Source organism: Streptomyces sp. NPDC058291 (assembly GCF_042880855.1).
Taxonomy (GTDB): domain Bacteria; phylum Actinomycetota; class Actinomycetes; order Streptomycetales; family Streptomycetaceae; genus Streptomyces.
Genome location: NZ_JBHVYK010000038.1, coordinates 17,006 through 58,860, shown reverse-complemented (window position 1 = coordinate 58,860; position 41,855 = coordinate 17,006). Strand labels below are relative to the sequence as shown.

General features: G+C 70.3%; 48 protein-coding genes. 31 read left to right on the top strand and 17 right to left on the bottom strand.

Annotated features, from left to right (window positions below):
* Positions 1-2,033, bottom strand: a 2,033-nt coding sequence (tap, locus tag ACFVYK_RS20440) for a telomere-associated protein Tap (RefSeq protein ID WP_389775802.1), incomplete at its 3' end; no start/stop codon positions are given.
* A 121-nt stretch (positions 2,034-2,154) separates the two neighbouring features.
* Here tap and ACFVYK_RS20435 point away from each other — a divergent pair.
* A complete protein-coding gene (locus ACFVYK_RS20435) occupies positions 2,155-3,984 on the top strand; it encodes a zeta toxin family protein (RefSeq protein ID WP_389775799.1) in 1,830 nt (609 codons plus the stop codon).
* Here ACFVYK_RS20435 and ACFVYK_RS20430 read toward each other — a convergent pair.
* A complete protein-coding gene (locus ACFVYK_RS20430) occupies positions 3,951-4,229 on the bottom strand; it encodes a hypothetical protein (RefSeq protein ID WP_389775796.1) in 279 nt (92 codons plus the stop codon). The genes ACFVYK_RS20435 and ACFVYK_RS20430 overlap by 34 nt on opposite strands.
* Before the next feature lie 204 nt (positions 4,230-4,433).
* Between ACFVYK_RS20430 and ACFVYK_RS20425 the strand changes: the two genes are divergently transcribed.
* Positions 4,434-7,106, top strand: a complete 2,673-nt coding sequence (locus ACFVYK_RS20425) for a tetratricopeptide repeat protein (protein ID WP_389775856.1) — start codon at positions 4,434-4,436, stop codon at positions 7,104-7,106.
* Positions 7,107-7,146: 40 nt separating this feature from the next.
* Here ACFVYK_RS20425 and ACFVYK_RS20420 read toward each other — a convergent pair whose 3' ends face one another.
* Together ACFVYK_RS20420 and ACFVYK_RS20415 are read right to left on the bottom strand one after the other, a co-directional pair.
* Positions 7,147-7,344: a hypothetical protein gene (locus ACFVYK_RS20420; RefSeq protein WP_389775793.1), complete on the bottom strand. Its 198-nt coding sequence runs from the start codon at positions 7,342-7,344 to the stop codon at positions 7,147-7,149.
* Complete coding sequence (locus ACFVYK_RS20415) at positions 7,341-8,873, bottom strand: hypothetical protein (RefSeq protein WP_389775791.1); 1,533 nt, start codon at positions 8,871-8,873, stop codon at positions 7,341-7,343. Before ACFVYK_RS20415 ends, ACFVYK_RS20420 begins: the two co-directional genes overlap by 4 nt.
* A 257-nt stretch (positions 8,874-9,130) precedes the next feature.
* Here ACFVYK_RS20415 and ACFVYK_RS20410 point away from each other — a divergent pair, with 257 nt between their 5' ends.
* Both ACFVYK_RS20410 and ACFVYK_RS20405 read left to right on the top strand, forming a co-directional pair.
* Complete coding sequence (locus ACFVYK_RS20410) at positions 9,131-9,691, top strand: hypothetical protein (RefSeq protein ID WP_389775853.1); 561 nt, start codon at positions 9,131-9,133, stop codon at positions 9,689-9,691.
* 23 nt (positions 9,692-9,714) lie between these two features.
* The gene (locus ACFVYK_RS20405) at positions 9,715-10,617 is read left to right on the top strand and encodes a DUF4231 domain-containing protein (RefSeq protein WP_389775788.1); all 903 of its coding nucleotides are present in this window, start codon (positions 9,715-9,717) and stop codon (positions 10,615-10,617) included.
* 83 nt (positions 10,618-10,700) lie between these two features.
* On the opposite strand, the gene ACFVYK_RS20400 is transcribed toward ACFVYK_RS20405, so the two are convergent.
* The 12 genes from ACFVYK_RS20400 to ACFVYK_RS20345 all read right to left on the bottom strand — a co-directional run bounded on the left by ACFVYK_RS20400 (position 10,701) and on the right by ACFVYK_RS20345 (position 21,864).
* The gene (locus tag ACFVYK_RS20400) at positions 10,701-11,795 is read right to left on the bottom strand and encodes a hypothetical protein (RefSeq protein ID WP_389775785.1); all 1,095 of its coding nucleotides are present in this window, start codon (positions 11,793-11,795) and stop codon (positions 10,701-10,703) included.
* 72 nt (positions 11,796-11,867) lie between these two features.
* Positions 11,868-12,095, bottom strand: a complete 228-nt coding sequence (locus ACFVYK_RS20395) for a hypothetical protein (protein WP_319104912.1) — start codon at positions 12,093-12,095, stop codon at positions 11,868-11,870.
* A gap of 665 nt (positions 12,096-12,760) precedes the next feature.
* Positions 12,761-13,138, bottom strand: a complete 378-nt coding sequence (locus tag ACFVYK_RS20390) for a PIN domain-containing protein (protein ID WP_389775782.1) — start codon at positions 13,136-13,138, stop codon at positions 12,761-12,763.
* Positions 13,135-13,398 carry a hypothetical protein gene (locus ACFVYK_RS20385; protein WP_389775779.1) on the bottom strand — a complete coding sequence of 88 codons (264 nt, stop codon included), beginning with the start codon at positions 13,396-13,398 and terminating at the stop codon, positions 13,135-13,137. The genes ACFVYK_RS20390 and ACFVYK_RS20385 overlap by 4 nt, the downstream gene beginning before the upstream one ends.
* Positions 13,399-13,464: 66 nt before the next feature.
* On the bottom strand, positions 13,465-14,346 hold the full coding sequence (locus ACFVYK_RS20380; RefSeq protein WP_389775776.1) for a hypothetical protein: 882 nt from the start codon (positions 14,344-14,346) through the stop codon (positions 13,465-13,467).
* A gap of 101 nt (positions 14,347-14,447) precedes the next feature.
* Complete coding sequence (locus ACFVYK_RS20375; RefSeq protein WP_389775773.1) at positions 14,448-15,335, bottom strand: DciA family protein; 888 nt, start codon at positions 15,333-15,335, stop codon at positions 14,448-14,450.
* Positions 15,336-15,344: 9 nt separating this feature from the next.
* Positions 15,345-16,829 (bottom strand): transcriptional regulator, encoded by a 1,485-nt coding sequence (locus ACFVYK_RS20370; RefSeq protein ID WP_389775850.1) that lies wholly within the window; start codon positions 16,827-16,829, stop codon positions 15,345-15,347.
* Between the two features lie 791 nt (positions 16,830-17,620).
* Positions 17,621-17,920 (bottom strand): helix-turn-helix transcriptional regulator, encoded by a 300-nt coding sequence (locus ACFVYK_RS20365; protein WP_389775770.1) that lies wholly within the window; start codon positions 17,918-17,920, stop codon positions 17,621-17,623.
* A 226-nt stretch (positions 17,921-18,146) separates the two neighbouring features.
* A complete protein-coding gene (locus ACFVYK_RS20360; RefSeq protein WP_389775767.1) occupies positions 18,147-18,689 on the bottom strand; it encodes a GNAT family N-acetyltransferase in 543 nt (180 codons plus the stop codon).
* A gap of 22 nt (positions 18,690-18,711) precedes the next feature.
* Positions 18,712-19,173 (bottom strand): PPC domain-containing DNA-binding protein, encoded by a 462-nt coding sequence (locus ACFVYK_RS20355; protein ID WP_389775764.1) that lies wholly within the window; start codon positions 19,171-19,173, stop codon positions 18,712-18,714.
* A gap of 29 nt (positions 19,174-19,202) precedes the next feature.
* Positions 19,203-20,183, bottom strand: coding sequence for an asparaginase (locus tag ACFVYK_RS20350; RefSeq protein WP_389775761.1), 981 nt, complete (start codon positions 20,181-20,183; stop codon positions 19,203-19,205).
* A gap of 40 nt (positions 20,184-20,223) precedes the next feature.
* Positions 20,224-21,864, bottom strand: coding sequence for a multiprotein-bridging factor 1 family protein (locus ACFVYK_RS20345; protein ID WP_389775759.1), 1,641 nt, complete (start codon positions 21,862-21,864; stop codon positions 20,224-20,226).
* Positions 21,865-22,222: 358 nt separating this feature from the next.
* Here ACFVYK_RS20345 and ACFVYK_RS20340 point away from each other — a divergent pair, with 358 nt between their 5' ends.
* Positions 22,223-22,378 (top strand): hypothetical protein, encoded by a 156-nt coding sequence (locus ACFVYK_RS20340; protein ID WP_389775757.1) that lies wholly within the window; start codon positions 22,223-22,225, stop codon positions 22,376-22,378.
* Positions 22,379-22,482: 104 nt separating this feature from the next.
* Here the strand turns inward: ACFVYK_RS20340 and ACFVYK_RS20335 are convergent, their stop codons facing one another.
* Positions 22,483-23,787 carry a GNAT family N-acetyltransferase gene (locus ACFVYK_RS20335; protein ID WP_389775755.1) on the bottom strand — a complete coding sequence of 435 codons (1,305 nt, stop codon included), beginning with the start codon at positions 23,785-23,787 and terminating at the stop codon, positions 22,483-22,485.
* Positions 23,788-23,947: 160 nt separating this feature from the next.
* Between ACFVYK_RS20335 and ACFVYK_RS20330 the strand changes: the two genes are divergently transcribed.
* The 26 genes from ACFVYK_RS20330 to dnaN all read left to right on the top strand — a co-directional run.
* On the top strand, positions 23,948-24,346 hold the full coding sequence (locus ACFVYK_RS20330) for a hypothetical protein (protein ID WP_389775753.1): 399 nt from the start codon (positions 23,948-23,950) through the stop codon (positions 24,344-24,346).
* 681 nt (positions 24,347-25,027) lie between these two features.
* Positions 25,028-25,222 (top strand): DUF5999 family protein, encoded by a 195-nt coding sequence (locus ACFVYK_RS20325; protein WP_075694129.1) that lies wholly within the window; start codon positions 25,028-25,030, stop codon positions 25,220-25,222.
* Between the two features lie 146 nt (positions 25,223-25,368).
* A complete protein-coding gene (locus ACFVYK_RS20320) occupies positions 25,369-25,581 on the top strand; it encodes a hypothetical protein (protein WP_075694097.1) in 213 nt (70 codons plus the stop codon).
* A gap of 108 nt (positions 25,582-25,689) precedes the next feature.
* The gene (locus tag ACFVYK_RS20315; protein WP_037680701.1) at positions 25,690-26,157 is read left to right on the top strand and encodes a hypothetical protein; all 468 of its coding nucleotides are present in this window, start codon (positions 25,690-25,692) and stop codon (positions 26,155-26,157) included.
* 520 nt (positions 26,158-26,677) lie between these two features.
* Positions 26,678-28,309 (top strand): hypothetical protein, encoded by a 1,632-nt coding sequence (locus ACFVYK_RS20310; RefSeq protein WP_389775749.1) that lies wholly within the window; start codon positions 26,678-26,680, stop codon positions 28,307-28,309.
* Between the two features lie 164 nt (positions 28,310-28,473).
* Positions 28,474-29,850 carry a DUF2637 domain-containing protein gene (locus tag ACFVYK_RS20305; RefSeq protein ID WP_389775746.1) on the top strand — a complete coding sequence of 459 codons (1,377 nt, stop codon included), beginning with the start codon at positions 28,474-28,476 and terminating at the stop codon, positions 29,848-29,850.
* A 9-nt stretch (positions 29,851-29,859) separates the two neighbouring features.
* Positions 29,860-30,024 (top strand): hypothetical protein, encoded by a 165-nt coding sequence (locus ACFVYK_RS20300; RefSeq protein WP_158973288.1) that lies wholly within the window; start codon positions 29,860-29,862, stop codon positions 30,022-30,024.
* A 225-nt stretch (positions 30,025-30,249) separates the two neighbouring features.
* Entirely contained in the window at positions 30,250-30,756 is a 507-nt protein-coding gene (locus tag ACFVYK_RS20295) for a hypothetical protein (protein ID WP_389775743.1), read from the top strand.
* Entirely contained in the window at positions 30,740-31,234 is a 495-nt protein-coding gene (locus ACFVYK_RS20290) for an RRQRL motif-containing zinc-binding protein (RefSeq protein WP_389775741.1), read from the top strand. The genes ACFVYK_RS20295 and ACFVYK_RS20290 overlap by 17 nt, the downstream gene beginning before the upstream one ends.
* Positions 31,235-31,352: 118 nt before the next feature.
* Positions 31,353-31,961, top strand: a complete 609-nt coding sequence (locus tag ACFVYK_RS20285) for a hypothetical protein (protein WP_389775738.1) — start codon at positions 31,353-31,355, stop codon at positions 31,959-31,961.
* Positions 31,962-32,046: 85 nt separating this feature from the next.
* Positions 32,047-32,439 (top strand): hypothetical protein, encoded by a 393-nt coding sequence (locus ACFVYK_RS20280; protein ID WP_389775735.1) that lies wholly within the window; start codon positions 32,047-32,049, stop codon positions 32,437-32,439.
* A 102-nt stretch (positions 32,440-32,541) separates the two neighbouring features.
* On the top strand, positions 32,542-33,030 hold the full coding sequence (locus ACFVYK_RS20275; protein WP_389775732.1) for a Pycsar system effector family protein: 489 nt from the start codon (positions 32,542-32,544) through the stop codon (positions 33,028-33,030).
* Between the two features lie 96 nt (positions 33,031-33,126).
* Positions 33,127-33,708 (top strand): hypothetical protein, encoded by a 582-nt coding sequence (locus ACFVYK_RS20270; RefSeq protein WP_389775729.1) that lies wholly within the window; start codon positions 33,127-33,129, stop codon positions 33,706-33,708.
* 109 nt (positions 33,709-33,817) lie between these two features.
* The gene (locus tag ACFVYK_RS20265; RefSeq protein ID WP_389775727.1) at positions 33,818-34,201 is read left to right on the top strand and encodes a hypothetical protein; all 384 of its coding nucleotides are present in this window, start codon (positions 33,818-33,820) and stop codon (positions 34,199-34,201) included.
* Positions 34,202-34,301: 100 nt separating this feature from the next.
* Positions 34,302-35,006 (top strand): hypothetical protein, encoded by a 705-nt coding sequence (locus ACFVYK_RS20260; protein WP_389775725.1) that lies wholly within the window; start codon positions 34,302-34,304, stop codon positions 35,004-35,006.
* Positions 35,007-35,098: 92 nt separating this feature from the next.
* Entirely contained in the window at positions 35,099-35,740 is a 642-nt protein-coding gene (locus ACFVYK_RS20255; RefSeq protein ID WP_389775722.1) for a hypothetical protein, read from the top strand.
* Positions 35,741-35,818: 78 nt separating this feature from the next.
* Entirely contained in the window at positions 35,819-36,397 is a 579-nt protein-coding gene (locus ACFVYK_RS20250) for a hypothetical protein (protein ID WP_389775719.1), read from the top strand.
* Positions 36,398-36,440: 43 nt separating this feature from the next.
* Entirely contained in the window at positions 36,441-37,136 is a 696-nt protein-coding gene (locus ACFVYK_RS20245) for a hypothetical protein (RefSeq protein ID WP_389775716.1), read from the top strand.
* 108 nt (positions 37,137-37,244) lie between these two features.
* The gene (locus ACFVYK_RS20240; RefSeq protein WP_389775712.1) at positions 37,245-37,538 is read left to right on the top strand and encodes a hypothetical protein; all 294 of its coding nucleotides are present in this window, start codon (positions 37,245-37,247) and stop codon (positions 37,536-37,538) included.
* An 89-nt stretch (positions 37,539-37,627) separates the two neighbouring features.
* Positions 37,628-38,305 (top strand): GGDEF domain-containing protein, encoded by a 678-nt coding sequence (locus ACFVYK_RS20235; RefSeq protein ID WP_389775709.1) that lies wholly within the window; start codon positions 37,628-37,630, stop codon positions 38,303-38,305.
* Positions 38,302-38,763 (top strand): hypothetical protein, encoded by a 462-nt coding sequence (locus ACFVYK_RS20230; RefSeq protein WP_389775707.1) that lies wholly within the window; start codon positions 38,302-38,304, stop codon positions 38,761-38,763. Before ACFVYK_RS20235 ends, ACFVYK_RS20230 begins: the two co-directional genes overlap by 4 nt.
* Complete coding sequence (locus ACFVYK_RS20225; RefSeq protein ID WP_389775705.1) at positions 38,760-39,293, top strand: WhiB family transcriptional regulator; 534 nt, start codon at positions 38,760-38,762, stop codon at positions 39,291-39,293. The genes ACFVYK_RS20230 and ACFVYK_RS20225 overlap by 4 nt, the downstream gene beginning before the upstream one ends.
* Positions 39,294-39,302: 9 nt before the next feature.
* Positions 39,303-40,184 (top strand): histone-like nucleoid-structuring protein Lsr2, encoded by an 882-nt coding sequence (locus tag ACFVYK_RS20220; RefSeq protein WP_389775703.1) that lies wholly within the window; start codon positions 39,303-39,305, stop codon positions 40,182-40,184.
* Between the two features lie 3 nt (positions 40,185-40,187).
* Positions 40,188-40,673, top strand: a complete 486-nt coding sequence (locus ACFVYK_RS20215) for a hypothetical protein (RefSeq protein WP_389775701.1) — start codon at positions 40,188-40,190, stop codon at positions 40,671-40,673.
* 13 nt (positions 40,674-40,686) lie between these two features.
* Positions 40,687-41,160 (top strand): hypothetical protein, encoded by a 474-nt coding sequence (locus ACFVYK_RS20210; RefSeq protein WP_389775699.1) that lies wholly within the window; start codon positions 40,687-40,689, stop codon positions 41,158-41,160.
* A partial coding sequence (gene dnaN / locus ACFVYK_RS20205; RefSeq protein ID WP_389775697.1) for a DNA polymerase III subunit beta occupies positions 41,157-41,855 on the top strand: 699 nt, incomplete at its 3' end. The genes ACFVYK_RS20210 and dnaN, both read left to right, overlap by 4 nt.

Here is a 41,855-nt window from a genome sequence, read left to right as displayed (position 1 = left end):
GTGCCCGGCGCGGGCTTGCCCTCGTCCGTGTACGGCAGGACGTCCAGCGGGCTGGGGCCGGTGGAGGGGTAGACGATGGCGTCGGTGCCGATGGCGACCGGGTAGAGGTCGGCCGCGGCGGCGGTCTTCATCAGCTTGCGGTGGATGCCGACCCGGAAGTTGGCGAGGGCGGCGGCCCGGATGTCGGGGCGCCACGTCTCCCGCTTCAGCGCCGGCCACGGCTCGTAGTACGGCACCTGGCCCCGGTTGCGCTGCCTCAGCTTGCCGATGCCGCCCTTCGCAGTCGCCTTGATCGCCTTCACCAGCAGCGCCAGCGTCGGGTCCACCTGCTTGGAGCGGGCCATCGCGTCCAGGAACTCCTGGCCGCCCATCGCGGTGGTGACGCCCAGTTCCTCCATCACCGCCACGTACGCGTCGCGCAGCCGGTTGTACCAGGGGTCCAGGTAGCGGCCGTTCTCCATGCGCACATGCGCCTCGATCGGCGCGACCTCGAAGCCGAGCTCCACCGCGTACGCCACGGTCGGCGTCGCGTACCAGGCCGGGCCGGTGGGCCGCTCGCCCGTCGGCGTGAACGGGCTGGGCAGCCGGTCGCCGTCGACCGTACGGCCGTTGATCTGCACGCGGGACAGGTCGATGTGGCTCAGGTCGACCAGCCACGAGCCGGGCAGCTTCGGGTCGAACGCCGGACGATCGAGGCGGGTGGGGCCGCCCAGGCCGACGGTGAGGCCGTTGACGGCCGCCGCGAACGCGAGGTTCACGTCGATCACCACCAGGTACGGCTTCATGCACTCGTCATCGGTCAGCTCGCGGCACCAGTCGTACGGCTCCTCCATCAGCATCTGGTCCGGGGTGCGCAGGTGGTGGCGCTCGTACTTGCCTTTGAGCAGCGGGTGCTCGTCCGGGACCTCGCACTCCACGTGCTCGTACACCGCCGTCAGCGCGTCCGCGTTCTTCGCGGGCTTGAACGCGCCGGTGGCCTCGTCCTTCTCCGCACGCGTCGGTGGCCGCAGCGCGGTCATCAGCTCGAGGCCGGTGGTCGACAGGGTGCCGCGCGGCGTCGTCACCAGCTGCGCGTACATGCCCAAGTACCGGGCGAGGTCCGCGGGGTGCATGGTCGGGATCTTCGGGTCGTTCTTGTCGTCCCACTCCCGCGCGTCCAACGCGTTCCAGGACGGGATGCACAGCTGCACGCAGCGCCGCTTGGAGCCCTCGGGATCGCGGTAGACACGCGCCCACGGCCCGAATCCGCGCTGGGTGAGCTGCAGTTCAGCCTTCTTGATCTGCTTGACCACCTTGTGGCTGTCCGGGAGTCGGCCCGCACGCCGCTCCTCATCCGACAGGGCGGCGGGCAGGCCGTAGCGCTCCAGCGCGGACGGGGTGAGGACCAGGACGGGGTCGGCGTCACGGCCGTTGCGGTGCAGGCGGGCCTGACCGAGGCGAGCTTCGGTGATCGTCCAATCGACCAGCGCGGGCAGCGACTTGGCGGACACGTCCAGGACCAGGCCGCCGACGCAGTACGCCGACACCTGCCCGTCCTCGCAGTCGACGACCGCCAGGGGCCCGTTCTCGAAGCGCGGGTCGACCGCGGCCGCCGTGGCGGTGGTCTTCTTCGCACCCGGGCGCCGCGACGTCGACGTCGACCTGGTGGTGCTCGCCGCCGGTCGGGCGGGCGGCTTCGCGGCGGCCGGCGCCGACGCAGCCGGGGCCGGTGCCGCCGGGACGGGTTCGGCAGCGAACGTCTCCGGCAAGGCAGGTTCGCCAGGCGCCTCGCTCTCGGGGGCGGGGAAGCGTTCGGCCAGCTTCTCCAGGAGCTTCGCGTAGGCGGCGCGCTGCGGCGGCCGCGGCTCGGTCCGGCCAGCCTCCCAGTTCCCGACCGCCTCACGGCGCGTGTCGAGAGCCTTCGCGACCTGAGCCTGGCTCAGCCCGGCAGCCTCGCGTAGACGCCTGCGCTCGGCAGGCGGCGGCAGGTCGTCTTGGGCGACCTGTTCCAGCAACGCGTCCACGTTGCTGAGCAGCTCGTTCTCAGTGGGCACAGAGCTCACCTCCACTAGACACCCTACACCAATCGCGCATTGGATCGCTCATCGATTCGCACATAGATCGCTCATGATGTTAGGTTGATCGCGCAGCGCGGGGCGGGAGACAGGAGGCGTGGTGCCAAGACGAGATGGGGGCTCGGTCGTGCTCTCCGAGCAGGAGAGCTTCGACGTGCTGCACCGCGTGATCCTCCCGGCTGCGACTCAAGACGCCGTCGCCCAGCCCCGACCGGTCGTGGTCGTCGTCGCCGGGCAGCCAGGCGCCGGTAAGACGTGGATCGCCGACCTCGTCCAGGCGGTGCTGGACCGGCGCGGTGGCGCGGTGCGGGTCGGCCGGGACCTGTACAAGCCAGTCCACCGTCACTACGCCCACGCCCTGGCGGCCGACGTCCGTACGGCCGGAGCCCTGGTTCGCCCCGACACCGCGCAGTGGCAGGCCGCCGTCGAAGCCCACGGCCGCGAGAAGGGCTTCGATGCCGTGGTGGAGTCCGCGCTCGCCGACCCGGACGACTTCCGCGCCTCCTCCACCGCCTACCGCGCGGCCGGCCACCGGATCGAGGTCGTCGCCGTGGCCACCTCGGAGGCCTTGAGCCAACTGGGCATCGTGGACCGCTTCCTCACCGAGGCCGCCACCGGCGGCGGCCGGTACGTGTCCTGGGAGAACCACGACAGCTGCGCGAAGAACCTGCTGAACACCCTGGCCGTCATCGAGGCCGAACAGCTCGCCGACCGCGTCACCGTCGTACGGCGCGACGGCACTCTGCTGTACGCCAACGAGCTCACGCCCGACGGCGACTGGCGTCGCCGCCCCGCGGCGGACCGGGCGGTGCGGGTGGAACGGGCGCGGCCCTGGACGGCGCCCGAGACTGCCGTCTTCCGCCGTGAACTGGCCCGCACCGACCGGCGCGTGCACACCGAGCTGACCGAAGAGGACAGGCGCCTGGCTGTACAGCGCGACAGCGAACGCGCGGCCGCCTGGTCCGAGCCGGTCCGCCGAGCCGCACAGCCCACCGCGGCGCCGCCCGGGGTCGCCTACCACCGGCTGTCCGCCGACGAACACCGCTGGATCTTCGACGAACTGATCACCCCGACGGTTCTGGCGAACGTCACGCCCCGGGACGATCCGCGCGCCGTGTACGTGATCGGCCAGCCCGGGGCGGGCAAGCTGCTGGCCGCCAGGATGGTCCGGCGCGCGATGCGGCCCGGCACGACCAAGCTGGTCGGCGACGACTTCAAGGCCGCACATCCGGACTACCGCCAGATGCTCCGTCAGGATCCCCGCGGCGCCGGCGCGGCCATCCGCACCGACTACAAAGCGTGGTTCGCTCAGGCGGAAGAGTACGTGCGCACGCGGCGCGGCGACCTGCTCATCGAGTCCGCCCCGGGCAGCGCGGACGATGTCCTCGACAGCGCCCTCGCCTGCTCCCGGGCCGGCTACCCGGTGGAGCTGGTGGTGCTGGCCGTGCGGGAAGCGGACAGTCGCCTGGCCACCGCCCTGCGCTACGCCCGGGCCCTGCAAACCGGAATCACCGGACGGTTCACCACCCGCGCCGGGCACGACCGCTGCTACCAGGCCGTCGCCGACCTCACGGCGGCCGCCGAAACCCACCCGGCCATCACCGCGGTGACGGTGATCCGCCGCGACGGCCACGCCCTGCTGCGCCAGGAGCAGCCCGCCGCACCCGGCCGGGCCTCATGGGCGCTGGCCGCCGAACGGCAGCGCCCCTACACCGAGCAGGAAGCCGCCCACTTCATCCAGCTCTACCAAGGACTGCGCAAGGCCCTGCCCCAGCACCGCGACGAACTGGACGGCATCGCCACCCTGGCCCGCCCCCTGATGCCCGCCGGGTTCCAACGTCTGCGGATCGCCGCGCACCGCCCGGACATACGGCTGCTGCCCCTGCCGCGGACGGTCTACGACTCCAGCTCCCTCAGCCGCGCCGCGTAGAGCGCAGCAAGGCGGTCCTCCTCCTCCTCCGAGTCGGCCTCCTCCAGACGCTGCAGGTCCTGGTAGGCGGCCGTACGGCCCGCCGTCAGCTGCGCAAGGCGCTCCTCATCGGGCAGCGGGGCCCGCCGCGCGGCAGCGATCTGCTCGGTGTACCAGTGCACTACCTCCTGCACGATGTCGGCCGCATGCTGGTCCTCGCCCCCGCCCAGGCCGGAGAAGTCGGGCTGATCCGGTGTGCCGGGCATGGCAAACCCCTCACTGTTCTGATCTTGATCGGATGGGTCATTGTCCTCCCGGCCCGTCTGCCCGGTTCGGTGCCGCCACGCGCCCCGAGGTGCTGGCAGGCCTGAATCCGTCGCCCGGTCGGGCCGTGGCAGCGGGGCGGGCTCCCCAAATCCCGCAGGGCGGGCATAGGTTGACCTGCGAGTGATCATTTTTCGGGGGTGGATGTGACAGGCGGCCGGGATCTCAGGGCACTGTTCAGCACGAACGACCGCAGCGTGCAGGCCGCGGAGGCCTTCACGAACCGCGCCTCGCAGTGGGAAACGGTCGCGGCCGCGCTCACCGAGCACCTCCAGCACGTCGGTGCCCCCGGCTTCGACCCGGAGGACCTCGAGGCGCCCCGCAATCACGTGCTCGTCTTCCACGGCGTGGGCGGCATCGGCAAGACGACCCTGTCCCGGACGCTGGAAGCGGCGCTCGCCGACGCCGGACGCCGCCCCTCCCAGTGGGGCGCGCCGGGCTGGTCGGCCGACCGGATCCTGCCCGTACGGATCGACCTCGCCCGCTCGACCGGTACCGACTTCGAGCAGATCGTGCTGACGATCCGGGCTGCCCTCACCAAGGTCGGGCGCCCGCTGCCTGCCTTCGACCTGGCACTGCGCCGCTACTGGGAGGCCAACCACCCCGGCGAACCGCTGGAGGAGTACCTGCGCCGCGCCGGGCTGGGCTCCCGGTTCGGGCAGGCGCTGCCGCAGCAGATGCAGTCCGCGCTCGCCGACGTCGCTCAGGCGCTCATGCTGCCCGGCACCATCGGCTCGGTTGTCGGCCAGGTCACCGGCGCCCTCATCGGTGCGCTGCGCGAACGCCGCCAGACCGTACGGGCCCTGGCGGGCTGCGCCCGGCTGGCGGACTTGCTGGAGGCCGAACCCGACCTGGACGCCCTGTCCTTCTACCCGCACCTGCTGGCGTGGGAGCTCGCCCGCCTCCCCGACGGCAAGAAGGTCGTGCCGGTCGTGCTGCTGGACACGTTCGAGGACATCGGCGACCGCACCCGCCGCGACCTGGAACGCCTCATCCAGCGAACGGTGTGGCTGCTACCGAACGCCTTCTGGGTGATCACCGGCCGCTCGCGCCTGCAGTGGGCCGACCCCGCCCTGCAGGGCCAACTCGACTACACAGGCCCCGCCGCCTGGCCCGGACTCGCCCACACAGCAGTGCCCGCAGCCCGCACCCCCGCCAACGCCGGCGCGGCACGGCAGGTGCTGATCGGCGACTTCTCCCCCGAGGACTGCGACGACTACCTCGCCCGACGCCTCACCCGCGACGGCCGGCCCCTGATCGGCGAGAACATCCGGCAGGTCATCACCGCCCGCTCGCACGGCCTGCCCCTGTACCTCGACCTGTCCGTCGCCCGGTTCCTGGAGCTGCGCCGCAGCGGCCGCACCCCGCAGCCGGCCGACTTCGACCACGACTTCCCCGCTCTGGTCTCCCGCACCCTGTCCGACCTCACCGCCGACGAACGGCACGTCCTGCGCTCGGTGAGCCTGCTGGACGCCTTCGACGTCCCCCTCGCCACCCGGGCCGCTGGCCTCGCCCACGAAGGCCCCGCCCAGCGGCTGACCGAGCGGCCCTTCGTCCGCGACAACCCCTTCGGCCTGTGGCCCTTCCACCTCCACGGCCTGATCCGCTCCGCCGTACGCAACGCCGAAGACACCACCGACGACCGCTGGACCGAACGCGACTGGCAGCAGGCCGCCCAGCGGGCCTTCACCGCCCTGGGCGAGCAACACCAGGCCGCACTCGGACCGGACCGGCTCCTGCTGATCGCCTTCCTGCGCCAGGGCCTGCGCCTCGCCCGCGACCACCGACTGAACCTCGGCTGGCTCACGCCCGCCGCCTGGACCTACGTCAGCGACTCCGTGTGGGAACCCCTCGCCCCACCCGACACCGACAGCACCGGACTGGACACGGCCGCCGACGCCCTGGTCGAACTCCTCAGCGCGCTCGCACGCCGCCAGCACCAGCACCGCTCGCACACCGTCGCCCGTCTCACCACGGTCATCGACAGCCACCTGCTCCCCGACGACCTGCAGCACATGGCCCTGTACTACCGGGCCAAGGCCCACCGCGACCTCGGGGACAGCCCGGCCTCCCGTACGGGCATGCAGGCCGTCGCCGACGGCCAAGGCCGCCTCGCCCCTGCCGCCCGCCGCGGACTCGCCCATCTCGCCCGCATGGCCGGCGACTTCCCCACCGCCCTGGCCACCGCCCACACCCTGGGCTGGGAAGGCCGCCACCACCGCGTCGAAGGCGACATCTGGTGGCCCCACGGCGACATGGAGCGCGCCGCCGCCGCCTACGCCGCCGCACGCGACGAAGCCGAACACCACGGTGTCACCGGTGAGCGCGGCAACAGCCAGGCGCACCGCGCCTTCGCCCTCGCCTTCACCGACCCTGCCGTCGCCGACGACGAACTCGCCCTCGCTGAGCAGCTTCTGGCCGGCGTGGATCTGCGCGCCACGACCCTGATCACCCATATCGCGGCGCTCGCCCGCGACGCCGGCCGCACCGACGCCGACGTCGACGACCGCGCCCAAGTGCTGCGCGCCGAGATCCGTACAGCGGGCGTGACGTACACCGAGCTCGCCTTGGACCTCGCCCTCGCCTTCCACCACGCGGTCCGCGACGACCAGGACCAGGTGGCCACGACGATCGCCCGGCTGCGCGAGAACACCCGCGGCGGTGACTTCGCCTACTACAGCGACATCGCCGCTTTCATGGCCGACCTGCCCCTCGAGGAAGCCTCACCGACGCGCTGGATCGACGACGCCCATCACACGCGTCGGCGATGGCGAGGCCTGGTCACCGCCCGCCGCGACGACCTGCGTACTTCGCAGTGACCACGGCGCCGGCCCGGGCGTCCTGTTCGCCCGGGCCGGTTCAGCCGATCACGGACCGAGCGAAGGCGACAGTGCCGGCGAAGGCGCCCCCAGCAGCCAGTACCGCGACAGCCCACGCGTTTCCTGCCAGCACGGTCAGCGCCCCGGCGGCCACGGCAATCTGCGTGCCCAGCATCAAGATGACCGCAGCACGCACCGTCATCAGCGGCTCCTGCGATCGATCGGACGGCGCACTCACGGAAGCTCCTGGAGGTTGTTCTCGCGCCTGCGCCACTCCTTGCCGAGGCGGTGCAGTTTGCGTCGGGCCCGCTCTCCTTGCGCCTCATCCTGCTGTACCAGGTCCGACGCTTTGGGCCACGTCATGGGGTGGTTCTCCGACCAGGCACGGACCAGGGCCTGTTCCTGCTCGTTGAGCCGGCCTGCCACGTAGCGCACCGGAGGGGTCTCGAACCGCTGTGCCCAGGGAACGAGGCGGGGGATCACCAGATCCTCCGGCCCGGGAACGGTGTCCGGCTGCTCCCAACCCTCCGGGATGTAACCGATCGAGGCGCCGTGGATCTGGTGATCGCGTTCAAAGTCGCAGCCCTGGCGGGCGTACCGGACCAGGACCTTGCGCACTGACTGATCGTCGGTGAGGTCGGCCTCCTGCTCCCATGCGCGCTCGAACATCGCCACAGCCAGGGCCTGACAGTGGTCCTCCAGCACCGGCCACAGACGCAGGCAGCGGCGCAGGAAGTCCTTCATCGGCTCCGTGTCGCCCTTCATATACGCGTCGAAGGCGTAGCGGGCCTCGGCAAGGACGGACGGCCTCAGTCGCTTCGCCCAGTCGGCGACAGACCGGACTCCGGCGAAAAGGTCGGCCATATGGCCACCGATGAAGTCCGCCATCGGCGCCAGGGTGCGTAGGACCTCCTGCATCATCCGCGGCACTCCCACCTGGATGGCGAAGCATGGTGCGAGCGTTTCTGCCAGCTTCGCCAGGCCGGGCAGTGGGGGAACCAGAGCCGGGAGACCTTCGAACACCGGGGCCAGGCCGAAGTGCGACTGACGAACGAGTTCACCGAGACCGACCAGCGGCTGGAAGGTGTCAGCCATCGATGCCAGGCGGGCGGCCGGTCCCAGCACGCTCGCCAGGCTGTTGACCTGCGGCTCGATTACGGACAAGGCCGCCCTGGCCGGGTTGAGTCCGTCCAGCAGTCCCAGCGTGTTCAAGGCGGAGGGCAGTACCGAGTTCACGGTCTCGGACAGCGAGAGGATTTGGGGCTGCATGCCGGCCATCGCCGACAGCGCGGCATTGTGGGCCGTCAGTCCGTCCAGGAGCGACTGGCCGACCATCTCTCCGATGTTGGGTAGCCGGGGAACTGCCAGCTCGAGGCCGGCGAGGGCCGGGGCGAGGCCGAAGTTCGCCCGCTCGGTGAACTCGCTGAGCATCGTGCTGAGGCCGATCAGCGGTTGGAGGGCGTCACTGATGCCGGACATGAAGGAAGCCGTGTCCACGACATCAGCCAGGCTGCCCGAGTGCAGGATGGCGTCGTCAAGCAGTGGGAAGACAGCGTGGTCCAGGTCGGGTCCGCCCATGGCCAGGTCGGGCCCGTCCATCGGCGCTGCGAGTCCGGCGTCGCCCGGCTCGTTGAGCGCAACGTTTTCGGGCGAGCCGCATCCTTGCGCTGAGGGAACGAGCAGCGCTCCTGTTGCCTCGGACGGTGCAGCAGCAGGCCGCTGATCGGCATCCTCGGGTGCCGAGTCCGGCGTTGCATCCGCAGGCATCTCGGGCCTCCTTTGTTGCTTGGGTAAGTCTGTTCACCTACCTGCAGCGGGAGAGAGCTGATCCGGCACTCATTTTTCCGACACCTGCTGTGATTCACGCCACACGGCACTGTCTGACGGCCCTCGCCTCTCATCAGCCCAGCACCCGCCGCTTGAAGGGGCTGGCCGATCATCCCCCTGACACCGCATCACTCCACGTGGCAGGGTCGGCTGCGATCACGAACAGCTGAGATACGGGGGCCTCCTTGGACACGCGGATGTGGAACGGTCTGGTCGGCGTCGCGAAGGAGACGTACACCGCCTCGCTGGGCGAAGGGGTCGTGCCGCGCCCGCTCATGATGCCGCTGGTGCGCGGCGAGCTGGTCGGGCTGATCTGGGTCCGCCCGCTCAAGGTCGGCCAGGACGCGCTCGCCGGGATCGCGGAGCTCGCGAACATCGCCGCCGCGGCCGGCGCGGACGAGGTCGTCCTCGCGTGGGAGACGCACGATGTCGCCACCGCCTGCGAGTTGCCCATCGTCGGTCCGGCACCGTGCCTGAACATGGTGCTCGCCACCCGCGCCGGGCACGTGTTGCACCAATTCCCCTACACCGAGCAGCTGCTGTCCCGCAGCTCCGATGGTTGGGCGTCAGTCGCCCCGGACTGGAGGCCGGCCCTCGAGCCGCAGCCCGGCGGCGAACTGGTGCCGCCGATCCAGGCTGCGGTGGACTTCTCCTTCACGCCCATCGAGCTGGACCACCCTGACCCGTTCGGCGTCACCGTCGTGCTGATGGAAGAGGACGGCTACCGCATCAGCCTGACCGAAGCGTTCGCCCGCTGACCCGGCACGGAGAGGAGGAGTTCGTGCCCCGCAGTCTCGACGACGATGCGCCCCGCCGCATGAGCGACGCCGAAGAAGAGCTCAGTGCCGAACAACGGCGAGCCGCAGCCAATGATCAGTCCACGCTGCGCGAGCTCCGGATCGACGTGAAGCGGATGGAACGGAACCTGGCGCGGCGAAGGCGGAGACTCCGCGTGATGCGCCTGGCGCTGGCCGTCGCCAGCGTTGCCTTCCTGACGGGCCTAGTGTGGACCGTGCTGGCTTGGGGCTCCCCCTCCAGGTTCCTCCGGGTCGACATCATCTGCGGCATCGTGCTGTTGATCTCCGGGGCGGTTGTCGTGATTGCCGCACCGCGCCGGGGCTCCCTCAGCCTGGCCAAGCTGGAAGACATCGTCGACAACAACCGCGACGTCCTGCGGTTCTTCAACTCTCGCAACCACCCGACGCTGGAGGAACGGCGCAATCTCTACCGCGAAGATGTCGCCGGGGTCATCGAGCAGCACCGGGACGATAGCCGCAAGTACCGCCTCGTCCACAACGCCCTGCAGAACCTCATCATGATCGGGTCCGCAGCCACGACCACCGTGGCTGCCCTGGACACACGCAACCAGTTCACATGGCAGAACATCACGATCGTCGCCATCGGCTTCACCGTCACCGTGGCGGCCGCCTTCACCGGCTACTACAAGTACCGCGAGCGCAGCTACTTCCTACTCCAGACCGCCGACGCCATCGAGGAAGAGGCCAACGCCTTCACGCTCGGCGTCGGCCCCTACAGCGACTTCGACGCGGACCAGGAGCAGCAGGCCCTGAAGCTGTTCACCCAGCGCGTTGAAGACCACCGCAACGAGCAGCGGCGCCGCCAGCAGCAGTTGGACCAGCCCGCCGACCAGGCCGTGCCCTCCAGCCAGCCGCCAGCGGCCTGACCCTGGCCCCAGCCTCGCCGCCGGGCTTCTTTACGCGCGGACCGTACGGACTTGGACGGCACCGCACCGCAGTGGGCCGGCTCCTATGAGGCGGCCCTCACCCGTCCCATCGCCTGGTCGCGGGGCAGGAAAGGCCACATGCTCATGCGGGGCATGACGACACCGTGCTCGTTGCGCATGGTGAGCTCGCCGTCGTCTGCCTGTTTCAGCACTTCGCCCGCGTTCTTCAAGGCCAGGGCGACCCGGGTCTGCAGGCGGGGCTGGAACGGCAGGGCGAGGGGAACAAGGGCGGCGATCGCGGCGGCTTCCGGGATCAGGTTGCTGGTGAGTTGGCCGATCACGCGGTTGAAGGCGGCATTGGATTTCTGCGGCAGCCGGACCCCGGCCTTGCGCATCGAGCCCAGCAGCAGCGTCAGCATGTCCTCGAATGCGTTGCGCAGTTCGATGACGTTCTCGTAGAGCGCGGCACCGGCCACCATCGGCCAGCGGCCGCGCTCCAACCGGTGCAGGAAGTCCTTGAGCAGCTTCATGTCGATGTCGCCGGCGTACCGGTGCTTCGGCTCCACCCGGGCGAGCAGCTTGCCTCCCGCGACGCCCTCCTGCCAGGACGAGCGGCTCAGCTCCCTGAACCACTCTTCCTGGCTGCGCAGTGAGTACACGCCGCAGCCGACCAGGATCTGGTAGAGGATCTTGGCGCGCAGCGGGCGGTCGCCTCGCAGCACGGCGCCGTAGGTGACGTGCGAGTAGCCGGGCGCCTGACGGGCGAGCTGGCGGTGGCTGAGCTCGTTGAAGTCCAGCAGCGTCTGGAGCAGCTGACGCAGCTCGGCTTCGTCTGCAGGGCTGGTGGGTGTCAGTACGCCGGTGCGCTCCCACCGGCGCAGCGCCTCACGGCTTAGGTCGCCGACGTGCCCGGCTTCCGCCAGACGCAGGCTCTGCCAGCGGTCGTTCCACTCGTCAGGGTCCCCGCCGCAGGCCAGTACGTAGCTGACGACGGCCGACCAGGTGGGCAGCTTCTTACCCGAGTGTGCGTTGGACAGTGTCGCAGCCGAGACGCGTGCGTGCTGGGCCATCAGCGCCAGCGGCGGATCGCCGACCTTCTTGCGCAGCGCCTGGAGATCGCGTGCGAAGGCCACGAGCGGGTCGTCGGTCTGCGGCAGGGGGTTCATGGGGCGGGCCACGGCATCCACTCCTTCCCGAGCCCGAAGTAGGGCCGGGGCCCGTCGTGTCGACGGGCCCCGGCAGGCTTCAGGTCACAGCAGACGCTGACGCAGTTCGGCAGCCAGCAGACTGCCGGCGCCCAGTACGGCGAGAGCCTCCTCCAGCTTCATCCCGCGAGCGAGCAGGACGACCAGCGCGGCCAGAAGGATGACCAGCAGCAGTAAGGAGACGAGCGGCGAGGCCTTCGCGGCGCTCGCCGGGATGTGCGTGCACGGCCCGTTCTGCTCAGCAGGAACGGGCTCAGGAAGCAGGAACGACAAGGAAGTTGACTCCCACCACGAGACGACAGGTTCGACAGTGCTCCGGACAACGTGCTCAAGTGCCTTGCAGGGCACAGAAGTTCACCGCCAGCGGTTGCAGCCACAGAACGGCGAATCCCACGTTACCCAGGCTTACGCCTGATACCACCGATTCAGTTCCCACTGGAGGCAACCTTAAATAACAGTCCGCTCTGTTATTTAAGGGGTGGAACGCAATTGTTCAGAGGATGGTTCGGGTCCGCATTGAATAACCCTCCGAGATCACGTTCGATCTCGGTGAACCCGCAGGTCAGGTGTCAGATACGACTTAATTGGCAACTAAGTGCCTACAGTCGCTTGCGGAGGTCAATTATCCCCCTCATGCTTGGACTCGTTCTCACGTGCGCGTGACGCGCGCGCCACGGCGCGCCCGTACGCGTACGAAAGAGGCCAGGTCCAATGCTCCGGACAGGCACCGCAGAACGCTGGAGGAACCCTGTTGCAGCAGGGCCCCTCCCCAAGGTGGCAACGACTTGCAGGTCGGCCACTGGGCTTCCTTCCGTCCGACGATGACGACTCTCGTGGGACGAAGGGCGTACCACAAGAGGCAGGGCCCGGCGGAATCGCCAGGCCCTGCCGTGCTCACCCGCGTGCATCCCGCCGACGGTCTGGCCGGCGCCAGGCTGTCATGGTTCAAGGGGGTTGAGCGGGCCGACCCCAGTGCCGATGTACAGCTCGGGTTCCAGCGACAGAAGGGTCGCCTCTTCACCGGCCTGAGCGGCCACGATTATGGACGACGCCGGATGCAGGATCCGCCAGTCCATGCGCCGCCATGCCCCGGCTACCACCGAGTGGGCGCTGGTGAAGTCGGTGACCGTGGTGAACCTGCGGTTCAGCACGTGCTGGCCGGCACCAGGCTTCTCGTGCTCGGCAGCCGCAGCCGACAGCGCCGGGATCACGATCTCGGCATAGCCGTAACTGGCCTCTACGTAGAGGCCGTTGAGGAATTCGTCCCCCTCAGCCAGCGCCCGGATACAGGTGTGGTCGAACAGGACACGGATCACGAGGCGTATCGCTCCCGCCCGAGGCCCTCGAGGAACGCGCGGGCCTGGGCGCGCGCTTGATCGCTCACCGTCACGCCGGTGGCCTGTCGGACCTCCTCCAGGGCCAGCTGCGCCCGCTGCTCACGCTCCTCAGCGGTCAGCTCCCGCTGCACCAGGTCCTCCAGGACGTTGTTCATCGTCGTCCCGCGCTCCTTGGCGAGGGCCCGCAGACGGTCCCGGACGGCCTCTGTCGTCTTGATGCTCGTGTCCTGCTCACCCATGCCCTCACTCTACCGCCGGTAGAAGAGATGGCTCCAGTGATGAGTTTCGCCCCCGGAAGGTCACCGTCACGTGTTCTCAGCGGGACGGTGCGGGCCGCCGAAGTCCTCGTCGGTGAACGTCCCGAGCAGTGGCTTGCCGGCGATAGGACGGGCGTGAGGTTCTCCGCACACGGGGCCGTGCTCACTGTCGGGAGTGACCCAGACGCCGGCCCACCGCGGGTGGCGGTCCGTGATGGGTAGCCCGCAGTCCGCGCAGAGCACGACGGGAACACCGTGCTTGCGCAGCAGGTCGACAAGTCCGGTCCGCTGGAGCTCGGGGACGTGGTCGTAGTAGCCGAGCCAGCCGGACATGGTCTGAGAGGTGTTCCACGCGGCGGTATCGCGGGTGTCCTCCCAGGTGGTGTCCGGGCCGACCGGGTGGAGAAGACGCCACCCGAACACCGGCATACCCGGTCCGTACGGTTCCGGCTCCTCACGGAAAGACTGCGGAACAGCCGCCGTGTAGTCGGGACGGAACTCGCGGATCTCAGCCTCCAGGACCGGCCGGATCACCGTGTGAAGGTCATCCAGGGCGGCAAGCACCCCGGCCTCCAACGACTCCCGCTCCTCCGCCTGGTGCCAGGCGCACAGCAGGAGCTCCTCAAGAGAGCCACCGACGAAGACGGCCTGTTCGACGGTCGCGGTCCCGTCGTCGGCCACGAGGACACGGTGGCGCATCCTCGACCCGTCGATCTCGCCTGTCCACTCCACGCGCTCGCCGGCCTGCGCGGCCTTCACCGCGTCAACGGGAGCGGAAAACCGTTCGGCGAAGGCCTCAAGCGGGTCGTTGCCCTCCTCCGGGGCGTCGTCCCAGTCCACGAGCCCCAGATCTGCGCGCTGGGCTGGAGCGGTCCGAACTGAGCCTCGCTTTCCGGGCGCCTTGCGGTCCTTCTTGCGCTTCTTCGGCATCCTCGTCAGTCTCCTTCACCTTCTCGTGGCCTTCGATCCTTGCAGTCGACGGCGGCCCTCACGCCCCGATCACCCGACCCGGCGATACCCGCAGCTTCTGGTCACGCCGTACGCTCCAGCTCCACCGCGACCGCCGCGCCCTCGAGGTGTCCCGCCGCAGCGCCCTCCTGCCGGGCCGCTCGCTCGGCACGGGCCCGGCGCAGGGCCAAGGCGCGGGTGGCCTCGGCTTCACGGCGGCGCTGGACACGGACCGCTTCGATCGGTGCCGGCAGCTCCTGCGAGGACACATCCGGCTCCGGGAACGCGCGGCGGCTCAGCTCGCGCATCGCCCTGGTCTGCCGCTCGACTGCTTCCGCGATGCCCGGGTCCACCCGCCGCGAGGGCGCGACAGCCTGGTGCGCGGCGAGCGCCTGGCGGTAGCCCTCGGACGCCATCTCCCGTGTCTTCACCGGCGCTTCGGGCCCGGCCGCGGCCGCCGGGACGGGCTCCGTCGTACGGGGCTGGGGCGCGGCGCCGACCGCCAGGACCCGGATGGTGCGCACGGCGTCGGTGCCGACCGCACTGTTCGCCGTGGCGACGATCCGGGCGCTGATCAGCCGCAGCTGGGTGGCGTAGGCGGACGAGTCGGGGCGCAGGTCCAACTGCCCGGTCTCCGGGTGGAACGCGACCGCGCCCACGTGGTCGGGCAGTTGCGGGGAGACGGCGGCCGCGATCTCCGGCCACCGGTCCAGCACGCTGCCGCCGGCGGCCGGGAGCTCCCAGGCCCGGTCGGCCATCAGGGCCTGGAGCACGGCGGCGAACCCGCTCGGCTCGCGTCCGTCGCGCCGCGCGACCTGCTGACGGCGGCGGCGCGGCGCGCGGGCCTCGGTGTCGCCGCGCTTCTTGGCGGCCGCGCGGGCCTGGTGCAGCGCGATGCGTGCGAGGTCGACGCCGGACAGCTCCGGGGCGTCGGCGGAGGACTGTCCGCGGGGGGTCGTCGTCTCGGTCATCTGGGCCTCCTACCGGTGGGTGATGGTCATGTGTGAGCTGCGGGCGCCGCTGGCCAGCTGCTGGGCGCGCTGCACCAGGTCCTCGCCGTAGATGCGCTTTGCGGCCTCGGGGCCCATGGCGTTGACGGTTCCGGTGATCAGGTCCGTCTCGCCCCGCATGTACTGGCCCCAGGCGGTGGCGCGCAGGTCATCCCGCTCCTGCTTGCTGAGCTCCAGCGGCGGAACCTGGTCGTCGGCGGCGTGGTCCTGGTGCTGGCGGCGGCCGCCGCTCGCCACCGCGCTGACCTGGGCGAACGCCTTCTCCACGTCGCGCTTAACGGCGCGGCTGGACGGGGCCTGCCAGTCGCCCTCGTGCCGCTCGGTGCGGGCGCGGACCTGCTGGATGCGGTGACGGCGCGCGGCTTCCTGGGCGCCGCGCCACTGCTCCACCGCTTCGGCCCGCTTCTCGGGGGTGTCCAGGACGTTCTCCGCCCCTGCCAGCAGCACGGCGAGCAGGCCGGAACCCCGGCGGACCTTGGCCGCCTCACCGCGGAAGTGCAGCCAGCCACGGACGTCGGTCACGGTCCATCCGGCATCAGCAACGTTCCGTGCCACCCAGGCGATCCGGGGCACCGAGCAGCCGCGCAGCCAGTCCAGCTCCTGGGTGAGCTGTCGGGCCAGCTGGAAGCGTCGTCCGACGGCGTTCAGCTTCCGGCGACCGCCGGCCTTCGCCTTGGACTCTTTCGGGATGGGTGACTTGCTCCCCCCGCTTGCGAGCTTGCTCTCAGGGGGGAAGGAAGTAGTACCCGCAGTGGAAACACTTGAGGTACTGACCTGCATTGGGGTGCAACGGACCTCATCCGAAACAGCCGTCACAACCCCCTGCTCAGCCCCCTTCCGGGAGCCCTTCGCCGGAGCCCTCGAGGACGACTTCTTGCGCGGCTTGCGGACCTTGCGGGCCGCCTGCTTCGCCAGCTTCGCCATCAGCTCCCGGCCGGCCTCCGCAATGCCGGTCATCGCACGCGTGTACGCAGGCGCGGCCTCGTCCCGCAGCGCCGTACGGATCCCCAGCGCGACGTCGAACTCCACCGGGATCATCCGCGCGAACTCGCTCGCCTGAGCCGTCTCGCCGGACACCCGGGTCCCGCGCACGATGTACGCGAGCAGCCCCGCCTCCCGCAGCATCCCCAGGTGGTACTCCACGCTGCGCTCGGACAGGCCGGTGCGGCGCACTAGGTACTCGATGCCCGGGCGGCACGGGAACAGCTGCGCGAGCTCCTGGGCGACGCGCACGGTCGTTACGCCGAACTTGCGCGGCCCGTGGGACCGGTACCGCCGCGGCTCGTACAGGCCGGACCCGGCGACCCAGTGGACCGCCTGCATCCAGGAGTAGCCGTCCAGCGCGATACGGCCCGTCGACGTCGATAGCCACTGGCTCGCCTCCGGCACGTACAGCGTCGCGGGCAGCACGGAGACCGCGACATCGTCGACCGACGGACGCGGGGCGGGAATCATCGCGGCGACCGGCGCCGCCACGGCGCTCACTGGGCACCCCGAAGAAAGGTCAGAACATGATCCATCCCAGGACCATGGACCAGATCACCTGTGGACAGAGTCTGCTCAGCCGCGGATACCGCCGACGCTCCCGCCCGGCGGTCAGGAATCTTGAAACCCGTCCCGCCCCACGGGAAGGAGACCTCGTGAGCGCCGCTCGGAGTGCCGATCGCGGTGGGCTCTTTGAGTGTGAAAACTGAAGCCCGAGGAACTTCCGGGCGAATGCCCTGAACTGCGCAAACTGTCGGAGCGTTTCTCGTCACGCGAGAAACGAGGATGGCTCGAACTGGTGTGAAACGGACAGAGTCAAGCTGACACGGGGCGCCAACGTGCTGCACTATGGCCAAGACACCTTTCAGATTCACGGACGCACCACCCCCCGCAACGCGGGAAGGCGCGACCAACGGATGTGAAGTTGTTGGCCCCCTCCGTGAGGAGCGGGCGCCGGACGGAACTGGGGAGCGGATCACCTCTCTCGGGTTGCGGTCGGACGGTCGGCCTCGAGGCCGACCGGTGTTCCAAGGCCCCTGGCAGGGCTGCGGAACGGGATCGCAGAAGCCCCCTGGCAGGGGCCCTGCGGTTGTGCAGTTGTGTTACTGAGAAATGAGCGGCTCGATGGGCCGCGGCTCAGGACCGGTGGCGTCCGGGATCTGAGCAGCCGCGCTGGGTGGCAATCCAGACGGCGAGACGGGCCGCGCGAGGCCAGAGGTGGCTAGTCCCCTTGATGGCGCGCGCGGCCGATGGCCGTTAGGTCATCCCGACCCCCTGGAATCAGAGGCCGGCGTCAACATGTCCGCATCCGGCTCAGCGGCCTGCGGGAACCGCTCCGCAAGTCGCTTGAGCAGGTGCATGTAGACCGCGCGATGAGGCCGCCGCGGATGGGTCTGCCCCAACTCCCAACGGGCCACCGCGAGGCGCTTCACGCCCACGGCGTCCGCGACCTCCTGCTGGGTGAGGCCCGCGGCAACGCGCAGCTGCTGCCGCACGCGCGGCGGCGGCAGGACGTCATCGAGTAGGGCGTCCACTCGCTCCAAGGGGTTCGCGTCGGACATGACCCAGCCTTTCAAGATCGATGAACTCCTGAAAGATACACGACGGGAGTGATCTTTGCCATTACCGACCGACCCCTGCCGTACGCGCGGCTTCTCCCTCGTCATCACTGCGCCTCCGGACCGAGGAACGACCACATGCTGACGCTGGCACCGAGGTCCTGCGGCGGCCGGGCCTGTTTCGGGTCCAGCTTGGTCTGGCCAGCGCAGTGCACGAAGCGTCCCGCCATCACCAGCTCCACTCATGGGCGAGAACGGAGAACAGCACGCTCTCTCGCCACGCCCCGTTGGTGAAGACGTGGTCGCGCAGCACGCCCTCGCGCGCGAACCCGAGCTGCTGCACCACGGCGATCGAGGCGGTGTTGTCCGGGCCGATCGCGGCAGAGACCCTGTGGAGCCCGAGCTCCTTGAACGCGTACGTGACCAGAGTGCGGGCCGCGTCCGTCGCGTAACCGCGGCCCCACTCCTTCGCCGCGATGGCGTAGCCCAGCTTCCCGGCCTGAACGCCGCTGAGCCCAATCCGAGCGAATCCGATCACACTGTCGGCGCCGCGCTCGGTCACCCCGAGGTAGAACTCGGCCCGAGGCTCCTGCTGAGCGCGCTCGATCGTTCCCTCGATCATGGCGACGGCCTGAGCACGGTCGCGGCTGTCGAAGCTGAGCCACGTCGTGACCTTGTCGTCGCCGATGATCGCCAGGACATCATCGACGTCCTTGAGGGCGAACTCGCGCAGGATGACCTTGTCGCTGGTGATGCGGATCGGATACGTCAACGGTGCGCTCCTCAGGTGTCCTTCATGCGTCGAAGGTCAGCAGCGGTACGTCGTAGAGGTCAGGGTTCTTGGGGCGGGTCATCACCGGGGCGGTGACCTCGACTACGAGCATTTCGACGAGGAACTGCACACGGGCGCTGAGCAGATGACTTGTGTGGCCGGTGGCCGATCGAGCCTTCTCTCCCAGGGAAGTGTGGATGTGCGGCAGGACCGAGTCCGTCTCAGCGTCGTACGCGAGTGTTCCGCAACCCATCGCCTCTACGCCGGTCAGATGAACCTTGCTCCACACCGGAGCTTCCGGGTCCTCGAGCTTCCCGCACGCACCGACGATCTCCGCCTCGGAGAACCCCGCGATGAACATGGGGATGTAGCCGTGCCGGACGCCGGTGCGGCGGCAGAACTCGGCAAGGGTGGGGAAGAAGTCGTCGCCGTGGTCGAAATTCACGGCGAAGGTCCGACCGGTGGTCAGTTCGTAGCTGCGCAAAGCGGGTTCCCGGAGGTTGTGGGGGACGGTTACGAGACGGCGCTGAAGGCCTGGGCGATCTGGTCCTTGTCGGCGGCGGTCATCAGGAGCAACTGCAGCAGGACGCGCGCCTTGAACGGGTCCAGTGTGCTGCCGGAGATCAGCCCGCGCCCGAGCAGGTCGGACTCGGAGCCGGGAAAGCCATAGGTCTGCCGGAGAACCGGACCCGATCCGGTGCGGCTAGCGAGGACGACGGGCATGCGCTTGGCGAGATCGCTGAGTGCATCCACGCACGCCATCGGGACATGCCCAGCTCCGAACGCTGCGACCACCAGGCCGTCGACGTGATCACCCAACACGGGCAGGAGCGTTCCATCGTCTCCGAGCCCGACGGTGAACACCGCGGTGCGCGCGGGCGCGGTGACACCATGCGGATCGATCACCGGGAAGGTGCTGGGGCGTGTCGTGAGCCGCACACGGTTCTCTGCGACGTAGCCGATCGGGCCGGGGTACGAGGTGAAGGCCGTGGGACTCGTGGCATGGGTCTTACGGACCCAGCGGGCAGCGTGGATCTCTTCGGCGAACACGACCACACACCCCGTGCCCCGCGCTTCGGTGCTGGCCGCGACACGGATTGCGGACAGCACATTCGCCGGACCGTCTGCTCCAGCCATACTCGCGTTGCGCATGGCGCCGGTCACCACGATCGGCGTGTCCCCGGAGCTGACGAGGTCCAGCAGATACGCAGTCTCCTCGATCGTGTCCGTCCCCTGGGTGACGACTACGCCGTCGACCGCGAGCGTCTCCACCTTGACGGCGAGCTCGAGCAGGTCGGAAAAGGCCAGTGAGGCACCGGGAAGCTGGCGGAAATCATGAACCTCCACGTGAATCCCCGTGCTGGCAAGCCCCGGTACGGCCGCGACAAGGTCGTCGGCTGACAGCGTCGGCGCCGCGCCGCCGTCCGTCTGGGCGGTCATCGCGATGGTGCCGCCGAGCGAGATCACCGCGACGCGCCGGACGTTGTCAGCCATGGTCTGTTTCCCCTTCGTGGACATCTGGTTGTGGTGTGGGTCAGTGGTCGGCTGGGAGAGAGCCCACATACGCGCACGCAGCATCGATGCCGGCCGCGGACACGAGTCGGCTGCGGGACTGGATCAGTCCGGACGATCCGTGCCGGGCGAGCTGGCCGCACCGCTCGATGAGCCAAGACCACGGCAGCTCGAGATACTGCGCAAGAGCACGGAGCCGTCCAGCAGCCGTCGGCGCCGCGGTGAGCGAGTCCGCGTTCACGTCGCGGGCCGCGATCGTGAACTCCCGGACGACCGAGGACCGGGCTGTCACGTCGACATGCCACATCCCGTCCCCGCGGACCCAGTTGGCGATCACCGCCTCCTTGTCGGGAGCGACCACGAAGCCTTCTACGGCCTCGTACGCGGGATCGGTCGTGAACTGGGCATGGATCCCCAACGACTCCATCAACGCCACGGCCAGGAACAACAGGATCCGTTCATACCGCGGGGAGGAACGGACGACGTCCTCCGGAATACAGAACGCCCGGGTGCTCGTACTACCGAGCGTCTTGGTGGTCTCCCGAAGGTACGGAAACTTGTGATCGAAGATCAGCCACGCACTGGCCTCTTCCCCCCGCTGCTCCCGTGTCCAGAACGAGGGCAGCGCCGGCAGATCCGGCAGCGCACGCAGGATGTGGCGAGCGCAGAAATCGGAGCCGAGCCACATGTGGGCGACGGTGTTCAGCCCGGGCGCGGCTTCCCTGCTAACCGCAGAGGCAGACAGCCGCTCGTACGCCCTGAGATCGCTGCGTGTCTCGGACAGAGCCTGGTCATCGGCCTGCAGCGCTTCGTCGTAGTTGCTGACGGCCCACAGAATTCCGTAGGTGAGGTCATCCAGTTCGTAGGCGGCGGGGGCGGCGACTTCGCACACTCCGCCGTTCCTCGTGAGCTTCGTACGGGCCGCGCGGCCGTCCAGGGCGTAGAACCTCGTAGGGCCACCGGTTTCGACCGCCCCGACCAACAGACCTCGATGCGGCCGCGCCAGGAACTCCTCCGCACGCCGCTGGTCAGGCACAGACACGATCACCCGGCCTCCATCGAGGCGCGCAGGGTGGACCTGGAGCGAGAGCTGGGAGCCGAGCATGGAACGGCCCCCCGGGAGGAGCGCGTGCCAGTCGACACCGAACTCCGGGGCAGGGCGCGACAGTCGAAGCCCGGACCAGGTCTCGGTCGCACTTCTGGCGAAGCCGAACGGATCTTCCGTGACCGCAGCGGACGCCGGCATGGGAAAGCCAGCCACCGCTGCTGCACCGATCCCCGCCCCGGCGCGCAGGAGCGCGCGTCGATCGAGTGCCACGAGCACCACCGTTCCATCGTCTAGACGTCGAGGGACAAAGATCCCCTCGCCGTCCGACGCTGCCGCCTGGGACAGGGCCGTGGCCAGGCCCAGCGATGTATCGGATACATGGGGGCCTGCATCGGATACATGGCCGGGCTCGGAGACACCCCGGCCGATCTCCTGCCACAGCTCGATCAGGAACCCACCAGCACCGAGCGCGCGGTCGATGAGCTCAACCTCACCCTGGTCCTTCGGAGGGCGGTCTCCGTTCTCCCATCGCTGCACCTTGGAGTGCGAAACAAACGTCTTGGCGGCCAGCTCCCGCATGGACAGACCGCGCGCCTCGCGCAGCTCCCGGATCACGTAACCAAGACGGTGCTGGGGCGACTCACCCGGCGTCAGCACATTCGGCCGTTGCCCCACTTCGAGCCCCCTCCATGTATCCAAGTCCGTGTATCCGACCGACGGATACACGCCAACCGTAGAAGTCACCGAAGATCACGCCTAAACCTGGAGTCACGGCTCCTCCAGCCGGAACCCCCAACTTCCTCTCCAGGAGGGCGAGATGACCCAGCTTCGGCATGTCCACAGCACATCGCCCACCGTGGCCGACGCGCATGGTCGGAGCGTCGACTTCACGCTCACAGGGACGACGTCGACACACGGCTGCTCCTGCACGAGACCTGGTGCAGGTCCTCCGCCGCGCGGCCGACCCGGTGCCGTGGCCATACGTGTAGCCGCAATCCTGACCGCTGGCCTGGTCGCATCGGTGCTGCTCTTGGTGATCCGCGACATCGTCACCACGGTGGCCAGCACCAGCGTGACCGGCCTGATCCTGAAGTCCCTGCTGACACCCTCCAGCAAGAGGGACCGGTGACCGCCGTGACCGTCGAAAACCGGTGTCACATGATCCGGGAACTGCGGGCGGCTCTGCGCCCAGGCGAGAGCCGCCCGCAGCTCCTGGTGCAGCAGGCCGGCGCATCAGGGGCTTACGGTGAGCTTGGGGCCGAGTCCGCGCTCGTGGCCTGCAGGACGCTGGAACAGGGCGCCACTACGGCGGCCCGACGCTTCGACGGTCCGGATGTGTGTGAAGCCGCGGGAGCCGTAGTAGTCGTGAAGGCGCTCGTTGTCCCGCCAGGCGTCGAGCCGCAACCACTGCTTCCCTTGGTCGGCGGCGAGTTGGCTTGCCCAGTCGAGCATGGAGGATCCGAGTTCCAGGCCGCTGACGTCGCGGCGCACAGCCATGCGGTGCACGTACAGGGCAGTCTCAGCGGCTTCTTCAGGCGTCCAGAAGTCTGGGTCTGCGTGGTCGTCAACGGTGATGGTGGCGACGGGGACACCGTCGTCTTCGATGATCCAGCACTCGCCGGCGGCGATGTTCTCCTTGATGCGCTCCGCACGGGGCGGGTACTGCCACTGGTCGCTCCCGCGATCGCGCAGCCAGGAAGCCGCGTGATCCCAGAGCTCGATCACGGTTTCAAGGTCGTCTTCGCGGGCTGGGCGGATAGCCGGATTGGAGCCGAGGGGCGGTTTGCTGCGCTCGTACGTGATGACGTGCCGGTCTCCCGGCAGGACGTTCATCACGGTGCGCACCGGCTTGCCGTCCTGGGTATACCCCGTGCACAGGTGGACCGCGACCGGTGTGCCGGGACCGAGCTGGAGCCTGTCGGCTTCGTCGGGCGTCGGCATCCGGATCTGGATCTCGTCCAGGGCTCGGACTTGCTCGTACCCCAACTCAGCCAGCACGACGTTGGCGCCACGGGCGATGTCGTCGGGATTCATGATCTCGCTGTTCTGCACCAACTTCAGCGGGAAATGGGAGTCGTTGGTGTTGTACGGCACTCCGTCGACGATCCGGATACGGCGCCGAACAGCCACCAGCTCGCCCTCGCTCAGCTTCAGCCGCTCACGGACGTCGCGCGCGGGCGAGATGACGCTCACCTCGATGCGCTGGCTAGCCTCACGGCCTTCCTGCGCCATCTCGGTGAGGAAACCGTCCATCTCCGGGGACAACGGGCGCTTCCGGAACTCGCCTTGGGGCCGGTAGACCATCGGCCGTCGGCTGCGGACGAAATATCCGCGCGGGCGATCACTGATGATCAGCCCCTCGTTGACGAGGACCTTCAGTCCCTGCACGGCGGTCGATCTGGTGGTGTCCCACGCCTCAGCGATCTCGGCTTCCGTTGGCAGCCGCGCGCCTGGCCCGAGGGTGCCATCGGCGATCTCGGAGCGGATCTTGTCTGCGATGCGCTGGTAGAGGGCGCGCGCCCTGCCGCTGACTCCCATGGGAGATGTCTACCGCCCCAGTAATGAGTAGTCAATCTAGCTGATCTCGGTTTCGGGACTTGACCCGCTATCGCTCTCGGTGCAAGAGTCATCGCATCGGGCATTGAGTAGTCAATCTACTTCGCCTAGTTCATCCGTGCTGTCTTGGGAGAGGAACCCCATGAACGTCACCAGCCGCCCCGCTGCCAGCCTCGCCACCGAGGACTTCGACATGGAGACCCAGGAGCTGCTGGCCGCGATCGAGGTGGAGCTGCCGGATTTCGGCGACGTCGACCTGGACGTCGCGTTCGGAACGCCGCTGGAGATGCACGAGTTCGTCACCCCGTGCGAGCTGGCCCGCTGGGACGCCGCCTCCAGCCTCAAGAAGGGCCGGAAGGCCGCACAGGCGAAGGTCGCCCACGACTTCGCGGCGCGCAGGGCCGCAGCCGAGGACATCCTCGCGACGGACCCCTCGATCACCGAGCTGGTCCGCGAGCGCCTGGTCGACGCGCTCATCCCCTACGCCGCGCAGCTGCGCATCGCGCCGCCGGCCGCCGCGTCCCTCCCGATCGCGGCCTGACAGCCCGCACCCCCCCCCGCCGGGTCTTCGGACCCGGCTCCCCCACCCGGAACCGCCCCCGCGGGCGGCGCCGGATGAGGGAGCCGGACACGGTCCCCGACAGCACAGACGCCCTGGGCGAGGCCTACCAGCCAGGTGGGTTGACCTCCGGAGTGGCCGTTCCTTTTCAACTCCACATCGAACATCCGGCGCTACGACTAGCCGGCACCTCCGAGCAAGAGATCTGCGGAGGGGTGCCACCAGGTGAGTCCTCTGGTTGAACCGGCCCAGTCCGCAGGGGATGCGGACCGCCAGCCCGCAGGCGAGATGCGGGACAGGCAACAGCGACAAGCCAGCCCTGCCGCGCAGACAGCTTCCGAAGCACCTTTTCCCTTGCCGCCCTCGGGCGGACAAGCGATCCGAACGCGCGGTGAGAAAGGGCGAAGATCGCGGGCCCCGTTGGAAGTACGACGACCGGTTCGAGTCCGGTCCGGGGCACTGCGGCCATGCGCCGCTCGGAGCAGGGCATCCCGCCCGCCCGAAACGACGACAACCCCCAAGGGATGAGGCCCCACGGGGGTTGTCCAGGACCTTGCTGGAGGCCCTGATGCTCATCAGCATCGCACGCCCGATCGGCAACACCGACTCCGACCCGGACATGGACGAGGCCCTGCGCCGCGCCCGAGGCGGGAAGTGATCGCCGTGAACTGCCGCCACCAGACCCCGTGTCCGCCGGCGAACAGCCCGGACCGCGAGGCCGCGCACATCGTCTCCCACCACCCCGAGCAGGGCTGGTCGCTGCTATGTAACGGCGTCCTGGTCTTCGACGACACTGGCGAGCTGCTGCCGGACGGCAGCGTCATCGCCCCGCACCGGCCGCTCGCTATCGCGGCCTGAACCCCCGGCGTTGCCCAGTCGCCACCGGCCCGCCCTGCGGCCCGGTGGCGGTGGAGAGCGACGGAAGTTCCCTTCCCCGCTCGTTCGGCCCTCCCCGCGATGGCTGAGGAGCACATCCCCAACTCCCCTGTCCCAGGAGGTACTTGATGATCACTATCCCCGTTGCGCTGCTCGCGGGCGGCGCGGTCTGGCTGTTCTGGAAGGCCGACCTGGCCATGGGCGCCGTGATCGCAGCGCTGATCTGCGGCTACGCCCTGGCGACCTCGCCGATCGCCAACGCGATCGACGGCATCGGATCCGGCATCGCCACGGCGGTGCAGAACGCCGGCGACGACAGCACGGCCAGCAGCAGCCGGTGAACCTGCCGTCTGCCCGTGGCTCCGGGCCCCGGTCCGGAACCGCGGGGAGGTGACAGAGCCCCCGCCCGCACAACCCCCTGATCCCTCTCCGGAAGGACTCCCACCCACATGAGCGACGACACCGGTAGCTCCGAGGTCAAGGTCGGCTCGGACCTCCACAAGATGATCCAGCAGCTCGAGAAGATCGAGTTCAAGACCGACCGCGACCTCTACAACTACGCGAAGCTCCTGCGCGCGATCGGCTTCGAGCTGTACACGCGCGTGGCGTTCGACGCCGACATGATCACCGCGATCCTCAGCCAGTACAAGGGCAAGTGGTACACGTTCGGCCTCCAGTCCAAGATCCGCGCGAAGCTGGTCGGCGCCCACCTCAAGGCGGGTGCGTCGGCGGCGAAAGTGCTCGGACTGGCGGGCGTGAAAATGTACGCGAGCTTCGTCAAACACTTCATCAGGCCCGAGCAGGAAGCCGAGGCCGAGGCCCGCAAGGGCAAGGGCTCGAAGAAGCCCGGGTTCTCCATCGGTGACAAGCCGTCTGACACCGCCGGGAAGCCCGGCGAAGCAGGAAGGGCCGCCTAAATGGCACGCCGCGCATCTCGTTCGAAGAAGTTCGACCCCCGAAGCGACGAAGAGATCCAGGAGAGCCGCGGTGCCCGGCTCACCTACGGCGGGCCCTGGGCGGTCACCGTCCTCGGTCCGCTCCCCGTGGAGCTCGCGCACGTCGCGCTCACCGGCAACCCCACCGCCCTGGCGCTCGCCTCGCTGGGGCTGGCCGGCACCGGCGCGGCCGTGTGCCGCCTGATGTCCCACATCGACGCCAAGGCCAAGCGCCCCAAGGACCAGCGGATCTGGCACCAGGTCAACACCGGTGTCGTCACCGCCGCCGCCACCCTGGGCACGGTCGTCGGCGTCGACACCCCGGCGACGGCCGCGGCCTGGTTCCTCGGGGGCGTCGGCATGGCGGCCGCGAACAACCTCTGGAGCAAGTTCTACAAGGCGGGCTCGGAGAAGAGCGCCAGCCGGTGGGAGAAGCTCGAGAGCGAGATCGGGCCTGGCCAAGCACGAGCTGAAGGAGGCCAACTCCAACGGCAAGGGCACCGTGATCGCCACGGTGGAGGCCAAGGACGGCGCGACCGCCGACGACCTCGCGCGCAGGATCCCCGCGATGGCTTCGGCCCTGAAACTGGGCAAGGGACGCATCACCCACACCGTGGACGATGACGACTCCTCTCAGGTCACCCTGCGCGTGCAGGTCGCCGACCTCCTCAAGGAGGGCTTCCCCTGGCGCGGACCGTCCGCGTTCGGCGCGTCCATCGGCGATGTCCCGATCCGCACCGGCCGCTACGAGGACGGCGAGGACGTCCTGCTCAACCTCACCGGCCAGCTGCGCGACCCGGGCCCGCTGTCCAACGGCAACGTTGAGCACTGCATCGCGATGGGCGTGAACGGTGCCGGTAAGACGCAGGGCAACCAGCTCATCCTCGTTGAGGTCGCCACCCGCACCGAGGCCACCTCGATCGTGATCGACTGCTCGAAGTTCCAGCAGGACTTCGGGCACATCCGGCACGGCATCGAGTGGCCGATCGACAAGAAGGACGCCGCCCGGCGCTTCTTCAAGATCCTGCCCAACGCGATCGAGAAGCGCACCGACTTCCTCGCCGCCAAGGGCCTGTCGAAGTGGGAGCCCGGCTGCGGCCTCAACTTCCTCGTCATCATCGGTGAGGAAGCCGCGGACTTCGCCGCCGACAACGAGCACTACCAGAAGATCCTGCGCACGGCGCGCGCCGCCGGCATCTGGATCCTGACGTCCATCCAGCGTGCGACGCACAACAACATGGACACCGACTCCCGCGCCAACTCGCCCGCCGGGCTGTGCTTCGGCCTGCGGGACGGCGCCGACTCCCAGTACTGCCTGCCGGACGAGGCAGTCGAGGCCGGCGCCTGGCCGCAGTGGGGCAACCGCAAGCCGGGCTATCACTACGCGGCGGGCCTGGGCATCCCGGAGGACCGGTGGCACGTCACCGCCCGCACCGAGCTGGCCAGCAAGCGCGACCAGGCCGACGCCGTCACCGCGGGCGCGGCGATCCGCACCCCGCTGGACGCGATCACCGCTGAGGCGTTCGGCGATCTGTACAACAACCGCACCACGTACGACGCCCCCCTGCTGCCCAAGGAGGAGGGAGAGGAGAACAACCCCCAGCAGCAGGCGACTCCGGCTCCGGCCCCCACCGCCCCCGCGGCCTCCCCGGCCGCGGCGGCGCCGGCCTACTCCGGACCGCCCGAGGAGGAGATGGACGACGTGGACGAGGACACCATCGCGCGCGAGGTCGAGGAGCTCAACGAGATGCTGCAGAACGTGCTGGACGAGGACCCCGAGCCCGGCGAGTACGACCACCTGCGCATCGAGGACGAGATCGAGGCCCCGGCCGACGACGCCCCCGTCCTCTCGCTGGGCGGCGACGACGACACCGACAAGCTCACCAGCGAGCAGGGCCGCCAGGAGCTCTACAAGCGGCTCGACACGTGGGTGCGCGAAGGCAAACTCTCGTTTGCTCCTCGCGAGGTCACCGACATCCTCCTGCGGGTCGGCCTGGCCGACACCAAGCGCTGGTTCTACCGCGAGCGCGACCGCCTCATCGAGCGCAAGGTGATCTCCGAGGACGAGTCCGAGGAGGGCTTCGGCCACTACGACATCCTCCGCTCCCCCCTCTCTAGCGACAACGGAGAGTAGTCAAATCCGGGTGCGCACGGTGCGCGGCGTCGCGCACCGTGCGCACCCGTCCCCGCCCCAGGTAGGGACCCCGCACCCTGGCCGCGCACCACCCGATGCGTACCGGTTTGTCCCGCGCGCACGGTGCGCGCCAACGCCGTGCGCACCTTACGGAAGGTAATCGAATGGCAGACCGTCCCGAGGCGCCGCCGCCCTTCACCAAGGCCCAGAAGTGGGCCATCGGCATCGCCGGAATCTTCTTCGCAGGCCTCGCCGGACTCGGTGGATACGGCTCCTTCGCCGCCGTCGAAGACGTCGCCCGCACCTACGGCTTCGGATCCCACTCCTGGATCGTCCCCATCGGCGTTGACCTGGGCATTCTCGCCCTCCTGGTCGTCGACCTGGTCCTGGAACAGCTCGACATGCCCCTCGCCCCCCTCCGGTGGCTCGCCTGGGCGTTCACGGCTGCAACAATCTGGTTCAACATGGCGGCAGTTGATACCGATTTGCCCTGGCACGAACGCGTCACCGGCCAGGGCATGCACGCCGCCATGCCGGTGCTGTTCGTCGCGTTCATGGAGGGCGTCCGGCACGCCGTACGGCGCCGCACCGGGATGACCTCCGAGCGCCGCATGGACGGCATCCGCCTCAGCCGCTGGTTCCTGGACCCCGTCGGCACGTTCGGCATCTGGCGCCGGATGGTCCTGTGGGAGGTCCGTTCCTACCGGATCGGCCTGATCCTGGAGCGGCACCGCCGCAAGGTGATCGGGGACCTCCGGTCCCGCTACGGGCGCCGCTGGCGCAGCAAGGCCCCCGCAGAGAAGCTGTGGCCCCTTCGCGGCGGCATGCTGGACCTCGCCCTGGAGCTGACGGGGACCACAGCGGGGACCAACCCCGCCGTCGGCGGGGACCACCCCGCCTTCCCGGCCCCCGCCACGGACACGACGGCCCCCGCCGTGGCCCCCAGTCCGGGGGCCACGGTCCCCGCTCTGGCCCCCGCACCGGCTCACCCGGTCCCCGCCCCGGCAGGGACCAACCCGCCGTCCGGTACCGCCACCAGCGAAGAGACCGGCCCCCGCACATCCGGGACCGCCGCCGCACACACCCACACGGCGGGGACCATCACCGTGAAGGTCCCCAACGACAGCCACACCGACGGGGACCACACCGCTCCGGCGGGGACCACCGACGGGGACCACACCGGCACCGAGGGGACCACCCCGGCCGACGCGGCCCCCGCCAACGGCCCCCGCCCCCAGCACCCGGGGGCCACCGGCCCCGTTGCTGAGGGCCGCTACCCGGAGATGGACCTCTCCCAGGGGGCCAACTCCCGCGCCCGCGAGTACAGCGCGGCCCCCGCGCGGCCCGACATCGACGACGTCAAGCTCGCCGAAGCCCGGGACCTCGCGCGCGGCATCATCCGCGCCGGATCCAGCAAGGTCTCGCGCCGCTCGCTCAAGGCCGCCGGCCTCACCGGCAAGACGGAGACGGTCCAGGCGCTCGCCGATCTCCTCAACGAGGAAATCGCCAACGGCGAGCTCGTCCTGGACGAGACCGCGTAACGCCCCGGCATGAACCACGAACCGGAGGAAGACACCGTGGACTTCACGTTCGACTTCACCGAGCAGCGGGACGAGCCGATCGAGCTGCCGCTCGCGGACGGCCCCACCCACCCGCCGACGATCCTGCTGCGGGGCCAGGTCATGGCCTCGCGCTGGCACACGCTGACCGACTGATCCGAAGCTGAGCTGTTGAAGCCAGCTCAGCTCGATCGGCTGCACAGCAGGAGGCCCGCGCCGACAACGCCGGTACGGGCCTCCTGCTGTCCGCAGATGTTCCGACAGCTCCAAGGGCTCCGAGGTGTTGAAGCCACCCCGGAGCCCCTGAAGAGGCCGGAGCCTCCCCGGGCGATCTCACGCCAAATGACCCGCCCGAGCTCCCCATCTGAGGAGGACACCATCATGCCGTCCTACGGCGAGCAGCCCCAGACCACGTACCTGCCGACTCCACTGCCGCCCCAGTACGGGCAGGCACCCGCCCCCGCGTACGGCCAGCACGTCGTCCCGCTTCCCCAGGGCACGGTCGTCTACCCGCCGACCGCCGGCCTGGACGGCGTGGTCGTCGTCCCCGGCCCGTACGGCCAGCAGACGGCCTACTACACGCCGCCGCCCGCCCCGGCCCCGCAGCCGCTCGTCTCCCCGCTCCTGATCAAGGCCGCCCTGGTGGCTTTCATCGTCGGCATCGGCGGGGTCGGCGTCTTCTTCCTGATCCACGCGATCGTGGAGCTGGTCAACGCGCTCGTCACCCTCGGGCTCATCGGCCTTGCAGGCCTGGGCGGCTGGATCCTGCTGAAGGTGTTCACCACCACGGGCACCGGACGCGGCGACACCATCAACGTCAGCGCGAAGGGCCGCTCCCGTGTCCAGGTCCACACCGGCCGCGGACACAACCGTGGCCGTCGCCACTGACCTCAAGTCCCCGGCCGATGAGCCGGTCGTCCGGGACATCGACCTGTACGGCGACGGCGACGTCTTCCCCACCTACGGCTACCTCAAGGTGCCCGGCGCGGCAGAGATCCGCAAAGCCGCCCGGGGCGAGGGCCCCGTCCCCGCGACCGGGTTAGCGACCCGCCGCCAGTTACGCGCGATGGGCCTGTGCCCTGGCGGCCACGAGCCCGTCGCCCAGATGGTCTGGCGCACCGGCAAGCGCATGGCGTGGCTGTACAGCCTCGAGCTCGCCAAGCCCAAACGCGTGCCGACGCTCGCTCAGGAAGCCGCGCTCGACAAGGCCATGGCCCGACGCCAGACCTGCCCGAAGTGCCGCCGAAGGTACTTCCGGTGCCTCCCGCTCAAAACGCTCGGCATGTGCCTGGAGTGCCACGACGGCACCCCCGCCGACCCAGCCGACTACGTCTCCGCTGCCACGCAGTGGCTGACGGCTGCCTGATCCACCCGGCCCGCCCCACGGCGGCCCGGGTGGTGAGGGGGAGCCGGACAGCCCGGCCATTCGGCCCCCGCACAACCCCGCCCGTGTCGCAGTCGACCACCGCGAAGGAGAAGACCCGGTGACTGACCCCACCGAGCCCCGCGAACCCGAACCCACCGTCCCGCCGATGGAGACGATCGCCGACAGCGACCGCCAGCCGCCCCGCCGCAGCCCCGCCCACACCACCACCGTTCCGAGGCCGGCGCCCATACGGACCCGCGACGACATCCCGCCCGGCGCACTCGCCGTCGGCGCGATCCTCGGCACCGCCACCCTGATCCTCATCCTCAAGTGGGGCATCCCGAAGGCGATCGACTGGTACCACCACCAGGACTGGGCGTGGTTCACCCAGTGGACCGCCACCGTCGCCGACCCCGTCCACGCCTACCTGACCGCGCACACCGCCGGCCTTCCGCTGACGGCCTCCAGCGCGGTCAACATCTGGCTGGGCGTCGGCGCAGTCTCCCTCGTGCTGGCCTGGTTCACCGGCGCCGTCGGCGCCCGCCTGACGTACACCGCGCACGGCGCGGCCACCGTGTACATGGTGTGGGCGTCCTCGCCCGCCGCCGGCCGAACCGTCGCCGCCGCGCTGGCCGTGCTCGCCTGGACGATCGGCTCGCTCTTCGCGCTGCGCGGCCTGTCCTTGCGCCCCGTGATCGTCCTGCCCGGGTGCGCCCGCCGGTCCTGACGGCTGCCTGATCCACCCGTACCGCCCACGGCGGGCCGGGTGGTGACGGGGAGCCGGACAGCCCGGCCGACACGGGAGGGAACACATGCTCAGCACCGAGATGCACGAAGAGGCCGCGATGCTCCTACAGGCCGTCCGCACCGAGACGGGCCAGCGGCGCGAGCACATGCTGGAGGAAGCGCGGCTGTGGATCGACCTCGCCACGATCGCCGCCTCCGACGACCCGGACGTGCCCGTCCCGGACGGCACGGTGATGCGGATCCGCACTCGCGGGGGCTCGCTCACCGTCGTCATGGAAGCCAGGGACGAGGGGGTCCGCGTCTACCCGTGGGCCTGCCTCGGCTGCGGCGGCAGCCGCGACTTCGGCACCTCGAGCCGGAAGGACGCCCGGGAGGAGGCCACCCGGCACGCCCGCGGCTGCTGGGTACTGCCCGAGCCCGCCGACGATGCTCCGGCCAAGACCCTGTCCGCGGCCTGAACGCCCTTCGCTGACCTGACGGTTGCCTGATCCACCCGTACCGCCCACGGCGGGCCGGGTGGTGACGGGGAGCCGGACAGCCCGGCCGGAAGGGACTCGCCCATGACCGCCGCCCCCGACATCGCGCTCCCGGCCGCGCACGGCCTGAGCAAGAACCTGGACGACGCGTGCCACGACGTCGAAGCGAAGATTACGCGGACCGACTCGAAGGCCTCGTTACTGCTGGCCTTCGACGGCGCGGTCCTCGCCGGACTTGCCAGCGTCGCCGACCAGGACCTGCCGCTGTCCGCCCAGATCGCCGGCGGACTCGCCGTCCTCGCGCTCGCGGCCGCCGCCGTGCTGCTCCTCCTGGTCGTGCGCCCCAACCTCGGAGGCCGCGGCCGCGTCATCCGCGAAGGCTTCCCCTGCTGGGCGCAGTTGAGCGAAGACGACCTGATCACCGCGATGCGCACGGACACCCGCGTCACCCGGGTCAAGTCGCTGTCCCTCATCGCCGTCGCCAAGTTCGAACGCCTCACCCGCGCGGTCGACACGATCCTCGCCGCGCTCGCCCTGCTCCTGGCCGCCGCCGTCCTCGCGGTCGCCGGATGAGCAGCTGGCCGTACGCGCTCGTCCTGGTCCTCATCGCCGTGGCGGCCACCGCCGCCCGGCGCACCCACCAAGTCGACACCGACAAGGAGTAGCCCCGTGGCCCTCACCCTGTTCGCCCGCCGCCCCGCCCCCGTCGAACCGCCGGTGCCCGAGCCCGCACCGTGGCCGGAGATCGGCGAGACCTGGAAGCCCGAGGGCGTCAACATCGTCCAGCGGTACTACAACCAGGCCCACGCGGTCGTCCTCGTCTACACCGCCGACGACGGGAAGACCGGCACCTACTACGCGGTCGCCTGCCTCGGCTGCCACTACGCCTCCGCACAGGACGGGAAGCGCACCTACAACACGCGCTACAGCCTCGCGGACGCCGCCAAGGCAGCCAACGAGCACGCCACGACCTGCCGCGCGCTGCCCCGCGACCTCCCCGCCCGCCCGGACGACGACACCGCGCGCGAGCAGCTGCACGCCTGGGCGCGCGGCGCCCGCCGCCGCAAGGAAGACCTCCAGGTGTGGATCTGCGACCTGGACCTGATCCGCCTCACGCTCCAGCGCACCAACGACTGGATCGTGGGCGTGCTCCAGCAGCTGGCCATCGACCAGCCGGATGTCCTGCGCATCGAGCGCAGCCAGTACAGCGACTACGTCTCCTACTACGCACGCTGCCTCCCGGAAGACTGACCGGCGCTCTCCGCGCGCCCCCGCCCGCCGGCCTCCCCGGCGGCCGGGGCCGTGCGGTGTCCGCCCGGTCAGCAGAGACCAGGCGACCGGCCCTCCCCTGGAGGTCACCGTGCCCCTCGCCCGCCGCTCCCTGATGGACATCGCCGCCGAACGCTTCGGCTGGCGCCGCGCCTACGGCACCACCACCCAGGTCGACGAACTGCTCACCGAGCAGACCGAGACCGCCTACCGCGCGGCCGCCAGCCACACGGCCTTGGCCACCGCGAAGAACACCGACGTCCTCGCCGTGCAGCCCGGCGTCGTCGACGCCCGCGGCCGCGTCCTGGCCGACGTCCTCTTCCTCGAGGGACTGCTCGCCGGGGCCCGCAACAACGGCCTGGCCCCCGAGCTCATCGAGCGCCTGGAGGACGTCGTCGACCACGGCCACGAGCTGACCGTGCTGCTCGCCGACACGATCCGCACCACCGCCGCCGCCCACACGGACGGCCGCTGAGACGCCCGGGGCGGCCGCAGGCCTCCAGACCCGGCCGCCCCGGAGCAACACCCCTCCTCCCACCAGAGCGCAATCCGACAGAAGAAGGAGCACCCCAATCATGAACCGAGCCGTACACCGCGCCGCCATCACCGTCGCCAGTGCCGTGACCGAGGGACTGGACATGACGACGGTTCTGATCGGCGGCGCCATCGGCGCCTGGGCGGGCTACACCTACTACCCGGAGACCTGGTCCGGCGACTGGCGCCTCGCGGCCACCGGAGCCGTCGCGGTCGTCGCCGCCGTCGCCATCAACGGCATGGCGGAACTGTTCATCACCCCGCTGCGCCGCCTGGTCACCAAGTCCCGCCACAACCGGCCCCAGGGCAGCGGCAACACCGCGCCCGACGCCCCAGCAACCCTGAACGAGGGCCTCGCCCAGGTCACCGCCGCCACCGAGGACGACGCCGCCAACCGTGCCGCGTCGGCCGCGTGGCGGATCGACCAGGGCGAGAACTTCCTGCGGGACGAGGACCGGTGGCGCGGCTACGAGGACGGCGAGGCGTCCTTCTTCCTCGCCCCGGGCGTCTGGCTCCACTACCGCAGCGACAAGAACAAGTACGGCAACACCGAGCCCCTCTTCACGCTGCTGACCGGCGATGGTGACGAGCCGGTCACCATCACCGGCATCGACCAGATCCGCCACCACCTCACCGCCCGCGCCGCCGGCCTCCCGGCCGCACCGGCCACGGCGGATGACGCCAGCGAAGACCGTGACGAGCGCGACGTCCTGGCCGACGACCTCACCGGCCTGCACGCGATCTGACGGACTGCCCGTGCTGCCCCGACTCGCGCCGTGCGGGCCGGGGCGGCGCGGTAGCCCCTCAGCCCGCCCGATCGCCCCGGAAGGACACCCACGTGCAGTTCCACAAGAAGAAGCAGCAGAACCAGCTCACCATCCGGCGTTCCGGCCTCTTCGTCTCCAAGAAGATCACCGCCGACATCGAGGCCGCCGCACCCATCGCCCAGCGCCTGGTGATCGACCACTTCGGCCGCCGCCCGTTGGGCTCGGTCGAACTCGTGGTCACCAAGACCAACAAGCTCTCCGGCCTGGTCGCCCAGTCCGTGGCCGTCGCCGCTGGCATCAAGTACGACGTGTGGCGCAACAAGGTGCTGAGCCTGACCGAACGCCCCGGCGACATCTACGCCGTCACCGTCATCGGCCCCAAGAACTCCATCAAAATCTTCCTCAACGCCCAGCGCCTGCGCCGCCGCAAGGGTCAGGAGGTCGGCCCCACGCTCGTCTACGCGATGGTCGAAGTCGATCAGCTGTGCCGCAAGGGCGGCCCTGACCGTCAGATCGCTCTGGCCCACCACGAGATGGGCACGCACGTGCTGTCCAAGGCCGCCGTCAAGAAGCTCTACAAGCAGTTCCACGCTGCCGAAGACGAAGCGGAGAAGGCCACCCAGCAGATCATGGGCAAGGTCGTGCGCAACCACCGCCGCCAGGAGGCTGAAGCCCAGCGGCAGGTGCCCGCCGCGGCCGCCGGACGGTCCTGACCTGCCACTGTGCCGCCCCGGCCCCCACACCGGTCGGGGCGGCGCGGTGCCCGGTCAGCCCGCTCCCAGGAGGATCCGTTGCCCCCCACCCCCACCATCACCAAGGCGGCCCCCGACCGTCTCACCGCCGTCCTCGCCGACATCCTCGGCACCGACTGGACGCTGCCCACCGTGCCGGAGTGGCCCTCGGTCTTCACCAGCGAGGCCGCCGACCATGACCTCACCTGCTACCCCGACTGGAAGAACGGCCGGATCATCTTCGAGCTGTCCCCGGCCGGGGCCGCCTCGAGCGATTTCGACCGCCGCCGGTTCGCGAAGTACAGCCCCGACCTGACCGGCTACGACACCATCCACGACTGGATCGCCCGCGGCGACCTGACCGCCGTCGCCGACGCCCTCGCCCTCATCCTGGAGCGGCTGGTCGAACAGCCCCTCCCCGAGCGGACCGCGAACACCAACCCGCTGGAGAGGGAACGGGAGCAGCTCGCCAAGCAGGCGCGGGAGCTCGCCGCGCACGCCGCCCAGTTCGCCGCCGGCCTCGTCTGGTCTCAGCCCGTCGCCGACGACGCCCGCCACCTGGTCAGCCTCGCCCAGAACGCCGCGCACACCGCCACCCGCGTGGACGAGCTGCGCGGCTCCAAGAGCACCCCCCGCTGACCCGACCTGATCCGTCCGACACCACACCCCGAAGGGGACTCGCATGAAGGACTGGAACACCGACGATCACCGCATCGCCGACACCGAGCACGGCACCCTCGTCTGCGCCGGGCACACGCCGCTGGTGATCGCCGACTGGGAGGTCACCGAGAACGCGCCCGACAGCGACGGCCGCATCTACAAGTCGGTGGGCGGCTGGCTCGCGAACTGCGAGGGCAGCGGCCGGATGGGCGACCCGTACGTGAAGCCCGTCCCGGCCGGCCGCGCCCGGCTCATCCGCAGCGAGCTGCGCGGGCAGCAGCCCATCGCCCACCGCGACGTCCACATCGACTACGAGAGCGTCAGCCAGCCCTACCCGAACACGTGGGACCACCCGGGCTACCTGGTCACCGTCTCCTGGATGGACCGGCGCATCGACGCCAGCGGCCAGCCGATCGAGGAGGACGAGATCGGCCGCACCGAGTGGACCCACCCGGACACCGGCGTGGTCTTCGACCTGACCGAGGCGTACGTGCCCGAGGGCGAGGTCTACCACGACGACCCGGAGCACCCGTACTTCGTCTGGAGGCACTACGACCGCTGGAGCGGCGGCGTCCCGCTCCTGCACCAGTTCTGGGGGATCAACGGCAAGGTGCCCACCGACGGCGGGAAGCGCATCACCGACGGCGAATGGGTGAAGGTCGCCGACGCCCCGACGTTCTCCGAGCGGCGGGCCGCGCTCAACGCAGCCTGGTCCTGACCGTCCCGTAGGACGCGGCGTTCCTCCGTGCCGCCCCGGCCTCACCTGGCCGGGGCGGTCGCGGTGTTCCGCCACGACCAGGACCAGGACCGGAAGGAGGGGAGGGGCATGCCTCAGTCGTACTGGGAGGTTGACGTCCCGACCAAGAACAACGACCAGGGGCGGCGTCTCCACGTCTTCGTCGGCCTGGCCGACAGCCCCATCACCGCCCGCAAGGCAGCGCACGACGCGTACGACAAGGCGCTGCTGTTGCACCAGGCCGGGCAGGAGATCCCGTACGAGTTCGTCAGCGGTTGGGGTGCCCGGGGGCTGCGGCCCGACTGGGACCTCGACTGGAACAAGGCGACGGCCGCTCCGTGGGTGAACCCCCACGGCCTGCTCGGCACATGCCGCACGTTTTGAATCCGCCCCGGGACAGGCGTCAAAGGCGTCCAAACCAGCCGCCTGCCCCGGGCCACCCATCCCGTACGAAACGAGAGGGAGACACCAGTATGGCCTCCACCGTGCGCGTACACGCCCCGTCCGGACAACGCGCCCTGATCATCACCTCTCTCGCGGTGCCGCTGACCGGCTGGACCGTCCACGCGCTCACTCTGCACCGCAAGTTGGCGGCCGCGCGGCGCGACCCGCTGACCGGGCTGCACGGCCGCGACGGCTACACCACCCGGGCCAGCGCGCTGACCGCCCGCTTCACCCAGGCCGCGATGGTGGTCCTGGTCGACGTCGACTACTTCAAGCAGATCAACGACCGCTTCGGGCACGCCGCCGGCGACCGGGTGCTGGTCGCGACCGCGCAGCGGCTCACTGCCTGGGCGGGCAGCCGCGGTGTGGTCGGCCGGCTCGGGGGAGACGAGTTCGCGCTCGCGGTGCGGATCGGCCCGGCGCGGCGCCGCCTGCGCCTGGACCAGCTCGCCATCGCGCTCGCGCAGCCCGTCGACATCGGCGACGGCCGCCTGGTCGACGTCGCCGTCTCGATCGGCGCCGCCACCCCGGACCGGACCGGCACCACCGACCTGTCCGTCCTCCAGCGGGCCGCCGACGCCGCCATGTACGACGGCAAGCACACCGGAGTCGCGGTCCTCGCCGACCGCTCCCATGCCACCGTCCCGTCCGTCAACGGCCGGCGCGACGGACGGCCGGGCACCGCGAGCCTCGGAGCGGCCGCATGAAAGCCCCCACCCTGTACGCCCCGGACTTCATCCGCGGCATCACCATCAAGCAGCCCTGGACGACGTGCATCGTCCACGGCGACAAGCGCGTGGAGAACCGGCCCCGCGACTGGGCGCCGGGCTGGCGTCTGCTGCATGCCGGTGCGGAGAAGGGCATGGACCGGGCCGCCTTGCGCGACCCGCTTGTGGCCCGCACGATCCGCGGCCACGAGCTGCACTTCAGCGCGGTCCTCGGTATCGCCCGGATCACCGGATCCCACACGGACGACGGTGCCCCGTGCGGCCCGTGGGCACAGCCCGGCTGCTCCCACCTGGACCTGGACGACGTCCACGCCCTCCCGCTGCCCGTGCCCTGCGGCGGGGCGCTCGGGCCCTGGCGCGTTCCGCTGCCCGTGTTCGAGCAGGTCCTCCTCCAACTCCCCCACCTGAACGAGCTGTTCCCGGAGGCCACGTCATGAGCCGTCCCGGCGTCGCCCATCCGACCTCGGGCGCCGACCCCGACCCGCGTTTCCCCTTCCCCCACAGCCCCACCCCGACCCGCTGCCAGCTGGAGCCGACGCTGTTCGACTTCACCAACGGCGACCGCACCGCCGACCGGGCGGCGACGGAGAAGCGACTGGAGCAGGCCCGCAAGGCATGCTCCCGCTGCCCCATCGTCAAGGACTGCCTGCGGTGGGCACTGGTCAACAAGCCGGTCACGCGGTTCGGCATCTGGGCGGCCACCACCCCCGGCCAGCGCACCGCCCTGCGCAAGCGCATGGTCGACCGGCTCGGGCCGGACTGGATCGACGTCCTCGCCCGCCAGGACCAGGCCCGCCGTGAGCAGACCGCCGCCGCCCGGCACACCCCGCTGACCGTGGACCAGGCGCGCATCGTCCGGCTGGACCGCCAGGTGAACGGGCCGATGCCGACTCACCGGCTGGTCACCCCCGAGCTCCAGCAGCGCAACCGCACCCGGCTCATGGCCGGCCTCAAGGCCGCGTCGTAGGAGGCCGCGATGTTCAGCGACTGGCAGCAGGCCCTCGAAGCCGAGGGCCTGCCCCTCAACCCCACCAGCACCGAGCAGGAAGCCGCCGCGGCCCGGGTCACCGCCCACCACGCCAGCGACAAGGAGGACCTCGTCCTCCTCCTGGACGCCATCGGCCTGCCCGGCGACGACGACACCCTCACCGCCCTGCTCCCCCTCCTCCCCGACCATGCAGGAGACACCGGCATGACCGAGCGCACCCTCAACGCGACCGAAGCGATGGCGCTGTCCATGTACTACGACGGCACGGACACCGCCGCCGTCACGGACGCCACCGGCCTGACCGAGGACGAGATCACCGCCCTCGTGGAGGCCAACGACCCGCCCCGCACCACGGCCAACGCCGACGCCAACGAGGCCGGGGAGAACGAGCCCGACGGCAGCGCGGCCGCGCACAGCGAGGTCGGTGACTCCGTGGAGCAGCTGCTCGCCTGGGCTGAAGCCCACCCGACGGCGGGCATCCGCAACAAGGCCGTGCGGGTCCGCAGCGACCTCGCCGAACTGACCACCCGGCGCGCCCTCGACGACGCGCAGCACAAGGCCGAAGAGCGCGTCACTCAGCTCAGGGCCGAGCTGGAGAAGGCACAGGAGGAGCTCCGGGCCGTCAAGGCCGGCACCCTCCCCGCCCCCGCCCCCGCCCCGGCCTCCGACCCCGAGACGGTGACGGCAGCGGCCGCGCCCACCCCGATCCGGTCGGGACTCAGCAGCGGACGCACCTCGGAGGAACTCGCCGCCGTCCGGAAGTGGGCGCGCGCCAACGGCTACACGGTTGCGGACAAGGGCATCGTCGCGAAGCGGATCCTGGACGCCTTCGACGCCGCCCACCAGGCCCCGGCCGCGAAGGCGAGCTGACCCATGGCTGAGGTGATAGCCCTGGACGGGTTCCTGGACGAAGAGACCGTGCCCGGCGACCTCCATGGGTCAACGGCACGGTTCCGCATCTTCGTCAGCCCGACGGACGAGCGCACGGACGAGATGGTCCTGCCCTGCACGGCGACCGACCCGGGCATAGCGGCCGCCGTGCTGCACGACCTGGTCCCCGGCGACAAGGTCCGCGTCACCGGCTACTTCCGAGTGCCCCGCACTCCGGACGAGCCGATGTGGCTGGCCGTCACCACGCTCGAACTCCTGCAGACAGCACCACAGCACACCGACCCCGGCGACGCCATCACGGCGATGCTGGAGCGCTACGGCCCGTACGTCTGCTACATCGACGCCGACACGGACGAGGTGCCGGTGTGGACCGAGACCGGCGCCTGGGTCGGCGTCGCCGACACCCCCGCCGACATCGCAGAGCTGCTCGACTCCTACGAGCAGCATCACGGCGTCGGCGGCGACTAGCCGGAGGCCTGCTGTGCCGATCCGGCCCGAGAACGTCCTCCGCTACCCGCCCGACTGGCCGGAGATCAGCCTGGCCATCAAGGAACGGGCCGGGTGGCGGTGCGAGTGCGAGGGCGAATGCGGCCGGGGCACCCACCCCGGCCGCTGCCCCAACGTCCATGAAGGCGAGGCCTACGGCACCGGCAGCATCGTCTTCCTCACCACCGCCCACCTCGATCACATCCCCGAGAACGTGGCCCCCGCGAATCTGCGCGCGATGTGCCAGGGCTGCCACCTGCATTACGACGCTGGCCACCACGCCGTCACCCGCGCCCAGACCCGCGCCCGGGCCCTCGCGGACGCCGGCCAGCTCGCCGTCGACATCGGCGCGGCCGCCATCCCGGTCATGCCGCCCACCCGGCCGCAGGCCCCGCCCACCGTCCCGGCCCCCGTCACCGAACAGCTCCTTCTGGACCTCCCCGAACCCCTCGAAGGGACCCGCCCGTGAAGCTCACCGTCGAACAGGGCCACCTCGCTGCCGCCGTCGGCTACGCCGCCCGCAGCCTCCCCGCCCGCCCGCCGATCCCCGTGCTGGCCGGCCTCCTCCTGGACGCCACGGACGACCGGCTGCGCGTCAGCGCCTTCGACTACGAGGTCAGCGCGGACACCAGCTGCCCCGCCACCGTCACCGAGAACGGCCGCGCCCTGATCTCCGGACGGCTGCTGTCCGACATCATCGGTACGGTCCGCGGCGACGTGCACCTCGAACTCACCGGCGCCCGCATGCTGCTGCGGGCGGGGGCCGCCCGCTTCACCCTGCCGACGCTGCCCCTGGAGGAGTACCCGGCCCTGCCCGACCCGGGCGCCACCGCCGGCACCCTTGCCGGGCCCGCTCTCGCCGAAGCCGTCGCCCAGGTCGCGTGCGCGGTCGGCAAGGACGAGGCCCTGCCCGTCCTCACCGGCATCGGCCTGCGCCACGACAACAAGACCGGCACCCTCACCCTCTACGCCACCGACCGCTACCGGTTCGCCGTCCGCACCCTGGCGTGGAAGGACGCCGACCTGACCGACTGCACCGCCGTGATCCCCGCCAAGGCCCTCACCGACGCCGCCAAGGCCACCGCCGACGACACCACCGTCGACCTCGCCCTGCCCACCGGCAGCTCGGGCCTGTTCGTCGTGCGCAGCGAGAACCACACCACG

Excerpts from the sequence above, each read along its gene's own strand:
- ACFVYK_RS20430 (WP_389775796.1), bottom strand. The coding sequence starts at position 4,229 with ATGCCCGGCACACCGGATCAGCCCGACTTCTCCGGCCTGGGCGGGGGC.
- ACFVYK_RS20415 (WP_389775791.1), bottom strand. The coding sequence starts at position 8,873 with ATGCCTGCGGATGCAACGCCGGACTCGGCACCCGAGGATGCCGATCAG.
- ACFVYK_RS20410 (WP_389775853.1), top strand. The coding sequence starts at position 9,131 with ATGTGGAACGGTCTGGTCGGCGTCGCGAAGGAGACGTACACCGCCTCG.
- ACFVYK_RS20385 (WP_389775779.1), bottom strand. The coding sequence starts at position 13,398 with ATGGGTGAGCAGGACACGAGCATCAAGACGACAGAGGCCGTCCGGGAC.
- ACFVYK_RS20380 (WP_389775776.1), bottom strand. The coding sequence starts at position 14,346 with ATGCCGAAGAAGCGCAAGAAGGACCGCAAGGCGCCCGGAAAGCGAGGC.
- ACFVYK_RS20375 (WP_389775773.1), bottom strand. The coding sequence starts at position 15,335 with ATGACCGAGACGACGACCCCCCGCGGACAGTCCTCCGCCGACGCCCCG.
- ACFVYK_RS20370 (WP_389775850.1), bottom strand. The coding sequence starts at position 16,829 with ATGATTCCCGCCCCGCGTCCGTCGGTCGACGATGTCGCGGTCTCCGTG.
- ACFVYK_RS20365 (WP_389775770.1), bottom strand. The coding sequence starts at position 17,920 with ATGTCCGACGCGAACCCCTTGGAGCGAGTGGACGCCCTACTCGATGAC.
- ACFVYK_RS20350 (WP_389775761.1), bottom strand. The coding sequence starts at position 20,183 with ATGGCTGACAACGTCCGGCGCGTCGCGGTGATCTCGCTCGGCGGCACC.
- ACFVYK_RS20335 (WP_389775755.1), bottom strand. The coding sequence starts at position 23,787 with ATGGGAGTCAGCGGCAGGGCGCGCGCCCTCTACCAGCGCATCGCAGAC.
- ACFVYK_RS20330 (WP_389775753.1), top strand. The coding sequence starts at position 23,948 with ATGAACGTCACCAGCCGCCCCGCTGCCAGCCTCGCCACCGAGGACTTC.
- ACFVYK_RS20320 (WP_075694097.1), top strand. The coding sequence starts at position 25,369 with ATGATCACTATCCCCGTTGCGCTGCTCGCGGGCGGCGCGGTCTGGCTG.
- ACFVYK_RS20315 (WP_037680701.1), top strand. The coding sequence starts at position 25,690 with ATGAGCGACGACACCGGTAGCTCCGAGGTCAAGGTCGGCTCGGACCTC.
- ACFVYK_RS20305 (WP_389775746.1), top strand. The coding sequence starts at position 28,474 with ATGGCAGACCGTCCCGAGGCGCCGCCGCCCTTCACCAAGGCCCAGAAG.
- ACFVYK_RS20300 (WP_158973288.1), top strand. The coding sequence starts at position 29,860 with ATGAACCACGAACCGGAGGAAGACACCGTGGACTTCACGTTCGACTTC.
- ACFVYK_RS20295 (WP_389775743.1), top strand. The coding sequence starts at position 30,250 with ATGCCGTCCTACGGCGAGCAGCCCCAGACCACGTACCTGCCGACTCCA.
- ACFVYK_RS20280 (WP_389775735.1), top strand. The coding sequence starts at position 32,047 with ATGCTCAGCACCGAGATGCACGAAGAGGCCGCGATGCTCCTACAGGCC.
- ACFVYK_RS20275 (WP_389775732.1), top strand. The coding sequence starts at position 32,542 with ATGACCGCCGCCCCCGACATCGCGCTCCCGGCCGCGCACGGCCTGAGC.
- ACFVYK_RS20260 (WP_389775725.1), top strand. The coding sequence starts at position 34,302 with ATGAACCGAGCCGTACACCGCGCCGCCATCACCGTCGCCAGTGCCGTG.
- ACFVYK_RS20245 (WP_389775716.1), top strand. The coding sequence starts at position 36,441 with ATGAAGGACTGGAACACCGACGATCACCGCATCGCCGACACCGAGCAC.
- ACFVYK_RS20240 (WP_389775712.1), top strand. The coding sequence starts at position 37,245 with ATGCCTCAGTCGTACTGGGAGGTTGACGTCCCGACCAAGAACAACGAC.
- ACFVYK_RS20235 (WP_389775709.1), top strand. The coding sequence starts at position 37,628 with ATGGCCTCCACCGTGCGCGTACACGCCCCGTCCGGACAACGCGCCCTG.
- ACFVYK_RS20230 (WP_389775707.1), top strand. The coding sequence starts at position 38,302 with ATGAAAGCCCCCACCCTGTACGCCCCGGACTTCATCCGCGGCATCACC.
- ACFVYK_RS20225 (WP_389775705.1), top strand. The coding sequence starts at position 38,760 with ATGAGCCGTCCCGGCGTCGCCCATCCGACCTCGGGCGCCGACCCCGAC.
- ACFVYK_RS20220 (WP_389775703.1), top strand. The coding sequence starts at position 39,303 with ATGTTCAGCGACTGGCAGCAGGCCCTCGAAGCCGAGGGCCTGCCCCTC.
- ACFVYK_RS20215 (WP_389775701.1), top strand. The coding sequence starts at position 40,188 with ATGGCTGAGGTGATAGCCCTGGACGGGTTCCTGGACGAAGAGACCGTG.